We start from the raw sequence: 55,271 nt of genomic DNA, 5'->3' as shown, positions 1-55,271 counted from the left end.
CGAGGCGATCTGGAACCACATCACCCGCTACCGCGGCGGCAGCATCGAGCGCACCTTCAGCTCGGCCAACGTGAAGGAAAACGGCGTCTACAGCCTGGTGCGCTCGCAGACCGAAATGAACTACGCCCAGACGATTTCCGACCTGCCGACCGACGCCAACATCCTCTACCTGTTCAAGACCCGCGTGCTGGAACCGGCGCGGCTGTCCGGCGAAGCCGTGCTGTCCCACGAGCCGATGGACCAGGTCGCCGAACCGCGCGCCGCCTGGCAGTACATTCCCGGCCAGCGCCGCGTGCGTCGTGCCCCGCTGATCGCCTATGACAACAGCGCGCGCTACAGCGACGGCATGATCACCGCCGACAGCCTCGACGGCTTCAACGGCGCACCGGATCGCTACGACTGGAAGCTTACGGGCAAGCAGGAACTGTTCGTGCCCTACAACAGCTTCCGCCTCTACGACCGCTCGGTGAAGTACGCCGACATCCTCAAGACCAACCACCTCAACCCGGACCTGGCGCGCTTCGAGAAGCACCGCGTGTGGGTCGTCGAAGCCACCCTCAAGCCCGGCGCGCGGCACATCTACAGCAAGCGCCGCTATTACCTCGACGAGGACAGCTGGAACATCGTCCTCGGCGAGTTCTACGACAGCCGTGGCGAGCTGTGGCGCAACTACCAGTCCCATGCCATGCCGTATTACGACCAGCAGTTCACCTACGAGGCACTGGCGGGAGCCTTCGACCTGATCAGCGGGCGCTACTTCGTCAATGGCCTGATGAACGAGGAGAGCAGCGGGCTGAAGACCGGGCAGACGGCGAAGATGAGCGACTACACGCCTTCCGACCTGCGGCGCTGGGCGAAGTAAGACCTGCGCTCCCTTGTCCTGGCTGGGCGTAGCCGGGGCTGTTGCGCCCTCTTCGGCATTCGGAGAGGGCGTTTTTGTTTTTTTGGCGGGGTGCTGCTGGGCAGATCGGCGCGAGTGCGTTCCCTCACCCTAACCCTCTCCCAGAGGGAGAGGGGACTGTCCTGAGCGAGCTGCTCATTCGGCGTTAGCCGACTAACTCAGAAACATAGCCGCGCACCGAACGGCCCCCTCTCCCTCAGGAGCGGGGCGCGCAGCCAGGGCTGGGGTGAGGGCAAGCCCGAGCACAATTACCCCCTTGTAGGAGCGAGCTTGCTCGCGAATGGAGTTTCCGGCGACTCTGGTGCAAAGCGGTCCGCGAGCAAGCTCGCTCCTACGAAAAGCTTCCCTCGTCGTTCCTATCGACAAGAAAAAATCAGCATCGTATTCTGCACAGCGAAACATGATTCCGTAAAATAAAAGAAAGACGGAGCACAGCATGTCAGAAGCGGTACAGCTCGAACGCCGGGGTGACATCGCCCTGGTGACGGTCGACAACCCACCGGTAAACGCCCTCGGACACGCCGTCCGCGCCGGGCTGCTCGCCGCCTTCCAGCAGGCCGAGGCCGATCCGCAGGTGCGCGCGGTGGTACTGGTCTGTTCCGGGCGCACCTTCATGGCCGGCGCCGATATCCGCGAATTCGGCAAACCGCCGCAGGCGCCTTCGCTGCCGGAAGTGGTCGAGGTCATCGAAGGCTCGACCAAGCCGAGCGTCGCGGTGATCCACGGCACCGCCCTGGGCGGCGGCCTGGAAGTGGCGCTGTCCTGCCATTACCGCATCGCCCGCCGCGATGCCCAGGTCGGCCTGCCGGAAGTGAAGCTTGGCCTGCTCCCCGGTGCCGGCGGCACCCAACGTCTGCCGCGCCTGGCCGGTGTGGAAAAAGCCCTCGACATGATCGTCAGTGGCACACCGATCCGCGCGCCGGAAGCCCTCGAATTCAATGTCGTCGACGAACTGTTCGACGCTGACCTGAGCGAAGCCGGCCTCGCCTTCGCCCAGCGCCTGCTGGCGGACGGCAAGGGTCCGCGCCGCACCGGCGAGCACAACGAGCGCGTGCAGCAAACCGGCCTCGCTGAGGTGATCGCCCACAAGCGCGGCGAGGTGCAGAAGCGCCTGCCCGGCCAGTTTTCCCCGCAGCGCTGCATCGACGCCGTCGAAGCCGCCACCCAATTACCGCTGCGCGAAGGTCTCGCCCGCGAGCGCGCGTTGTTCCAGCAATGCATGGAGTCGCCACAGCGCGCCGCGCAGATCCACGCCTTCTTCGCCGAGCGCGAAGCGGCCAAGGTCGAAGGCCTCGCGCCCGAGACTCAACCGCGCGAGGTACGCAGCGCCGCGGTGATCGGCGGCGGCACCATGGGCGTGGGCATCGTCCTGTGCTTTGCCAACGCCGGCATCCCGGTGCAGCTGCTGGAGGTGAACGACGAAGCCCTGCAACGCGGCCTCGACCGCGCCCGCAGCCTGTACGCCGCCAGTGTGGCGCGCGGCAGCCTGGCTGCCGAGGAGATGGAGCGGCGCATGGGCCTGATCAGTGGCGTACTCGATTACGCCGCGCTGGGCGACGTGGACGTGGTGGTCGAAGCCGTGTTCGAAAGCCTGGACGTGAAGCGCCAGGTCTTCGAGCAACTGGACGCTGTATGCAAGCCCGGCGCGATCCTCGCCAGCAACACCTCCTCGCTGGACCTCGACGAAATCGCCGCCTTCACCAAGCGGCCGCAGGACGTCGTCGGCCTGCACTTCTTCAGCCCGGCCAACGTCATGCGCCTGCTCGAAGTGGTGCGCGGCAAGGCCACCTCGGACGCCGTGCTGGCCACCGCCATGCAGTTGGGCAAGCGCCTGAAGAAGATCGCGGTGGTGGTCGGCGTATGTGATGGCTTCGTCGGCAACCGCATGATCTTCCAGTACGGCCGCCAGGCCGAGTTCCTGCTGGAGGAGGGCGCCACACCCGCGCAGGTGGACCGTGCGCTGCGCACCTTCGGCATGGCCATGGGACCGCTGGCGGTGCGCGACCTGTCCGGCCTCGACATCAGCCACGCGATCCGTTCGCGCCAGCGGCCGAACCTGAAACCCGGCCAGACCCTGCCCACCGTGCTCGACCACCTGATCGCCGCCGGCATGCTCGGGCAGAAGACCGGCACCGGCTTCTACCAGTACGGCGAAGGTGGCCGCGCCCCGCAGGACAACCCGGCACTGCCGGCCATGCTGGAGCAGGCCGCGGCCGACCGTGGCATCACCCGTGGGCCGGTGAGCGACGAGGAAATCGTCGAGCGCTGCATTTACGCGCTGATCAACGAGGCGGCGAACATCCTCGACGAAGGCATCGCCCAGCGCGCCAGCGACGTCGACGTGATCTTCCTCAACGGCTACGGCTTCCCCGCCTGGCGTGGCGGCCCGCTGTTCCATGCCGACAGCGTCGGCCTTGCCCACGTGCTCGAACGAATCCGCGAGTTCCACCAGCGCCTTGGCGCCTGGTGGAAACCCGCGCCGCTACTCGAACGCCTGGTGGCCGAAGGCCGCCGCTTCGCCGATCTCTGAGGACCCGCCATGGACATCCATTTCACCCCCGACGAACTGGCCTTCCGCGATGAAGTCCGCGCCTTCCTCGAAACCAAATTGCCCCGGGACATCGCCACCAAGGTGCGCCTGGGCAAGCACCTGAACAAGGGCGACCACCAGCGCTGGCAGCGCGTGCTGACCGAGCAGGGCTGGTACGCCACGCACTGGCCCGAGGAGTACGGCGGCACCGGCTGGAACGCCGTGCAGAAGCACATCTTCGAAGAAGAATGCGCCGCCTTCGGCGCACCGCGCACCGTGCCGTTCGGCGTCAACATGGTCGCCCCGGTAATCATCAGGTTCGGCACGCCCGAGCAGCAGGCGCACTACCTGCCGCGCATCCTCGACGGCACCGACTGGTGGTGCCAGGGCTACTCCGAACCGGGCGCCGGCTCCGACCTCGCCTCGCTGAAAACCCGCGCGGTGCGCGACGGCGATCACTACGTGGTGAACGGCCAGAAGACCTGGACCACCCTCGGCCAGCACGCCGACTGGATCTTCTGCCTGGTGCGCACCGACCCGGAGGCGCAGCAGCAGCGCGGCATCAGCTTCCTGCTGATCGACATGCAGACACCGGGCATCACCGTGCGCCCGATCATCACCCTGGACGGCGAGCACGAGGTCAACGAGGTCTTCTTCGACAACGTGCGCGTGCCGGTGGAAAACCTCGTCGGCCGCGAGAACGAAGGCTGGACCTGCGCCAAGTACCTGCTCACCTATGAGCGCACCGGGCTCGCCGGCATCGGCGCATCCAAGGCGGTGCTCGCGCACCTCAAGCGCGTGGCCTGCCGCGAGCTGTGCGACGGCAAGCCGATGCTCGAAGACCCGCTGTTCCGCGCCCAGGTGGCGGAGGTGGAAATGCAGCTGATGGCCATCGAGATGAGCACCCTGCGCATCCTCGCCGCCGCCCGCGAAGGCGGCGTGCCGGGGGCGGAAAGCTCGATCCTGAAAGTGAAGGGCACCGAAATCCGCCAGGCGATCAGCCACCTGCTGCGCAAGGTGCTCGGCCCCTACGCGCTGCCCTTCGTCGAAGACGAATTCGAGCTGGGCGCCGAGCCGCTGCACGCGGACTATTCGGCGGCGCCCGCCAGCCAGTACTTCAACCTGCGCAAGCTGTCGATCTTCGGCGGCTCCAACGAAATCCAGAAGAACATCGTCTCCAAGATGATTCTCGAACTGTGAGGCACCGAGCATGGACTTCAAACTGAGCGAAGAGCAGCAGATGCTGCAGGACACCGCGGCGCGCCTGGTGCGCGACGCCTATCCGTTCGACAAGCGCGAGGGTTTCAGCCAGAGCGAGCGGGGCTACAGCGTCGACTTCTGGCGCCAGCTCGGCGAGCTGGGGCTGACCTCGGTGTCGCTGCCGGAAAGCCACGGCGGCTTCGGCGGCGGCGTGGAAAGCATGCTGGTGCTCACCGAACTGGGGCGCGGCCTGTGCCTGGAGCCGTACCTGCAATCGGTGGTGCACGCCGGCGGCCTGATCGCCCAACTGGGCAGCGAGGCGCAGAAGGAGCATTGGTTGCCGCGCATCGCCAGCGCAGAGGCGCAATTGGCCGTCGCGCTGGAAGAGCCGCAAAGCCATTACCAGCTGCACGACGTGCAGACGCGCGCGGAACAGGCCGGCGATAGCTGGAAACTGAGTGGCCGCAAGGCGGTTGTGATCGGCGGGCAGAGCGCCACGGCGATCCTCGTGTCGGCGCGGGTGTCCGGCAATGCGCGGGACGAGGCGGGCATCGGCCTGTTCCTGGTCGACCCGCAGCAGGCTGGTGTCACTCGTCGCGAGTACCCAACCGTGGACGGCCAGCGCGCCTGCGAGCTGTTCCTCGACGGCGCCCTCGGCGAAGCCCTCGGCACGCCGGGTGACGCGCTACCGGCGCTGCGTTACCAGCAGGGCCGCGCCATTGCCGCGCAATGCGCCGAAGCCCTCGGCAGCCTGCAGGAAGCCTGTGCGATGACCCTGGACTACCTGAAGACGCGCAAGCAGTTCGGCATCCCCATCGGCAAGTTCCAGGTGCTGCAGCACCGCATGGTGGACATGCGCAGCGAACTGGAACAGGCCACCAGCATGGCGATCCTCGCCGCCTGCGTGGCCGACCAGCCCGACAGCGCCGAGCGCAGCCGCACCCTGGCGGCAGCCAAGTTCATCGTCACCCGCGCCGCGCGCTACGTCGCCGAGCAGGCGATCCAACTGCACGGCGGCATCGGCATGACCTGGGAATATGTCCTCGCGCACCACGCCAAGCGGCTGGTGATGCTCAGCCATCAACTGGGCGATGACGACCATCACCTGAAGGTTTACGCAGGACTGATGGAAGTGGCGTAACGCACTTGTAGGAGCGAGCTTGCTCGCGAACGGATTCACCGGCGATACGGGCGCTGGGCGGTTCGCGAGCAAGCTCGCTCCTACAGGAAAAGCCTGTCCCGCGTCCCGGCTCCGGCTTCTGCCCTCGAAGACTTCCAGAGAAACATCCGCGCACTCCAGACAGCCCCTTTCAGGAGGCCTCGTTGAAGCGGAGTTTCAGGGGTTGAGCGACATGGATGTCGCGAGAGCCACGATGGGCCAGGGATGGCCCGTCGTGGCGTGCCCCTGAAACTTCGATTCAACGAGGGAATTTTTCGCCTAAGCGAAAAACCGGATGGAGGGGCAAGACTTTTTGGTTCCTTTTGTGGCGTTTGACAAAAGGAACTCGCCGGGAGGCGAAACCAAATCCATCAGCACACGCCGAAGCGGCGCAGAAACACCCAACGAAAAGCATCGCGGAAAAAATCAGGCCCCGAGGCTCTCGATATCCCGCGCCAGAATCTCCAGCTCATGGGCCAGCGACCCGCGCAGCGTCTCTTCGCTGAGCTGGAACGACGGCGCCCCGCAGGTCAACGCCATCAGCCCGCCGTCGGCCAGGCGCAGCGGTACTCCGGCAGCGCGCACGTTGCGGTCCCAGTCGCCCAGCGACAGGCAGAAGCCATGCTCGTAATACTCCTCGAAGGACGCATCGAGCGAAGCGCGCATCACCGACCAATCCCCTTCGTGACGCTCCTGCAGCGCCGACAGCAGATGCTCGCGCTCCTGCTGCGGCGTGGCGGCGAGGTAGGCGCGGCCGGCGGCGGTGGTGGCCAGCGGCAGGCGCACGCCGGCGTCCATGCGCAGGGACGTCGCTTCCGGCGGGCGGCAGTTTTCCACGTAGATCATCGACAGCCAGTCACGACAGGTCAGGCCCACCGTGGTGTTGGTGCGGCGGGCGAAGGCGTCCATGTACGGCTTGGCCAACTGGCGCACGCGCAGGTTGGAAACGTACGCGTAACCCAGCGCCAGCACACCTGAATCGAGCTGGTACTTCTCGTGCTGCTGCGAGTAGCAGAGGTAGCCCAGCTGGGTCAGGGTGTAGGTCATGCGCGACACCGTTGCCTTGGGCAGGCCGGTGATCCGCGAGATTTCCTGGTTGCCGAGCACCACCGAGCCGTGGGTGAAGGCGCGCAGCACGTCCAGTCCGCGGGCGAGCGCCTCGACGTACTTGCGGTCCTTGGGGTTGCTGCTGTCTTCGACGTCGTCGCTCATGGGGCCTCGGCGGGGTATTCGGGTGGACGAGCGCCGCGCGCGGCGCGGGCGAACGATAGCAGATCGACCCCATTCCCCGCAGCGGTCCGGGCCTGCTCGTTGCGCCAGGCAAGCCTATCGCATACCATCAATTTCGACACGCTGTTTCACTGTGCAGAACAACAATTCGAAGCTCAGAGAAAAAGTACGGAGAAGTCGATGCCTGCCATTGCGACCGGATACGTGGCCAGCGAGATCGCCCGCCACGCCTACCAGAACCTGTACGACCTGCTGCAACGTGCCTACCGCGAGTTCCCCGAACGCCACGCGTTCTCCTGCGGCGACAGCCATCTCACCTTCGCCGAACTGGACCGCCAGGCCGACGCCTTCGCCCGCTACCTGCGCCACCACGCCGGCCTGCAACCCGGCGACCGCCTGGCGCTGATGCTGCCCAACTCCCTGCAGTACCCCATCGCCACCTTCGGCGCGCTGAAGGCCGGCGTGGTGCTGGTGAACACCAACCCGCAATACACCGCCAGCGAGTTGCGCCACCAGTTGGCCGACTCCGGCGCCAGCGCCGTATTGCTGCTCGACCGCCTGCTGCCGCTGCTGCGCGGCGTGCAGACGCACAGCGAGGTGCGGCAGATCCTGCTGACCTCGATCGACGACATGGAGCGCCCCCAGTTCGACAGCGACGAAGCCGACTGCACGCGCTTCCAGCAGGCCCTGCGCCTGGGCGCCGAAGCGCCGCCGGTGCCCATCGAGCCGGGGCTGGATCGCCTCGCGCTGCTGCAATACACCGGCGGCACCACGGGCGTCTCCAAGGGCGCGATGCTCAGCCACCGCAGCCTGGTCGCCAACGTCGTGCAGACCCTGGAGCTGTTCCTGCGCCCCGGCCTGCTGGAGCCGGCCACCGACGTGCGCATCGCGCCGCTGCCGCTGTACCACATCATGGCGTTCTCGACGAACCTGCTGTCCTCGGTGGGCATGGGCCTGCACACGGTGTTCATCCGCGACGGTCGCAACCTCGACGAGATCATCGGCGCCATGCGCCGCTATCCCTTCACCCTGATGAGCGGGATCAACACCCTGTTCGTCGGCCTGATGAACCACCCGGATTTCCCCGCCGTCGACTTCAGCCACCTGAAGTGGGTGACCTCCGGCGGGGCACCGCTGAACCGCGAAGTGGGCCGCCGCTGGGAGGCCGCGACCGGCGCGCCGGTGCGCGAAGGCTTCGGGCTCACCGAGGCGTCGCCCGTGGTCTCCACCGGCACGCTGCACAGCCCGTATCGCGAGGGCTACGTCGGCCAGGCGCTGGTGGATACCGAGCTGCGCACCGTGGACGAGGAGGGCAACGACACCGGCCCCGACCAGCCCGGCGAGCTGTGGCTGCGTGGCCCGCAGGTGATGCAGGGCTACTGGCAGCGCCCGGAGGAAAGCGCCCAGGTGCTGACCGCGGACGGCTGGCTGAAGACCGGCGACATCGCCGAACTGGACGCCAACGGCATGCTGAAGATCGTCGACCGCAAGAAGGACATGATCCTGGTCTCCGGCTTCAACGTGTTCCCCAACGAGGTGGAAGACGCCGTGATGCGCCACCCCGGCGTGCGCGAGTGCGTGGCCATCGGCGTGCCGGACGAGCGCAAGGGCGAGTCGGTGAAGCTGTTCGTCAGCCTCAAGGATGAGTCGCTGGCGCCGGCGCAGATCATCGCCCACTGCCGCGAGCACCTCACCGGCTACAAGGTGCCGAGCTTCGTCGAGGTGCTCGACGAGCTGCCCAAGACCAGCGTCGGCAAGCTGCTGCGCCGTCAGCTGCGCGACCTGGAGCTGGCGAAAAGGACCACCGCGTGAGCGCAGCGTCTATGGTTGAAGCAGGTTCGCACGACGAGACCCGCCGCATGACCGAGTCCTTCCAGCGTATCGGCGTCATCGGCGCCGGCGCCATGGGCCGTGGCATCGCCCAGCTGTTCGCCAGCGCCGGCCTGCCGGTGCGCCTGTACGACAGCAACCCGCAGACCGTGGAGCAGGCGCTGGCCTTCAACCGCGAGCTGCTGGAACGCGCGGTGGCCAAGGGCAAGCTCAGCCCGGAAGCGCTGGCGGCGACGATGCAGCGCCTGTTGCCAACCCACAGCCTCGACGAACTGGCCGACTGCGACCTGTTGATCGAGGCGATCATCGAGGACCTCGGCGCCAAGCAGGCGTTGCTCGCCGAGCTGGAAAAACGCGTAGCGCCGGACGCCGTGCTCGCCAGCAACACCTCGTCGCTGTCGGTCACCCGCATCGCTGCGCGCTGCCGGCATCCGGAGCGGGTCGCGGGCTTCCATTTCTTCAACCCGGTGACGCTGATGCGCATCGTCGAAGTGGTGCGCGGCCAGCGCACCGACGAGTCGGTGGTGCGCCGCCTGAGTCGGCTGGCGGAGCAGGCCGGGCACTTCCCGGCGGTGTCGCCGGACAGCCCCGGCTTCATCGTCAATCACGCCGGCCGCGCCTTCAGCACCGAGGCACTGCGCATCCTCGGCGAAGGCATCGCCAGCCCGGCGCAGATCGACCGCATCCTGCGCGACGGCGTGGGCTTCCGCATGGGGCCCTTCGAACTGCTCGACCTGACTGGCCTGGACGTCTCCCACGCGGTCATGGAATCGCTCTACCAGCAGTTCTACCAGGACCCGCGCTACACCCCGTCGCCGCTGGCCGCGCAACGTGTTGCCGGCGGCCTGCTCGGGCGCAAGAGCGGCGAAGGCTTCTATCGCTACCGCGACGGCCAGCCCGTGCGCGAAGCCGAAGAACAGCACGACACCGTACTGCTCAATCGCCCGTACTGGCTCGACAGCCAGGACCCCGAACTGCGCCACCGCGTCGCCGCGATCCTGACCCTCGGCGGCGTGGTGCTGGAGACCGGCGAGGGGCCGTCGTCCCGCGCCATCTGCCTGGTAACGCCGCTGGGCGTGGATGCCAGCACCCGCATCGACGCCCTCGGCCTGCCGCCTGATCGCAGCCTGGCGCTGGAAACCTTCACCGAACTGGACCGCCGCCGCGTACTGATGCGCCAGCCGGCTCTCGACCCGGCGCTGGAGGCCCAGGCCCGCCAGGCTCTGGGCAGCGACGGGGTGCCGGTGGAGGTGATCAACGACTCGCCCGGCTTCATCTGCCAGCGGGTGATCGCCGGCATCGTCAACCTCGGCTGCGAGATCGCCCAGCGCGGCATCGCCACGCCGGTGACGCTGGACCGCGCGGTGCAATTGGCGCTGGGTTATCCGTTCGGCCCACTGGCCTTCGGCGAACACTATGGCGCGGCACGTATCCTCACCATCCTCCAGGGCCTGCAGGCCTGCTTCGGCGAGGCGCGCTACCGGCCCAGCCCCTGGCTGCGCCGCCGCGTGCAACTAGACTTGCCGCTGCACAGCCCGGATCGGGCGGAGTAGTTCCACCGGCAGCGATGATCGTTTTCTGTCCGCTGGCGCTTACGGCCGGCGGCTCGGCGTGGCGCACTCTGCGGCGATGCCTGGCGCCGGCGCGCGCGGCGGGGCCGGGCGAGAACAATAACAACGAGGAACATGTCATGCGCCAATGGCTGCCCGCACTCGCCCTTCTGCCCCTGCTCGCCGGCCACGCCTGGGCCGCCGGGCCAACGCCACAGGAGGCCCGCGAACTGGCCTCGCAGGCCTATCTGTTCGCCTTCGCCACCGCCGAGCACGGCAAGACCCTGCAGGCCATCGCCGCCAAGCTGCCGGTCAATTACCTGTACAACAAGACCGCGCTGCTCGGCCCGGAAGACCGCACCGTGGTCTCGCCGAACAACGACACGCTCTACTCCTACGCACTGCTCGACCTGCGCGAGCACCCGGTGGTCCTCGACGTGCCGGCCGTGCCGCAGCGCTACTACAGCTTCCAGCTGATCGACATGCGCACCAACAACCTCGACTACATCGGCACCCGCGCCACCGGGCGCGCGGCGGGCAGTTTCCTGATCGCCGGCCCCGACTGGGATGGCCAGACGCCCGAGGGCTTCAAGGGCCAGGTGATCCGTTCACCCAGCCGCATCGTCTTCCTGCTCGGCCGCACCGCGGTCGATGGCGAAGCCGACCTCGACGCCGCCAAGGCCGTGATGGACGGCTACAAGCTGCGCAGCACCAAGCCGACGCTGCTGCCGCACAAGATGGACGTGCCGGAGTACCTGCCGACCAAGGAAGGCCCGGCGGAAAACGCCTTCATCGACTTCAACGGACTGTCAGCCTGGCACGCCTGGACGCCGGAGGAACAGGCGCGGCTGAAGCAGTTCGCGCCGATCGGCGTGGGCACCGGCAAACCCTTCGACGCGAAGGAGCTGCCGGCGGACATCGCCCAGGCGGTGGAGCAGGGCGCCGAGGACGGTCGCGAGAAGATCCGTGCCGCCACCGAGCGCTTCGCCGCGCCGGTGAACGGCTGGCAGAATTCGCCGACCAATATCGGCCACTACGGCAACGACGACCTGACCCGCGCGGCGGTCGCCTGGAAGTACATCTACGCGAACGATCCGGCCGAGGCGATGTACCCGCTCACCCGCGTCGACGCTGCCGGGCAGGCCCTGGACGGCAACCGCGCCTACACCCTGCACTTCGCCCCCGGCCAGCTGCCGCCGGTGGATGCCTTCTGGTCCGTCACGCTCTACGACGGCAAGACCCAGATGCTCGCGGCGAACCCGCTCAACCGCTATGCGATCAACAGCGCCAGCGACCTGAAGAAGGACGCCGACGGCGGCCTGACCCTGACCATCCAGCATGCCCAGCCGGCCGGCACCGACAACTGGCTGCCGGCGCCGCCGGGGCCGTTCAACCTGATCCTGCGCATGTACCTGCCGCAGGCAACGGCGCTCAAGGGCGAATACCAGCCGCCGGCCGTCCAGCCCATCGCCACCAGCGCGATCACCAGCAAGGAGTAGCCATGAATCCGATCCTGACCCGCCGCCGTCTCATCGGCGCCAGCGGTGCGCTCGGCTTCGGCCTGGCGCTCCCCGACTGGCCGCTCGCAGCTTCTTCCCAGACGAGTGATCCGGTCATGCCCGAGGCATCAATCGACCAGGAAACCGTCCGCCAGGCGTGGCTCTATGCCTACCCGATGCTGATGCACTACCAGACGATGCAGAAACAGGCGCTCGATGCGAAATCGCCGGAGTACGTCGGCGGCTTCGGTGTGTTCCGCCACTACAGCGAACTGTTCACGCCGAACAACCGCGACATCGTCTCGCCGAACAACGACACGCCCTACTCCTGGGCCTGGCTCGACCTGCGCGCCGAGCCCTGGGTGCTGAGCGTGCCGGCGGTGGCCGAGGACCGCTACTACGTGCACCAACTGGTGGACCAGTACACCTTCAACTTCGGCTATGTGGGCGTGCTCAGCACCGGCCGCGAAGCCGGTGACTACCTGATCGCCGGGCCGGACTGGAAAGGCAAGACGCCGGCCGGCATCCGCCAGGTGCTGCGCAGCGAAACGCAGATCGCCATGGTCCTGGGCCGCACCGGCCTGCGCGATGCCAACGACTTGCCGGCCGTGCGCGCATTGCAGCAGCAGTACCGCCTGCGGCCGCTGCACGAGTTTGCCGGCAGCACAGCGCCGGCGGCCCCTCCGGCGGTGAACTGGCTGCCGTGGGAATTTCCCCGCGACCTGGGGCCGGGCTTCATCCCGCACCTGAACCAGATCCTCGCCTTCTGCCCGGTGGACCCGAGCGAAGTCGAGCTGCGCAAGCGCTTCGCCCAGGTCGGCATTGGCGCCGGGCTGGCCTTCGACCCTGCCGCCCTCTCGCCTGCGCAGCGCACGGCGCTGGGCGCTGGCATCCAGCAAGGCGTGGCGGAACTGAAGGCGAAGGTGGCGACGCTGCGTTCCTCCGCCGGCCTGTTCGGCACCCGCTCGGCGATGCACAACGATTACCTCAGCCGCGCCGCGGCGGCGGCCAGCGGCATCTACGGCAACAGCGTGGAAGAGGCGATCTACTTCGGCACGCGCAGCGACAGCAGCCAGCAACCGCTGGTGGGCGGCCAGCGCTACCGCCTGCACTTCCCGGCCGACGCGCTGCCGCCGGCGAAGGAGTTCTGGTCGATCACCCTCTACGACCTGCCGGACCGGCAACTGGTGGCCAACCCGATCCAGCGCTACTGCCTGAGCAGCCGCGATCACCTCGCGCGCGACGCGGACGGCGGAGTGACGCTGTATCTCCAGGCGGATTCGCCCGGCCAGGCGCTGCAGGCGAACTGGTTGCCGTCGACCCAGCAGGGTCCGTTCAACGTCATCCTGCGCATCTACGGGCCGGAGCCGGCCGTTGTGGGCGGGGAGTGGAAGATGCCGGGGGTGGAGCGGGTCTGACGCAAGCCGCCACCGTCATGCATTGGTTCGCGAGCAAGGACTGGGCGTCCCCCTCGCTCCTACAGGTTGAATCGATGCTCTGTTTAGGAGCGAGCTTGCTCGCGAACCCGCGCCACACCAGAGCTCAACGAAAGGTGACGCGCTCCCCGGCAGCGAGGCGTTCGAGCGCCGCCTTGCGTTGATCCGCCGGCAGCGCCCCGAGCTTCTCCACCCGCGCATAGAACGCCGGCCAGTTGCCGCCCACCTGCCTGAACAACGCGGCAAACGCCGGCACCCACTGGTCATACAGCCCAAAGGGCAGCAGCTTGGCATTGTTCATCGGGCCGTTGACCCAGGCATCGAACGGCGCCTTGCCGCCCCAGTCGCGATCGCGCATCTGTGCATAGTCGTGGCGCAGGCGCTCGAACTCGGCGGCCTTGCCGGCGCGCTTTTCCGCGTCGCTGCGCGGGCTGGCGTACAGCGCCTGCAAGCGCTCGCGGGTATCGAGCACCAGCTGCGTGAAGCGCTTGCGCTGCTCGTCCAGCAGGGGCGATTCATCCGGCAGGTTGCGCGCGGCGCGCCAGCGACGGCCGCCTTCTTCCTCGACGAAGGAGGCGTAGGACTCGTTGAAGGCGGTGTCACCGGGCAGATAGAACTTCTGGTGCGCCAACTCGTGGAAGATGGTTTCCGCCAAGCGCTGGTCGCCCCAGCGCATCATGCTGCTGAGGATCGGGTCGTTGAACCAGCCCAGGGTCGAATAGGCCTCGACGCCGCCGACATAGACGTCCAGCCCCTCGCCCTTCAGGCGCTTTGCCTCGGCCTGTGCGCCTTCGGCGCCGTAGTAGCCGCGATAGGCCACGCAACCGGCGATGGGGAAGCAGTGGGTCAGCGGCTGCAGCGACAGCTCGGGCGTGGCGAAGACGTTCCACACCACATTGGGCCGATGGATATCGGCGTAGAGGCGATAGCTCTGGTTGTCCGGCAAACCCAGCTCGGCGCTGGCGAAGGCGCGCGCCTCCTGGGACAGCTCCAGGCGCTGGCGCAGCGCGGGGTCACGGCTCGGGTCGGCGACCACCTCGGCCACCGGCTCACGGGCGGCGAGCAGGCGCAACTGGCCATCCGCCAACTGGCCGTAGTAGCTCACCGTGGAACAACCGCTCAGCGCCCAGATCGCCAGGCAGGGAACCCAGCGGCACAGCCGGCGGTCGAGTGTCGGGATAAGAAGGCGGAAGGGCATGCGCGGAACATAGCACAGCGCCTGGTCCGCTCGCTGCCGCCCCTTTCTGACCAGGAGCCACCCCGATGCGCACCCTCCTCATTCCTGCCGGACTGCTCGCCCTGAGCGGCTGTTCGATGCTGATGCCCCAGCCGGACCCGAACCGCGCCTGGGTCGACCTGGACACCAACAGCCAGAGCGACCTGGCCGCCATGGAGGTGGACAGCAAGGAGTGGTCCAGCACGCGTTACTTCGAGGTCGACCCCGGCTCCCACGAGTTGCGCGTGCGCTTCCAATTCCAGGTCGAACCGGTGGACATCGGCCCGGTCGCCGAATCGCTGTGGCGCGATTGCGAGATGACGGTGCAATACAAGGACTTCAGCGCCGGCCAGCGCTACCGCCTGGAGACCGGCAGCATCGGCTTCCGCCCCTGGGCCAAGCTCTACGACGCCCAGGGCGGCGAGATCGCCCGTGGTCGCGAACGGGGCTGCGCGAAAGCCTGAGCGGGGTATGCTGTGGACTGACTACAGTCCACGGTAACTCTTCATGCGCCCGCGCTTCCTGCCTGCCTTCGTCCCGCTGAGCCTCGCCCTGCTCGCCGGCTGCGCCAGCCCGCTGCCCGCCCACGACCCGCAGCTGGCCTGGATCGATCTCTACACCGCGGCCGGCAGGACCCTGATGGCCGAGCGCCTGGACGGCAAGTCGGTGAACGACGGGCGCTACTACCAGGTGACGCCGGGCCGCCACGAACTGCTGGTGCGCTTCCAGTACGAAATCCCCAGCGGTGGCGGCATGGGCGCGATGAGCGACCCTTCGGAGCTGACCTGCCGGGTCAAGGTGACCTACGACGATTTCGCCGCCGGCCAACGCTACCGGCTGGAGCTGCGCCCGCAATTGCGCAGCGCCCTGGCATTGCTGACCGATGCCAATGGGCAATTGGTGGCGAAGACGGATTTCCAGGGGCCGGTGAGTTGCGGGCCGTTCTAGCGGAACAGCAGGCTTCGTGGGCGCAACGGTCTTTTTCGGGAAGCCCGTAGCGATGCGTCCCCCTCACCCCTCACCCCGCACCCCGCACCTGAGAGAGCAGGGGCCGCCCCAAGCGCAGAGGCATCTCATGGCGGCGGACGTCGTCCCGGCGTGGAGGGGAAACTCAGCCGTCGTTCTTCTGATAGATGATCCGTCGTTTACCGTTGTCGCAGGTGCCAACCACCATGTTCGGGTCCTTCACCTCGGCCTTGTCCACGATCTCCAGGGTGTAGGACGTCACCCCGGCGGCCTGGATCTTGGTCTCGATCTCGGCCTTGAGTTCCTCGCAGGGCTTCACTGCCGCCCAACTCGTGCCGCTCGCCAGCAGCAGCGCCGCACCGGTCGCCACGGCCCACTTCATCGTCGTCATCACATTCCCTCGTCAAAGCCCCACGGCGGGGCACCCTATCCTAACGGTGGACCACCACCGCCGGACAGAGTGCCCGGCAGGCTCATTCGAGGCTGGCGTCGAGGGTGATGCGCGCGTTGAGCACCCGCGAGACCGGGCAACCGGCCTTGGCCTTGTCGGCGATGGCCTGGAAGGTCTGCGCATCGGTACCCGGCACTTTCGCCTTCAGGGTCAGGTGCACGGCGGTGATGGTGAAGCCATCGGTAAGTTTCTCCAGGCTGACTTCGGCCCGGGTGTCGATGCTTTCGGCGGTCAGGCCTTCCTCGCCCAGCATCATCGACAGCGCCATGGAGAAGCAGCCGGCGTGAGCCGCGCCGATCAGCTCCTCGGGGTTGGTGCCCGGCTTGTCCTCGAAGCGCGTGTTGAAGCCGTACGGCTGTTCCTTCAGCGCGCCGCTCTGCGTGGAAATCGTGCCCTTGCCGTCCTTCAGGCCGCCCTGCCAGTGAGCCGATGCCGATTTTTTCATGTCGCGTCCTCCGCTTGGGTTGCAGTCAGAACTTTCGAGGCTGAGCAGGTGGGAGGGTTCAGCTTTTCGCGCACAGCGCCATCGGTGTAGGAGCGAGCTTGCTCGCGAACGGCATTGCACCGTGCCATTCGGGTTCGCGAGCAAGCTCGCTCCTACAAGTCAGAGCCATTAAAAAGGCCGGGCCCCTCGCGGGTGCCCGGCCTTGCTCAGCGTCGAAGGGCCTGGAGGGCTCACTTCGAATAGACGATTTCCTTGGTGCCGCCTTCACAGGAGCCGACGACTTGCTTGCCGCCCGCGCTGCCCTTGTCGACGACCTCCAGGTTGAACGAGGCGACGCCTTTGGCCTTGATCTTCGCCTCGATCTCCGATTTCAGCTCTTCGCACGGCTTGCCGGCAGCCATCGCATGGCCCGCCAGGGCGAAGATCCCCACAGCCAACAGGAACTTCTTCATCGGTAACGCTCCCTCGTCGTTCACAGGAAAAGGCCCGAACGGGCCGGAAAACCGGGATACCCCGGTGCGCACATCCACGCGCCGCACCAGCATGGCCCAGGCGCGTGACAAAAAAGACCTAGCTGTTGGCAATCCTGAAACCGACCTTGATCGTCACCTGGTAGTGACCGACCGCGCCATTCTCGATATGCCCACGAGTATCCACCACCTCGAACCACTCCAGGAAGTCGATGCTCTTGGCCGCTTCTGCCAGGGCATTGTTGATCGCGTCCTCGATGCTGGTGCGCGAGGAGCCGACCAGCTCGATCTTCTTGTAGGTGTGGTGATTCGACATCGCGTGCTCCCTGGCGCGCTCCGCGGCGCGCGGTGAGTGAGTGTCCCTGTTGGACCCTAGTCGATGGCTACAAGTGCAGCAAATTGCCGGTAGCGGCGAATTGCCGTCTCTTTGTGGAAATGTATAATGCGAAGCATTCTTATTTAATTTTCCAGGGATGGTCCGCGTGGCCGGCTCACTCTCCAGCAAGCTGGGGTTCTTCTTCAGCGACCACCACCGCTGGCTGCTGCAGCACGTGCAGCGCTACCTGGATAACCGCGCCGACAGTGAAGACACGGCAGCCGAGACCTTCTGCCAGATCCTCAGCGCCAGGGTCGATCCGCAGACCATCGAGCAACCTCGGGCCTACCTCTCCACCATCGCCCGCCGGCTGATCTACGACCGCCACCGGCGCCGCCGGCTGGAGCGCGCCTACCTGGATTACCTCGCCCTGCAGCCCGAAGCGCTGGAGCCTTCGCCGGAAGACCGCGCGCTGCTGCTCGAAGCATTGCTGCTGGTGGACCGCACCCTGGACGGCCTGCCTCAGGTGGTCCGCCGCGCCTTCCTGATCAGCCAGCTCGACGGTCTGGGCTATGCCGAGATTGGCCGCCGCCTGGGCGTCAGCGAACGCACCGTGGGCCGTTACATGAAACAGGCGCTGCGGCAGATCTACCTCAACGAGCTGGTGCCATGAGCGAAGTACAGCTGGATACGGCCGGCGAGCAGGCCATCGACTGGATGGTGCGGCTGCGCTCAGGCCACGCCGATCTGCGGATGCAGCGCCAGCTGCAGGCCTGGCTGAACAGCGACCCGGCCCACGCCGACGCCTGGGCACGCCTGCAACGCGGCCTGGGTGCGCCCTATGACGATCTCCGACGCATGCCCGGCGCCGCCGACCTGCTGCTGCACCAGCACCGTTCGCGTCGCCAGTTGTTGCGCGGGCTGGCCGGGCTCGGCCTGCTCGGCGGCGGGCTCTGGCTGACCGCCAGCAGCACGCCGGTGCGCAGCCTGATCGCCGACCTGCGAACCGGCACCGGTGAACGGCGCAGCTTCACCCTCGAAGACGGCAGCCGCCTCAGCCTGAACGCCGGCAGTTCGGTTGACCTGGCCTTCGACTCGAACCAGCGCCTGATCCTGCTGCGCCACGGCGAACTGGTGATCCAGGTGGCACCCGACGGGCAGCGCCCGCTGATCGTCCGGACGGCCCAGGGCGAAGCCCGGGCGCTGGGCACGCGCTTCCTGGTCAGCCAGGAGGCTCACGCCACCCGTCTGGTGGTGCTGGAGCACCGCGTCCGCGCCAGCCTCGCCGGGCAGGCCCAGTGGCGTGAACTGGGCGAAGGCGAGGCGGCGCTGCTGGCCGCCGACGGCATCCATCCGCTCAGCCAGCAGGCCTACCGCGCGGACTGGCTGAACGGCCGGCTCAGCGTCAGCGACGAGCCGCTGGAAACCGTGATCGACTCCCTGCGGCCTTACCTGCCGGGGTTTGTCCGCGTCGACCCGCGCGCACGGCGATTGCGTGTACAGGGTGTATTCCCGCTGGACGAACCCACCCGCGCGCTCGCCGCACTGGGCGAAACCCTGCCGCTGGAAATCCGCCGCTTCGGCCCCTGGCTGACCCTGATCAGCCTGCGAGAGCCTTGATGGCGCTGCCCTGGAAAAATATTTCGGCAGCGCCTGTCCGGATTTTCCGTCTCGGCGCACCTAGCTCCTGAATACGAATAATTCTCAGGAGTTTGCTGTGTCCTCACCCTGGCCCCGCGCCCTTGCCACCGCCTTCGTGCTGGTGGCCAACGCTCCCTGCCTGCTCGCCGCCGAGCCCGCCCGGCTGCACTTCGAGCTGCCCGCCGCGAGTCTCGCCACCACGCTGAACGCCATCGCCCGGCAAAGCGGCGAGGTGATCTCGCTGGACCCTGCGCTCGTGCGCGACCAGCATGCACCCGCCGTCCAGGGCGAACTGAGCGTGGAACAGGCGCTGGAAAAGGCCCTGTCCGCTAGCAACCTGCGCCTGAAGGTCACCGCCAGCGGCGCTTTCAGCGTGGAAGCAGCCCCGACCGACGGCGCCCTGGAACTGGACAGCACCACGGTGACCGGCCAGGGCCTGGACGCCACTACCGAAGGCAGCGGCTCCTACGCCGCGCGTGCCACCACCATCGGCAAGGGTGAGCACAAGCTCAAGGACATTCCCCAGTCGGTCAGCGTGATCACCCGCAAGCAACTCGACGACCAGGACATCACCGACCTGCGCGACGCGGTCAACCACAGCACAGGGCTGGTCGGCGCCACCGGTATCGGCCCGGGCATGGTGATTTCCTCGCGCGGTTTCCAGATCGACGACTGGCAGTACGACGGCGTGCCGGTCCCGCGCAACACCTATGTGCTGGGCAACTGGGCGAACCAGGACCTGGTGTTCTTCGACCGCGTGGAAATCCTCCGCGGCGCCTCCGGCCTGCTGCAGGGTGCGGGCAGCCCCGGCGGCGCCATCAACCTGGTGCGCAAGCGCGGGCAGAACACGCCCACCGCCACCTTCACCGGCAAGGCCGGTTCGTGGGATCACTACGGCCTGCAGGCCGACGTCGGCGGCCCGTTGAACGACAGCGGCACGCTTCGCGGGCGCATGGTGGCCGACCAGGACGACACGCACTCCTTCACCGACTACGTGTGGAGCAAGACCACCTCGCTGTATGGCGCGCTGGACTTCGACCTGAGCCCGGACACCACGGTCGGCATCGGCTTCAGCGATTCCGACCTCGACTCGCGTCCAATGATGCGCGGCCTGCCGCGCTACCCGGACGGCAGCGACATAGGCTTTTCGCGCTCCACTTACAGCGGCGCGACCTGGAACAGCAACGACGTCGAGCAGACCACCGTCTACGCCGATCTGACCCACCGCTTCGATGACAATTGGAAATTCAAAGCCGCCGCCGTGCGCATGCGCGAGCACAACGACTCGATCCACCAGCGCATGCACGGAGATGTGCAGCCCGATGGCAGCGGCCTCGACTTCGCCGACTGGATCACCAACTTCGAGTCCACCAGGATCGGCCTGGACATGTACCTCGACGGCAAATTCGAGGCGTTCTCGCTGGAGCAGGAACTGATCGTGGGCGGCAACTACACCAAGTACACCACGGACGACTTCTACGCACGGCGCTTCGTCCCCGGCGGCAACATCTTCGATATCGATCACCACCGCCCCAAGCCGAGCCTGGACGACATCCTCTCCTCGCCGGGCGGACGCTCCACCAACGCCGACTACGACATCCGCCAGAAGGGCCTGTACAGCAGCTGGCGGGTGAAGCTCGCCGAACCGCTAACCGCCGTCGTCGGTGGCCGCGTGAGCTGGTACGACTACGCCTACAACCTGCCGGACGACGACTACACCGACAGCATGACCGAGACCGGCGAAGTCACGCCGTACTTCGGCCTGGTCTACGCGCTGACACCGGAGTGGTCGGCCTACGCCAGCTACACCGACGTGTTCGAACCGCAGAGCGCGCGCGACGCGCAGCAGAAGATGCTCGAGCCGGTGATCGGCAGCAACTACGAGGTAGGCCTGAAGGGCGAGCTGCTGGATAGCCGGGTGAACACCTCGCTGGCGCTGTTCCGCTACGACCAGAAGAACCGCGCCGTGCTCGACGAATCCTCCGGCTACGCCTGCGACGGCTGGTACTGCTCCACCGCCTCCGGCAAGGTGCGCAGCCAGGGCATCGAGGCCGAGGTGAGCGGCGAGGTGCTGCGCGACCTGCAACTCTTCGCCGGCTACACCTACAACACCACCAAGTTCCTCGACGACCCGGAGAACAAGGGCCGCGTATTCAGCCAGTGGACGCCCAAGCACATGCTGCGGATGTGGGCCGACTACCAGTTGCCGGGCGACTGGAACCGCGTGAGCACCGGCCTCGGTTTCGTCACCCAGAGCCACACCGTGAGCTTCGACCGTGAGTTCGACATCCCCGGTTTCACCGTCTGGAGCGCGCGCCTGGGCTACCGCCTGAGCCGCGAAATCGACCTCGCGGTGAACGCGAACAACCTGTTCGACAAGCGCTATTACCTGCCCGGCTACGCCGCGGCCGATGGCGCCAACAACTTCGGCGACCCGCGCAACCTGATGTTCAGCGTGAAGTACACGCCGGAGCTCTGAGGCGCGCTCAACCCAGTTCCTGGCGCAGCCAACGCGCCAGGCGCTCGGCACGCGGATCAGCGCGCCGCTCGGGCACCCACAGCGCCAGCCGCGCGGTGGTTTCGACGAAGCCCCAGGGCGCGGCAAGGCGGCCGGCGGCAAGATCGTCGGCCACCAGCTGCTGTGGCGCGATGGCCACGCCCAGCCCGGCCACCGCGGCTTCCAGCAGGTAGTAGAGGTGCTCGAAACCCTGCCCCAGCTTCAGCCGCGCTGGCTCCAGGCCGTGGCGCGCGGCCCACTCCGGCCAGGCCTGCGGGCGCGAGACGGTGTGCAGCAGAGACTCGCCCAGCAACGCCTCGGCAGGTGCCGCACGAAGCTGTTCGAAGCGAGCCGAACGCGGGCTGAGCACCGGGCCGATGCTTTCCACCGCCAGTTCCAGCACGCGCATGTCTGCCGGCCACGGCGGCGCGGCGAAGCACAGGGTGGCGTCGAGGCCGCCACGGCGCGGATCGAGGTCGCCATCGCTGGCCGAGAGCTGCAGGCGCAGGTCCGGCAGGTCACGGTTCAGGCGATCCAGGCGCGGGATGAACCAGCGGGCGAGCAAACTGCCGGGGCAGCCGAGAACGAACGGCGCGTCACCGCCAGCCCGCCTGCGTAGCTCGGCGCAAACGCTGCGCAGGCGCTCGAACGAATCGCTGGCCACTTCACTCAGGCGCACGCCGGCATCGGTGAGTTTTACGCCGCGCCCCTCCTTGACGAACAGCGCAACGCCCAGTTCTTCCTCCAGCAGGCGGATCTGCCGGCTGATCGCCCCATGGGTGACACTCAGCTCATCCGCCGCTGCGCTCACACCGCGCAGGCGGGCGGCGGCTTCGAAGGCGCGCAGCGCGTTGAGGGGCGGAAGGTCACGGCTCATGGCATTCAACCTGTGATTTTTTCTGACATGTCATGGCGATCTTATCGCTTTTCCCTGTCACCACACAGCCGTATCCTGAGCACCACTTGTAGAGGCAGCCCAGCCTGCCGCACGGATCGAACCGTAGGGCGCATAACCTGGAACAGGTTATCCGTCGGTCCCGTGTGGCGGATAACGCTGGCGCGTTATGCGCCCTACGTCATCCCCCGCGGCGGATGCCTCGGCGCCCGCAACGAATCCAAAGGAGCCTTCCCATGTCCACACTGCGCACCGGTCCAGACGCCAAGGGCCTGTTCGGCAGCTTCGGCGGCCAGTACGTCGCCGAGACCCTGATGCCGCTGATCCACGACCTGGCCCGCGAGTACGAGAAGGCCAAGGACGATCCGGAATTCCTCAAGGAACTGGCCTACTTCCAGCGCGACTACGTCGGCCGTCCGAGCCCGCTGTACTTCGCCGAGCGCCTGACCGAGCACTGTGGCGGCGCGAAGATCTACCTCAAGCGCGAAGAGCTGAACCACACCGGCGCGCACAAGATCAACAACTGCATCGGCCAGATCCTGCTGGCCAAGCGCATGGGCAAGCAGCGCATCATCGCCGAGACCGGCGCCGGCATGCACGGCGTGGCCACCGCCACCGTAGCCGCGCGCTTCGGCCTGCAATGCGTGATCTACATGGGCACCACCGACATCGATCGCCAGCAGGCCAACGTGTTCCGCATGAAGCTGCTGGGCGCCGAGGTGATCCCGGTCACCGCCGGCACCGGCACCCTGAAGGACGCGATGAACGAAGCGCTGCGCGACTGGGTGACCAACGTCGACAGCACCTTCTACCTGATCGGCACCGTAGCGGGCCCGCACCCGTACCCGGCGATGGTCCGCGACTTCCAGGCGGTAATCGGCAAGGAAACCCGCGAGCAACTGGCCGAGAAGGAAGGGCGCCTGCCCGATTCGCTGGTCGCCTGCATCGGCGGCGGCTCCAACGCCATGGGCCTGTTCCACCCGTTCCTCGATGACACCAGCGTCAAGATCATTGGCGTCGAAGCAGCCGGCCACGGCATCGAGACCGGCAAGCACGCGGCCAGCCTGAACGGCGGCGTACCGGGCGTGCTGCACGGCAACCGGACCTTCCTGCTGCAGGACGAGGACGGCCAGATCATCGACGCGCACTCCATTTCCGCCGGCCTGGACTACCCCGGCATCGGCCCGGAACACGCGTGGCTGCATGACATCGGCCGCGTCGAGTACACCTCAATCACCGATCACGAAGCCCTCGACGCGTTCCACCAGTGCTGCCGCCTGGAAGGCATCATCCCGGCGCTGGAGTCCTCCCACGCCCTGGCCGAAGTCTTCAAGCGCGCGCCGAACCTGCCCAAGGACCACATCATGGTGGTGAACCTGTCCGGTCGTGGCGACAAGGACATGCAGACCGTCATGCACCACATGCAACAGGAGCCGCAAGCATGAGCCGCCTGCAGACCCGCTTCGCCGAACTGAAACAGCAGAACCGCGCTGCCCTGGTGACCTTCATCACCGCCGGCGACCCGGGCTACTCGACCTCGCTGGACATCCTCAAGGGCCTGCCCGAAGCCGGTGCCGACGTGATCGAACTGGGCATGCCGTTCACCGATCCGATGGCCGACGGCCCGGCGATCCAGCTGGCGAACATCCGCGCCCTGGGCAACGGCCAGAATCTGGCCAAGACCCTGAAGATGGTCCGCGAATTCCGCGCCGGCAACGACACCACCCCGCTGGTGCTGATGGGTTACTTCAACCCGATCCACTACTACGGCGTGGACAAGTTCATCGCCGACGCGAAGGAAGCCGGCGTCGACGGCCTGATCGTCGTGGACCTGCCGCCGGAGCACAACGAAGACCTCTGCCACCCGGCCCAGGCCGCGGGCATCGACTTCATCCGCCTGACCACTCCGACCACCGACGACAAGCGCCTGCCCACCGTGCTCGAGGGCAGCTCCGGCTTCGTCTATTACGTCTCGGTGGCCGGCGTGACCGGCGCCGGCGCGGCGACCCTGGAACATGTCGAGGAAGCCGTGGCGCGCCTGCGCCGCCACACCGACCTGCCGGTATCGATCGGCTTCGGCATTCGCACCGCCGAACACGCGGCGAGCATCGCCCGCCTGGCCGATGGCGTGGTGGTGGGTTCGGCGCTGATCGACAAGATCGCCGAGGCCACCAGCTCCGCCGATGCGGTGCAGGGCGTACTCGGCCTGTGCCGTCAGCTGGCCGAAGGTGTGCGCAACGCTCGCTGAAGACTGCTCTTTTGTAGGAGTGAGCTTGCTCGCGAACAGTTATTGCCGGCAGCTCCGATGCTGGGAAGGTTCGCGAGCAAGCTCGCTCCTACAGGAAGCATGAAAAAGCCCGGCGAATGCCGGGCTTTTTTTGTTTCAGGCGCGGCTTACTCCACGCTTTCTTCCTGCGGCTCTTCCTCGGCACCGGCAGCAGCGCCACCGCCCAGGCCAAGACCCTGCGCGGAGCCCATGGCGAAGGCCATGAATTCCGGCACGCTCATGTCCTTGCCGTTGAACTTCACCTGGTCGTTGGCGTAGGCCAGCGAGCTGGACAGGGCGTTGCCATCGAGCACGGCCCACTGCGAGTTCAGGGCCATGCCGCTGAACAGGTCGGTCATGGCGTCGGATTGCTGCTTGAGCGCCACCGGGTCGACGCTGCCGGCAGCCTCGCCACCGAGCGAGCCCTGCAGCGCGACGATGTCGCCGATCACCGCCTTGTCCACCTTCAGGTCAGCCTTGAGCGCGGCGAGGATGCTGCGCGCCATCTCGTCCGGCGTAGCGGCCGCAGCGTTGGGCTTGCGCAGGTCGACCGACAGCGAAGCCTTGGCTACGCCGTGGCTGGTCTGCAGGGACAGCTCGTCCAGCGACAGCACCGGCGAGCCTTCCAGCAGGGCCAGGCCCAGACGCTTGAGTTCCTCTTCCTGCGCCGGGGTCAGCTCGGTGCTTTCCAGGCTGTCCAGGGCCATCTTGTTGTAGGACTCCTTGAAGGTCTTGAGCACGCCCTCGTCAAGGTTGCGCAGGCTCAGGTCCAGCTTCACGCCGCCGATTTCCTGGCCCTGCACCACAACCTTGCCGACGCGGTAGGAAACGCTCTGGTCGAGGCCCTTGCCGCCCTGCTTGAGGGTCTCTTCGACCACGGCGTCGCGCAACTCGACTTCCGGCGCGCCCGGCGACTTGATGTTCAGGCTCTTGATGGTGGCGGAGCTGGGGCCGAGGGCAAAGCCGTTGGCGTTTTCCTTCTTGTCACCCTGCATGCCCAGGTCGCGCAGCTGTACGCGCGCCGGCTGGCCGGTGTTCTCGTCGGTGAAGTCCAGGTCGACCTCGGCGAGGTTGCCCACGGCGCTGACGTCCTTCTTGTCGCCGGAGACGTTGAAGGTGATCTTGGCCGGGGACAGGCGCAGCTTGTCGCTGTCCTTGGCGAATTCCAGGGCCGCGGTCTCGACGGCGCCTTCCTGCTTCTGGTCGTAATGGATGGTCAGCTCGCCGAACAGCGGAGCCTTGCCGCCAGCGGCGGTGAACAGCGGAGCGGTGAGTTCGTTCTGCTCCAGGGCGAAATGGCTCTGCGCCATGACCGGCGCGAGCTTGCCTGCTGCCAGGCGCGAGGCCGGGAAGGGGCCGTGTTCGAGGCGATCGGTGAACACCAGGATCTGCGGCTCTTCGCCTTCCTTGCCGGTGAAGGAGAGGTTGTAGCGCGCGGTGCTGGAGAACAGCCCGCGCTGGATGTCCACCAGGGTCAGGTGTGCGCCCAGGCCGGGAGCTTCCTGCTGGAACAGTTCGTTGGCTTCGGTGATGCCGCGGTTCACTTCCTGCTCGACACGGCTGCCGGTGTACCAGGCGCCGGCAACGGCAGCGCCGACGATGGCAACGGGGATGGCGATGGCCAGGGCGGTCTTCTTCATGCTGATTCCTTTCAAGTGCGGCCGTACGGGGGACGTCCTGTCGACCGTGATTGTGGGGGTGGCGGCGGGATGCTAGCAGGCGCACTGCCATCACTCCAGCGCCGTTGGCGACCGACTTCACAGCGCCAGCATTGACCCGCAGGGGACGGCTGTCAGGATAGAACGCTCAGACCGTCCGGGAAGCCCACGCCATGACCCTGCTGCACAGCCTCCACCACGTCGCCCTGATCTGCTCGGACTACCCGCGCTCCAAGCACTTCTACACCCAGGTGCTGGGGCTGAAGGTGGCCGCCGAAACCTACCGCACGGCGCGTGACTCCTGGAAGCTCGACCTGGAGCTGGGCGATGCGCGGCTGGAGCTGTTCTCCTTCCCCGGGGCACCAGCGCGACCGTCCTACCCCGAGGCGCAGGGACTGCGCCACCTGGCGTTCGCCGTGGATGACCTGGAGAGCGCCGTGGCCCACCTGCAGAGCCACGGCGTGGCCTGCGAGCCGATCCGCGAGGACGAGCTGACCGGCAAGCGCTTCACCTTCTTCGCCGATCCGGATGACTTGCCGTTGGAGCTTTACGAGCGCTGATTGCCTGGCCCGGCGCCTTCCGGACAGCCAGCCCCTGTAGGAGCGAGCTTGCTCGCGAACCCGCCCAGCATCGGAGCTGCCGGCGAAATTGTTCGCGAGCCAGCTCGCTCCTACCAATTCAGGCCGGCACGGCCTCGCTGTCCAACGCCCCGCGCAGGCTCGCCAGGTCGCGCAGCGGCGGCGCGCCGAACAGGCGGCTGTATTCGCGGCTGAACTGCGACGGGCTCTCGTAGCCGACGCGATGCCCGGCCACTGCCACTTCCAGCCCTTCGGAGAGCAGCAGCCGCCGCGCTTCCTGCAGGCGCAGCTGCTTCTGGTACTGCAACGGGCTCAGCGCAGTCACTTCCTTGAAGCGGTGGTGCAAGGTGGACACGCTGAGGTTCACCTCGCGGGCCAGGTCCTCGATGCGCAGGGACTTGTCGTAGTTGCGGTTGAGCCACTCGATGGCGCGGGTGACGCGGTGGGTCTGGCTGTCGGTCATCGCCAGGTCGTGCAGCAGGTGGCCCTGCGGGCCGCGCAGCAGGCGGTAGAGGATTTCGCGGACGAACAGCGGCGCGAGCATCTCGATGTCGCGCGGGGTATCCAGCAGGCGCATCAGGCGCAGCAGCGCGTCGAGCACGGTGCAGTCCAGGCGTTGCAGGTAGATGCCCCGGCTGGCCGGGCGCGGCGCACTGCCGGCGAGGCCGGCCTCGGCGATCAACCGGGTCAGCTCGCCGGGGTCGATGTCCAGGCGGGTCGACAGGTAGGGCTTCTCCGGCGAGGCCTCGATCACCTGGCCGGAAACTGGCAGCGTCACCGACACCACCAGCAGGTTGAGTTCGTCGTAGCGATACACCTCGCTGCCCAGGCGCACTTCCTTGCAGCCCTGGGCAATCACGCACAGGGCGGGGCGATAGAGGGTCGGCATGCGGCCCTCGTGGGGGCAGTCGCTGCGACCGACCAGCAGGGAATCGATGGCGGTCTCGAAGACGCCTTCACCCTGGCAGTGGCGCTGGATGATGTCGGCCAGCTCCTGGCGGCCGGCGGCAATGGGATCGTAGGCGGGAACGGACTGGGACATGCACAGGACCTCCAGTGGCGGCGCTCGAAGCTTACGCCCGCGACGCGTGCGCGAGTGTGACAGTAAGGCAGCCGCTGGAGGATCAGGCAAGCAATCGGCAGGAATGGACAAGCCGCAGCGCCATTCACGCGCGCACCGCGGCGGTGCATGGCCTGGAAACGACCTGTTACACAGGTCGGCGAACCTGCCGCAGGATCAGGCAAGAAGCCGACAGCATCCGGATAACGCCCGGGGCTGGCGGGGCCGTACTCTTGCTGTCAGTCGTCCGAGGAGCCACCTCGGACTTCTTCCTGTAACGCGGAGGACAGGACATGCACTGGCAAACCCCCATCGAACACGAATTGCAGATCCACCCCCGGGCGGGGCACGAGGCGGAACTCGGCGCCCTGATCGACAACCTGGTCGACGGCGCCCGCCGCGCGCCGGGGTGCCTGCGCTGCCAGTTGGTCGCCCGTGAGAACGGCCAGCCGTGGCTGCTGCAAGGCAGCTGGAAAGACGAAGACGCCCTGCTGGACTACTTCGCCACGCCCTCATTGCAGCTGCTCGGCGAGGTGCTCTTGTGCCACTGCCGAAGTCTCAGCGGCGGCATAGTGGAAACACTCGATCAGGCCACCGGAAAGGTGGCCTGAGTCTTTTTAGGTAGAGAGCTTTCAGGCCCTTCAGTACTCCAGGCTCCACCCCAGGGTGAACGTGCGGCCACGGCCCTGGTAGTCATAGAGATAGGCCGGCCCGTAGGTCGGCGAATAGAACAGCGCGGCGCGCTGGCCCCAGACGGTGCTGTACTGCTTGTCCAGCAGGTTCTGGATACCGGCGCTGAAGGTGCCGAAGCCGGTCTTCTGCTCGCCCATCAGGTCGAAGGTGGTGTAGCCGTCGATCTCGTGGTCCGCATCGTCCTTCAGGTTGAACGCGTGCTGGGCCTGCAGGCGGGCACTGCGCTCACCATCGCCCCAGCCGACGAACGCGGTGGACTTGGACAGCGACGCGTAGCGCGCATCGCGCTTGATCCAGTCACCATCGGCATCCTCTTCTTCCGAACGCACCAGGTGCAGCGTGGTGCCGCCCTGCCAGCCGTTGTCGAAGTAACGGGTGACCGCGCCCTCGAAGCCGAAGTCGCGGCTCTTCTGGTCTTCCACGTCGATGGTCAGGGTCGCCGCGTCGGTGGTGATGATCTTGTCCGACCAGATGTAGTAGACCGCCGCCTGGGCCTGCCACTGCATGTCGCTGTAGCGCCAGCCGGTCTCGACCTGGCGGCTCTTGATGCCAGCCAGCGGGTTGTCGTCCACCGACAGGCCAGCCTTGCCGTAGTACTTGGCCGGGTCGGGCAGGTCGAAGCCTTCGCTGTAGTTGGTCCAGACCTGATGGCCGTTCTTGAAGTCGTAGATCGCGCCGAGGTTGAACAGGTTGACCTGATAGTCGTTGCTACCGCCGGGCACGCCTTTGAAGTCGTCCACCTCGACGTCCATCTTCTGGTGGCGCGCGCCGCCGGAGAGGGTCAGGTTGTCGGTGGCCTTCCAGTCCAGCTGGCCGTAGAAGGACAGGCCATCGACGATGTAGCTCGGGTAGCGCGGCGCGCTGCTGGCGGTTTCCAGGTCCAGGCCGCCGCTCTCGGAGGACAGTCGCTGGTCGAAGACCTTCTGCTCGGCGTTGAAGCGCTCGTGGTCGAGGTCCACGCCGTAGGTGAACTTCAACGCATCCCACTGCTTGCTGAACAGGCCCTTCAGGCCGCTGACCTCGAAGTTCTGCTGCGAGCCGGCGAAATACACACCCTTGGAGCCGGTCGGCTTGCCGGTGTTGTAGTAGGGGAACGGATAGAAGTTGTCGTCTTCCTTGCGGTAGTACGCCTGCAGGTAGAAGTCCTGCTCCAGCAGGTTGCTGTGGTGGTAGTTGGCGTTGAGCAGCACGCGGCGCGAGCGCGGCTCCAGGTCGGTGTCCAGGCCGCTGCGGATTTCCGCATCTTCCAGGTTCGACGGGCCCTGGTACTTCAGGTTGGGAAAGTAGATGCCGGTGCTGCCGTCGTTGCCCGAATCGTAGTACTGCGCCAGCAGGTCGAGGCTCTGCTCGTCGGTGAACTGCGTGGTCAGGTTGCCCATCACGTCGACGGTGCGGTTGTACTGCAGGTCGGTCTGGGTGTTGTCGATGAAGATCTGGTTGCCGCCGCCGTCGTAGAAGGCCTCGTTCTTCTCCGCTGAAATCCCCAGGCGGCCGGCCACGCGGTCATTGCCGCCGCTGACGGACTGCGCGGCGCGAGTGGACAGGTCATCGCTGTTGTTGAAGCCGCTGGTGGCGCCCAGCTGGGTTTCGAAGCGCGCATCACCGGCCGCGCCCTTCTTGGTGATGATGTTGATGATGCCACCGGTGGCGCCGCCGCCGTAGATCGCGCTGGCGCCGGAGAGCACCTCGATGCGCTCGACGTTGAACGGCGAGATGCTGTCGAACTGGCGCGACAGGCCGCGCGAGCTGTTCTGGCTGACGCCGTCGATCATCACCAGCACGTTGCGCCCGCGCATGTTCTGGCCGTAGTTGGTGCGGCCCTCGGGCGCCAGGTCAAGACCGGGAACCAGCTTTCCCACGGCCTCCTTCAGGCTGACGCCGGTATCGAGCTGTTCACGCAGCTGGGTCTGGTCGACCACCCAGACGGTGCCGGGGATCGAGCTGATATCGGTGGGCGTGCGCGCCGCCACGCTGATCTGCATCGGCGCCAGGCTCAGGGCGGCGGAATCGTCCTTCTCGCGCTTGAGCAGCACAGTGCGCTCGTCGGTGAAGCGCCAGCTCACGCCGCTGCCGGAAAGCAGTTGGTTGAGCGCTTCCTCGGTGGTGTAGGTACCGTCCAGCCCTTCGCTCTGCAGGCCCTGGATGTCCTCGGAGTTGAACAGCAGGTGCAGCCCGGCCTGGTCGGCGAACTGGGTCAGCGCGCTGTCCAGGCTGCGCGGGGCGATATGCAGCTCGACGGCGGCAGCGTTCGCGGCATGGACGACGGGCGCGGCGGCGCCGAGCAGGGAAGCGAGCAGGATCGCGCGGTGCAGCGGAGAAGGACGGTAATGCATGCGGGTGAAATCCGTTCTTGTGTGGGCAGGGTCGCGTATTGAGAATTTTTCGCGTTCCTGCCTACGACGAAACGGTCATGCAAACCTTGCAGTGCTGAATGAAAAATATTTTCATTTTCTTGCGCAAAGCATCGAAACCCACGTGGACTCTCGTAGGGCGGATGAAGCGGAACGATTCATCCGCCGGTACGGTGAGGACGGCGGATAACGCCTGGGCGTTATTCGCCCTACGGCTCTGCCCGGCATAGGGCAAGGCGTCCTTTGCAGGAGCGAGCTTGCTCGCGAACGAATTTCCCGGCAGCTCCGAGATTGGGCGGTTCGCGAGCAAGCTCGCTCCTACAAAAAACGGTCAGGCGTTCGGGGCGGGGCGAATCAGTACCAGCCACGGCAGATGGGTGACCTTCACCGGCTGCAAGCGCTCCAGGGTCTTGAGCAGCGCATCCGGGTCCTTGAGATCGAACACACCGCTGACCTTGTGCTGGCGCAGCGCGCTGTCGGTCAGCACGATGCGGCCGGGCACGTAGCGCTCCAGCTCGTCGAGCACCTCGCCCAGCGGGCGCTGGTTGAAGATCAGCTTGCCGCGCTGCCAGGCACTGGCGCTGGACAGGTCCAGCGGCTGCGCCGGCTCGGGCGCGGTGCGCTCGCGGTAGCTCAGGCGCTCGCCGGCGGACAGCCGCACCGGCGCGCTGCCGGCGCTGTTCACCTGCACCACGCCTTCGGTCACGTCGACGCGCACCTGCGGCCCGCGGCTGTCCACGTCGAAGCGCGTACCCACGGCGCGCACCTCGCCGCCCCTGGCCTCGACGATGAAGGGCCGCGCGGCATCCTTCGCCACCTCGAACAAGGCTTCGCCGGTGTGCAGGCGCAGGCGCCGCTGCTGCGGGCTGAAGTCGACGGACAAGGCGCTGTCGCTGTTCAGCCACACGCGGCTGCCATCAGCCAGCTGCAGCATCCGCCGCTCACCCGTGCGGGTCGCGTAGTCGGAATACAGCCCGGCCAGCGGCTCGGGCAGTGCGATGGTGACGGCGACTGCCGCGACACAGGCGGCAGCGGCCAGCGCCAGCCAGCGACGCGGGCGCCGGGCGCGGCGGCGGTAATCCTCGGCGTGGCGGGTTTCCGGCAAGGCCCCCCACAGCGCCTCGGCCTCGCGGGCGGCACGCTCGTGTTCCGGGCTCTGCCCGCGCCAGCGCAGGAACTCCATGCGTTCTCCAGCACCGGCACTGCCCGAATGCAGCTGCACCAGGCGCTCGATGGCTTCATCGCCCAGCAGGTTCTGTTCGACGCGGCTCATGGCGCGTCTCCCTGGCGCTGCGCCCAGTCGCGGCAATGGCGCATGGCCTGGACGATGTACTTGCCCACCATGCTCTCGGAAACGCCCAGGCGCTGGGCGATCTGCGTGTGGGTGAGGCCGTCGAGGCGGTTCATCAGCAACGCCTGGCGGGCATTGGCGGGCAATTGGTCGAGGGCGGCGTCTAGGTGCTCCAGCGCCTCATGGGCGAGCAGGCGGTGCTCCAGCCCGGACGCGGGATCGCTGAGGTCATCCGCGGCGGCTTCATCGACATGCAACTCGGCCAGCCGGCCCTCGCGGCGCAGGTTGTCGATGGCGATGTTGCCGGCGACGCGGAACAGGTAGGCGCGCGGGTCCTGGACTTCGGCTTCGGCAGGGTGGTCGGCCAGGCGCAACCAGGTGTCCTGGGCCACGTCTGCCGCGCGCTGGTTATCGCCCAACCGCCGCGCAAGGAAGCGCATCAGGTCCGCGTAATGCGCCTGGAAGCTCTGCAGCAGGGAGGAGGAGGCGAAGCGCCGCATGATGGCCGAAATACCCCGAAAAACCGGCCAACGTCTGTCAGACCGATGCGAAGGGACGGCAGCATACACCGAATCGAGAATTATTATCGAATGCAAAAACGTGTCAGCTCGTGAACTGCGAGAGGTCCAGCGGGCGCACTTCGCCCATCCACAGGCCGTGGTCGCGGTGGTCGCGCAGGTCATCGCCGGTGTTGGGATGGATGAAGATCACCAGTCCATCGCGATTCAGCGCCAGCCACGGCACCAGGGTGGCGAAGGTGGCGTTGTCGAAGGCCAGCTGGCAGCTCCAGTCCGGATGCGGCCCCACCGGGCGCTCGTGCACCCGGCCCATCTTCGCGCCGAAGCGCCGCGCCGCCTCTTCGCACAGGGCGCGGGCGCGCGCGAGGCTGCTCGCGTCGAAATAGACGTGGGCGTGGAAATCCTTGATCGGGGTGTCGTTCATCGGTCCTGCTCCAGTTCCGCCTGCAGCCAGTCGACGAAGCGCTGCACCAGGCGCATGCGCCGTTTGCGTTCGGGCAGCACGGCGTAATAGCCGAATCGCGATTGCAGCGACCCGGCGATGGGCCGGCACAGTAACCCCTGTTCCAGCAGTTCGTCGACCAGGTGCCGCCAGCCGATGGCCACGCCCTGCCCGGCGATGGCCGCCTGGATCAGCAGGGTGTAGTTGTCGAAGCGCAACCCGGCCGGGCCCGGCGCCGAGTCGATGGCCAGTTCGCGATAGACACCGGTCCAGTCGAACCACCGACTGGAGGCTTCGGGTTTCAGGTGCAGCGTCGGCAAGGCCGTGAGCGCCTGGGGCGACAGCGGCAGTTCGCGGCCTGCCACCAGGCGCGGGCTGCACACCGGGAACACTTCCTCGCTGAACAGCCGCAGCGCTTCGCCATGCTTGAAGCGCCCGTCACCGAAGGCAATGGCGACATCGATATCGCTGCGCAGGGAAATCGGGCTGCGATCACTGCTGATCAGGCCGACATCCAGCTCCGGGTGTGCCTGGCGGAAGCGCGGCAGGCGCGGCATCAGCCAGTAGGCGGCGAAGGCGAAGTCCGTGGCGACCTGCAGCACTTCGTGGGGATGCTTCGCAGTGACCGCCGCAACACCGGCGTCGATGCTTTCCAGGCCGGCCTGAACATGCTGTTGCAGGACCTGCCCGCTTTCGGTGAGCGCGATGCCGCGGTGGATGCGGTCGAACAGGCGCACTGCCAGCAGCTTCTCCAGGCGCTTGATCTGCTGGCTGACCGCCGGCTGGGTGGTGCCCAGCTCGCCGGCGGCGGCGGTGAAGCTCAGCAGACGGGCCGCGGACTCGAACACACGCAGCAGCTCAAGGGGCACGCTCATGCCCGGCTCTCACATAAGCACGTGTTATCCGAAGCATGTCGCACCATGCGGTTTACCCCCGGTTCAGCTGGAAACAGACTCGATGCAGCTCTGCAAAAGCACAGCATCCCATAACAGCGCCAACAGGATAAGCCCACCGCCATGAAGCGCCAGCGCCCGAACATCCTCTTCATCATGGCCGACCAGATGGCCGCGCCGCTCCTGCCCTTCTACGACGCCCAGTCGCCGATCAAGCTACCCAACCTCTCGCGCCTCGCCGGCGAAGGCGTGGTGTTCGACTCGGCCTACTGCAACAGCCCGCTCTGCGCGCCGTCGCGCTTCACCCTGGTCAGCGGCCAGCTGCCGACGAAGATCGGTGCCTGGGACAACGCCGCCGACTTCGCTGCCGACATCCCCACCTACGCGCACTACCTGCGCCGCCTGGGCTACCGCACCGCGCTGTCGGGCAAGATGCACTTCTGCGGCCCGGATCAGCTGCACGGCTACGAGGAACGCCTGACCAGCGACATCTACCCGGCCGACTACGGCTGGGCGGTGAACTGGGACGAGCCGGACGTGCGCCCAAGCTGGTACCACAACATGTCCTCGGTGCTGCAGGCCGGCCCGTGCGTGCGCACCAACCAGCTCGACTTCGACGAAGAGGTGGTGTTCAAGGCGCGCCAGTACCTCTACGACCACGTGCGCGAACACTCCGAGCAGCCGTTCTGCCTGACCGTGTCCATGACCCATCCGCACGACCCCTACACCATCCCGCACGAGTATTGGGACCTGTACCGCGACGAGGACATCCCGCTGCCTGCCGTGCAGATCGCCCAGGGCGAGCAGGACCCGCACTCCCAGCGGCTGCTGAAGGTGATCGACCTGTGGGGCCAGGAAATGCCCGAAGAGAAAGTCCGCGCCGCGCGACGTGCCTACTTCGGCGCGTGCAGCTATGTCGACGCTCAGATCGGCGCGCTGTTGCGCACCCTGGAGGATTGCGGCCTGGGCGATGACACCCTGATCGTCTTCTCCGGCGACCACGGCGACATGCTTGGCGAGCGCGGCCTCTGGTACAAGATGCACTGGTTCGAGATGGCCGCCCGCGTGCCGCTGCTGGTGCACGCGCCCAGGCGCTTCGCCCCGCGCCGGGTCAGCCAGTCGGTGTCCACCGTCGACCTGCTGCCAACCCTCGTCGAACTGGCCGGCGGACAGGTCGAACCCGGCATCAACCTCGATGGCCGCTCGCTGCTGCCGCACTTGCAGGGCACCGGCGGCCACGACGAAGTGATCGGCGAATACACCGCCGAAGGCACCGTCAGCCCGCTGATGATGATCCGCCGCGGCGACTTCAAGTTCGTCTATTCCGAGCAGGACCCGTGCCTGCTGTTCGACCTGAAGAACGACCCGCGCGAGCTGGAAAACCTCGTCGATTCGCCCGCCCACGTCAACCTGGTGCGTGACCTGCTGGGTGAAGCCCGCGCGCGCTGGGATGTCCCGGCCATCACCCGGCAAGTGCTGGCCAGCCAGCGTCGTCGTCGCCTGGTGGCCGATGCGCTGACCCACGGCTCGCTCAAGAGCTGGGACCACCAGCCCATGGTCGACGCCAGCCAGCAGTACATGCGCAACCACATCGACCTTGACGATCTGGAGCGCCGCGCCCGCTATCCGCAACCGTGACAACAAGCACAACAAGCCGAAGGGGAAGGGAGCATGAAGAACACCGTACGAAGAGCATCGACGCTGTTGCTGGCTGGCGCACTCGCGCTGGGCGGCCCGCTGGCCCGGGCCGAAGATGAAGCCTGCAGTACGGTGAAGCTGGCCGATCCTGGCTGGACCGACATCGCCGTCACCAACGGCATCGCCGCTTTCCTGCTCGAAGGCCTGGGCTACAAGGTGAAGATCGACACCCTCTCGGTGCCCATCACCTACGGCGGCCTGCGCGACGGCCAGGTGGACGCCTTCCTCGGCAACTGGATGCCGGCGCAGCAGGGCTTCTACGACCAGTTCATCGCCAGCAAACAGGTCACCCAGCTGGCGAAAAACCTGCAGGGCACCGAGTTCACGCTCGCCGTGCCGACCTATGTGTGGGACGCCGGGGTGAAGACCTTCGCCGATCTCGACAAGTACGCCGACCAGTTCAACAGGAAGGTCTACGGCATCGGCTCCGGCGCGCCGGCCAACCAGTCGATCCGGAAGATGATCAGCGGCGACGAATTCGGCCTGGGCGACTGGAAGCTGGTCGAGTCCAGCGAGCAGGCGATGCTCGCCGAGGTGGGCCGCGCGGTGAAGCGCGAGCGCTGGATCGTCTTCCTCGGTTGGACGCCGCACCCGATGAACGTGAAGGTCGACATGAAGTACCTTAGCGGCGGCGAGAAGTACTTCGGCAGCACCGGCAGCGTGTTCACCGTGACGCGCAACGGCTACGCCGAGCAGTGCCCGAACAGCGGCAAGCTGCTGGCGAACCTGTCCTTCGACCTGAAGATGGAGAACGCCATCATGGCCCAGGTGCTGGAGAAGAATATGAAGAACCCCGACGCGGTGAAGGCCTGGATCAAGGCCAATCCGCAGAGCCTCGACACCTGGCTTGAAGGCGTGAAGACCCGCGACGGCGGTGACGCGCTGGCCGCCGTGAAGGCCAAGCTGTAGGCCTTCGATGGAACGTCTGATCCGCCTGTTGCCCTTCATTGCCTGGCTGCCGCAGGTCACGGGGCGCGATGTGCGCCGTGACCTGGGCGTCGGCCTTTCCGGTGCAGTGCTCGCCCTGCCGCAATCCATGGCCTATGCATTGATCGCCGGGCTGCCGGCGGAGTACGGCTTGTACGCAGCGATGCTGCCGGTGCTGATCGCCTGCCTGTGGGGCTCGTCGAAGCACATGGTCGGCGGGCCGACGGCGGCGATTTCGGTGGTGCTGTTCACCGCCATCGCCCCGCTGGCGCCGACGGGCAGCGCGCAGTTCATCCAGTACGCGCTACTGCTGACCTTCCTCGCCGGTCTGTTCCAATGGCTGCTGGGCATGCTGCGATTCGGCGTGCTGGTGAACTTCGTTTCGCACTCGGTGCTGCTGGGCTTTACCTGCGGCGCCGCGCTGGTGATCGTCATTGGCCAGTTGCCCTATCTGCTCGGGATCACCACGAGCGGGCAGGGCACGGCGCTGACCAGTGCTGCCGCGCTGTGGTGGAAGCTGCCGCAGTTCCATGGGCCTTCGTTGCTGGTCGGCCTGATCAGCCTCGCACTGAGCCTGCTGATGAAACGCCTGTGGCGGCGCGGACCGGCGCTGCTGGTCGGCCTGATCGGCGCCAGCACGCTGGTCTGGGCGATGCCGGCGACCTTTGCCGGCGTCGCCAGGGTGGCCGCCTTCCGCAGCGCACTGCCGCCACTCAGCCCGTTGCCGTTCGATCTGTCGGCGATCGCCCAGTTGCTCCCCGCCGCCGTGGCCTGCGGCATGCTCGGGCTGGTCACCAGCCTGTCCATAGCCCGCGCGCTGGCCGCGCGCTCGCACCAGGCGCTGGATGCCAACCAGGAAGTGCGCGCCCAGGGGCTCTCCAACCTGATCGGCCCTTGGCTGTCGGGCACGCTGTCCGCCGGTTCCTTCACCCGCTCCGGGCTGAACCAGGATGCCGGCGCACGCACGCCACTGGCCGGGGTCTTCTCGGCCCTGTGGGTAGCGCTGCTGGCCGTGGCAGGTGCCGGATTGATCACCCATATCCCGCTGCCGGCGATGGCGGCCGGCATCCTGCTGATCTGCTGGAACCTGGTTGATCGCCCGGCGCTGCGCGCCCTGTGGAAAGGCAGCCGCGCCGAATCCCTGGTGATGCTGCTGACCCTCGCCGCGACCCTGCTGCTGCCGCTGCAGAACGCCATCTACGCCGGCGTGCTCGCCTCGCTGTTCTTCTACCTCAAGCGCACCTCGCAGCCACGTGTACAGCAGTGGGAGGGCGAGAATGAAGAGGTGCTGCGCATCGAGGGTTCGATCTTCTTCGGCGCCTGCGACTATCTGCAGAAACTGATGCAACACAGCCGCGGCGAACGCCTGGTGCTGGACGCCCACCACGTCAACTTCATCGATTTCGCCGGTGCGCAGATGCTCCAGCAGGAAGCCCGCCGACTGGCCAGCGAGGGCCGCAGCCTGGTGCTGCGCAATGCGCGGCCGCGGGTGCGCGCGGAGTTGGAGAAGCAGATGGGGAAGGGCGGGGTGTTGCTGGTCGAGGAATAGCGCCGGGCTTCATCTGTAGGAGCGAGCTTGCTCGCGAACAGATTCTCCAGGCGACTTCGCTGCTGGGCGTGGTTCGCGAGCAAGCTCGCTCCTACAAGTGGTCGCACGCCCTGCCGAGCACTCAGCCCTTGAGCTGCCGGCGCAATTCTTCCAGCACCGGCGCCGAGTCCGGCCGCACGCCACGCCACAGCAGGAAGGCCTCCGCCGCCTGCTCCACCAGCATGCCCAACCCGTCGATGCAGCGCGCCGCGCCATGCACGGCAGCCCAGCGGTTGAACGCGGTAACGTCCTTGCCGTACATCATGTCGTAGCAGACGGTATGCCCCGGCTTGAGCAGCGCCGGGTCGATGGGCGGCAGCTCGCCGGCCAGGGACGCCGAGGTGCCATTGACGATCAGGTCGAAGGGCTCGTCGCGTAGCTCGAATCCGCCGCCGCGCACATTACCCAGGTCCTTGAACTCCTCGGCCAGTTGCTCAGCCTTGGACTCGGTGCGGTTGGCGATGACGATGCAAGCCGGCTGCTCAGCAAGGAAGGGTTCGAGAATGCCGCGTACCGCGCCACCGGCGCCCAGCACCAGGATGCGCGCGCCGCGCAGTACGACGCCGTGATTCACCGTCAGGTCGCGGGTCAGCCCGGCGCCGTCGGTGTTGTCGCCCAGCAGTCCGCCGCCTTCCAGCTTCTTCAGGGTATTCACCGCACCGGCCCGGCGCGCGCGCTCGCTCAGCTCGGTGGCCAGGCGGTAGGCGTCTTCCTTGAACGGCACGGTAACATTGCCGCCCAGGCCCTCAACGAAGAACTCGCGGGCGTTCCCGGCGAAGTCATTCAGCGGCGCCAAGCGCGCGTCATAGCTCAGCACCTGGCCGGTCTGCTCGGCGAACAGACGGTGAATCTGCGGCGACTTGCTGTGGCCGATGGGGTTGCCGAAGACGCAGTAGCGGTCCATTCAGAATCCTGAAGCGTGAAGTACAAGAAGGCGCAGAGATTGCGACTTTTCGGTTTGGGTGCCAAGCCATGTTCGCGAGCAAGCTCGCTCCTACGAAGAGCGGTCCGGCTCGCGGGCTTTTCGTAGGAGCGAGCTTGCTCGCGAACCGCCCGAAAGATGACGGTCAGGCCTGCGCCAACCAGTCCCGATCCGTGAGGAAGTACTCGGTCAGGCGCGCTTCCTCGCTGCCCGGCTCCGGCTTCCAGTCATAGCCCCAACGCACCTGCGGCGGCAGGGACATGAGGATCGACTCGGTGCGCCCGCCCGACTGCAGGCCGAACAGGGTGCCGCGGTCGTAGACCAGGTTGAATTCGACGTAGCGGCCGCGACGGAAGGCCTGGAACTCGCGCTGCTGCTCGGTGTACGGGGTGTTCTTGCGCTTGCGCACGATGGGCAGGTAGGCGGAGAGGTAGGCATCGCCGATGGCCCGCAGGAAGGCGAAGCTGGTGTCGAAGTCCCACTGGTTCAAGTCGTCGAAGAACAGGCCGCCCACACCGCGCGGCTCGTTGCGGTGCTTGATGTGGAAGTAGCGGTCGCACCATTCCTTGTAGCGCGGGTAGACATCCTCGCCGAAGGGCGCGCAGGCGTCGCGGGCGACCTGGTGCCAGAGCACGCAGTCTTCTTCGTGGGCGTAGTAGGGCGTCAGGTCGAAACCGCCACCGAACCACCACACGGCCTCTTCCCCTTCCTTCTCGGCGATGAAGAAGCGCACGTTGGCGTGGGAGGTTGGCACGTGCGGGTTGGTCGGGTGGATCACCAGCGACACGCCCAGCGCCTGGAAGCCGCGGCCGGCCAGTTCAGGCCGGTGTGCGCTGGCGGACGGCGGCAAACCGCTGCCGAATACATGGGAGAAATTCACTCCGCCTTTCTCGATCAGGGCACCGTCGCCGATCACCCGCGTACGACCGCCACCGCCAGCCGGACGCTGCCAGGCGTCTTCGACGAAACGTGCGCTGCCGTCCTCGGCTTCGAGTGCGGCGCAGATGCGGTCTTGCAGGTCGAGCAGGTAGGCCTTCACGGCCTCGATGCGGTCGGTCACGAGAATCACCTTGGAGCGGGAAAGCCACGCGTGGCGCGGGCCGGAGCGGGATTTAAGAGCGAAAACGGGCGCAAGCATACCATCGCCGCCGGCAAAGCTGGTCTTGACGGCCGTCAAGCTGGCGGCTTGGATGAAAGTCTTTTCCCCGGCGAGGCAGAGCCTCGCGCCATCAGGAGAGCGACATGGCCAAGCGTGTTCAATTCGCCAAGACCGGCGGCCCGGAAGTCCTCGAAATCGTCGACTACACCCCCGCTGAGCCCGGTCCCAACGAGGTGCGGGTGCGCAACCGCGCCATCGGCCTGAATTTCATCGACACCTACTACCGTAGCGGTCTGTATCCCGCGCCAGCGATGCCGTCCGGGGTTGGCACTGAAGGCGCCGGCGAGGTGGAAGCGGTGGGCAGCGCAGTGACCAACGTGGAGGTCGGCGACCGCGTCGGCTACGCCACCGGCCCGCTGGGCGCCTACAGCGAGCAGCACACGCTGCCGGCCGCCAGCGTGGTGAAGCTGCCCGATGCGATCACCTTCGAGCAGGCCGCCGCCGTCATGCTCAAGGGCCTGACCGTGCAGTACCTGCTGCGCCAGACCTACAACGTGCAGCCGGGCCAGACCATCCTCTGGCACGCGGCCGCCGGCGGCGTCGGGCTGATCGCCTGCCAGTGGGCCAAGGCCATCGGCGCACACCTGATCGGCACCGTCAGCTCGGCGGCCAAGGCGGACCTGGCGAAATCCCACGGCGCCTGGGAAACCATCGACTACAGCCACGAGAACGTGGTTGAGCGCGTGCTGGCGCTGACCGACGGGAAGAAATGCCCGGTGGTCTATGACTCGGTGGGCAAGGACACCTGGCTGAACTCGCTGGACTGCACCGCGCCGCGCGGCCTGGTGGTGAGCTTCGGCAACGCCTCCGGCCCGGTGGACGGGGTGAACCTGGGCATCCTCTCGCAGAAGGGCTCGCTCTACGTCACCCGCCCGACGCTGTTCGGCTACGCCAGCACGCCGGAACGCCTGCAAGCCATGGCGGACGACCTGTTCGGCATGATCACCAGCGGCAAGGTGAAGGTGGAGATCAACCAGCGCTTCAGTCTGGCCGAGGCGGCCAAGGCGCAGACGGAACTGGCGGCGCGGCGTACCACCGGGTCGACCATTCTGCTGCCCTGACCTGAACAGCGTTCGCGAGCAAGGACTAGGCGCCTCCTCGGTCCTACAGGGTGCGGCGGTATCGCTTTTTGTAGGAGCGAGCTTGCTCGCGAACCGGGTCGCGTCGTGGTGACCGGCTTACGACGGGCGAACGGTCTCGCCGGTACGCAAGTCGCGGATCAGGCTGGGATTGCGGCGCCCGCCCAGGGCGCCGCCGAGCACGCCGTCCAATTCGCCGCGGAAGTACTGCTCGACGCGCAAGCGGCTGCGCGCGGCGGGGCGGCCGGCGGGGTTGGCCGACGTGGAGATCAGCGGGCCGGTGTAGCGGCACAGTTCGCGCACCAGCGGATGATCGGTGACGCGCAGGGCAACGGTATCGTGCTCGCCGGTCACCCACTCGGGCAGGCGCCCCTGGTGCGGCACCAGCCAGGTGTTGGGGCCGGGCCAACTGGCGGCGAGCTTGTCCTGCCAGGCTTCGGGCAGGTCTTCGAGGAGGAAGTCGAACTGGCGGATGTCGCCGGCCACCACGATCATGCCTTTTTCCACCGGCCGCGCCTTGATCGCCAGCAGGCGGTACACGGCGTCGGCGCTCCACGGGTCGCAGCCCAGGCCCCAGACGGCTTCGGTCGGATAGGCGATCACACCGCCATCGCGCACGACCTGGGCCATGCGCTGGGTACGCCAGTTGCTGTACATCGGGAGTTCCTCGGATCTGCGATGCGCGGCAGTTTACGTGCTCATGGGGCGCGATGCACCCAGACGCCGGCCTCGCAGGCCACCCGCCCGTCCAGCTCCAGCTCGGTGAGCTCAACCAGCACCTGCGGTAGCTCCAGGCCACTGCGCAGCGCCAGTTGTTCGCTGCTCTGCGGGGCGGCACGCAGCAGATCGACCAGCGGATGGGACGGCCACGAAGGCGCGGCTTCCACACTCGGCGCGCTGCGCGTCCAGCCCTGCAAGCCCTCGAGAATGTGCTCGACCGTCTCCACCAGCGTCGCGCCCTGGCGGATCAGCTCATGGCAGCCGCGCGCCCCGGGATGATGGATCGAGCCGGGGATCGCATAGACCTCGCGGCCCTGTTCGGCGGCCAGCCGCGCCGTGATCAGCGAACCGCTGGACGGGCTGGCCTCCACCACCAGGGTGCCCAGGGACAGGCCACTGATGATCCGGTTGCGCCGGGGGAAGTTCGAAGCCTGGGGTGGGGTGTACAGCGGAAACTCGGAAACCAGCGCGCTGCCCTGCTCGACGATACGCCTCGCCAGACCCAGATGACGGCGCGGATAGAGGTGCTCCAGGCCTGTCCCCAGCACGGCGACGGTCTTGCCGCCGTCCAGCGCGCCCTCATGGGCAGCCCCGTCGATCCCCAAAGCCAGCCCGCTGGTGATCACGAAACCACCGCCGGCCAGGCTGCGGGCGAAGGCCCGCGCGGTATCCAACCCCGGCTTACTGGCCCGGCGGCTACCGACCATCGCGAGCTGCGGCCGCTCCAGCACGGTCGGCTCGCCAGCCAGGAACAGCAGAGGCGGTGCATCCTCCAATTCTGCGAGCAGTGCCGGATAGCCCGGTGAATCCCACATGAGCAGGTGCTGCGCCGGCGCCTCCAGCCAGCGCATGGCCTGCGCCGCCTGCTCGCGAATGCGCGCGTCGCGGCGTGGCTCTGCACAACTGGCGGGCAGCCCCAGGGAGCGCCACGCCGCCGCTGGCGCGCTCAAGGCAGCAGACGCCGAGCCGAAGGCGTCCAGCAGCCGACGAAAACGTCGTGGCCCCAGTTCCGGCAAGGCATGCAGGCGCAGCCGCGCTTCGAGTTCGGCCGGGGAGAGAGTTGGGTCAACGGGCATGGCGAAATCCTCGGTGCAAGGAGATCGCCGGACTATGTCGCGCCTGCTGGTTCCGCCGCTGTCGGACCCTTCCGGATCACGCCCACAAAAAACCCCGCCGAAGCGGGGTTTCTTCAAGTCACGCGCGTATCACGGGTTCTGGACGCGGTCGTTGACTTCCAGCGAGCGGGTAGCGGTCAGCACCAGCCCGTAGCTCAGGCGGTTGTAGGTACGGAAGACCATCACCAGGCCCGAGCGCTCGTCCGGGATCTTCACCATGTCTTCGGTGACGCGATCGCGCACGGTCTCGCCCAGCTTGTAGATCGCCAGTACGTTGCCTTCGGCCAGGCCGTCGCGGGTGCCCTTGTCGATGGTCACCACGTCGTACTTGCCGATCTGCGTCACGCCGCGCGGCACGTCGATGATGGTGCCCTTGATCGGGGTGCTCGGCTCGCTGGGCATGAAGGTCGAGGTGATCGCGCGTTCCTCGGTGGGGAACAGGCGGTCGCCCGAGCGGACTTCCTGGGTGGTGCGGGTCAGCATCAGGGTGGCGATATCGCCTTCCTTCGCGGTGACGTTGGCGCCACCGACGTCCATGGCGTCAATGCCCAGGACTTCGTTGGTCTCCTGGTCGTGGTAGACCTTGGCCTGGCGGAAGATGCCATAGCTGCCCTCTTCCGACAGCGAATTGCCGCGGGCGTAGGCACGGTCACCGGCACCGCTGATCACGCTCTCCTGGTCGCCAGCGACCACGTAGGGAGCGTTGGAGAAGTCGGTGTCGCTGTCGACGATGCGGTTGGACAGCAGGAAGGCGTTGATCTTGTCCAGCGGAATGGTCGGGATCGCCTCGGCGATCGGGGTGCTGCGCACCCGCGGCGACAGCTTGATGGTCCCGCGGGACTCGCCGCGGTTGAGCATCAGGCGCGGCTGGCCGTCAATGTACGTGAGGCTCAGCACGTCACCCGGGTAGATCAGGTGCGGGTTCTGAATCTGCGGATTCACCTGCCAGATTTCCGGCCACTTCCACGGCTTGCTGAGGAACTTGCCGGAGATGTCCCAGAGGGTGTCGCCCTTCACTACGGTATAGCGATCCGGATGGCCTTCCTTGAGCTGCACGGCAGCCTGCGCCATCCCGCCTGCAGCGAGCAGCAGCAGGGCGAGTAGTGTTTTCCTCATGCGGTGAATCCCTTTATTATGTGTACACATGAAACGCCTGGAAGCCGCCCCTACCGCGCTTTCCAGCCGTTTTTCGATGCTGCTCAGCATATTAGCAGCCGATTTTGACTTTATTCCACAAGTGCATCACAAACGTATATGGCCATTCTGAACATTCTCGAATTCCCCGATCCGCGCCTGCGGACCATCGCCAAGCCGGTCACGGTCTTCGATGACGCCCTGCGTACGCTGATCGACGACATGTTCGAGACCATGTACGAGGCGCCGGGCATTGGTCTTGCGGCAACGCAGGTCAACGTACACAAGCGCGTCGTGGTGATGGACCTCTCCGAGGACAAGTCCGAACCCCGGGTCTACATCAACCCCGAGTTCGACTACCTCACCGAGGAAATGGACCAGTACCAGGAAGGCTGCCTGTCGGTGCCCGGCTTCTACGAAAATGTAGACCGCCCGCAGAAAGTGCGGATCAAGGCCCAGGACCGCGATGGCAATCCCTTCGAGGAGGAAGCCGAGGGCCTGCTCGCCGTGTGCATCCAGCACGAGTGCGACCACCTCAACGGCAAGCTGTTCGTCGACTACCTGTCCAACCTCAAGCGCGACCGCATCCGCAAGAAGCTGGAAAAGCAGCACCGGCAACAGGCGTGACCCCATCTCCCAAAGGCTTGCCCCGGCAAGCCTTTTCTTTTTGAAGAGCCCGATATGAGCCAAGCACTGCGCATCGTCTTCGCCGGCACCCCGGAATTCGCCGCCGAGCACCTCAAGGCCCTGCTGGGCGGCCCCCACGAGCTGGTGGCCGTCTACACCCAGCCGGACCGCCCGGCCGGCCGTGGCCAGAAGCTGATGCCCAGCCCGGTCAAGCAACTCGCCGTGGCGAATAGCCTGCCGGTGCTGCAGCCGCCGACCCTGCGCGATCCCGCCGCCCAGGCCGAGTTGGCCGCGCTCAAGCCGGACCTGATGGTGGTGGTGGCCTACGGCCTGATCCTGCCGCAGGCGGTGCTGGATATCCCGCGCCTGGGCTGCATCAACAGCCACGCCTCGCTGCTGCCGCGCTGGCGCGGTGCGGCGCCGATCCAGCGCGCAGTGGAAGCCGGCGACGCTGAGAGCGGTGTAACCGTGATGCAGATGGAAGCCGGCCTGGACACCGGGCCGATGCTGCTCAAGGTCAGCACGCCGATTTCCGCCGAGGACACTGGCGGCAGCCTGCACAACCGCCTCGCCGAGCTGGGCCCGAAGGCGGTGATCGAGGCCATTGCCGGCCTCGCCGCCGGCACGCTCAAAGGCGAGGTGCAGGACGACGCCCTGGCCACCTACGCGCACAAGTTGAACAAGGAAGAGGCACGCATCGACTGGTCGCGCCCGGCCGACGAGCTGGAGCGCCGCATCCGCGCCTTCACGCCGTGGCCGGTTTGCCACACCACGCTCGGTGACGCCGCGCTGAAAGTACTCGGCGCCCAGCCCGCGCAAGGCAAGGGCGAACCGGGCAAGATCCTCGACGCCAGCCGCGACGGCCTGCTGGTCGCCTGCGGTGAAGGCGCACTGCTGCTGACCCGCCTGCAACTGCCTGGCGGCAAGCCGCTGGCCTTCGCCGACCTGTTCAACAGCCGCCGCGAACAGTTTGCCGCTGGCCAGACCCTTGGCCAGCAAGGGCCGGACGCATGAGTACCAATCCTCGCCTGGCGGCCGCCCGCGCGCTGGCCGCCGTACTGGCCGGCCGCGCCTCGCTGGGCAGCTCGCTGCCGACCCAGTTGGAGAACGTCGAGCCGCGCGACCGTGGCCTGGTGCAGGAGCTGGCCTTCGGCAGCGCTCGCTGGCAGCCGCGCCTGTCCACCCTCGCCGCGCGCCTGCTGCAGAAGCCGTTCAAGGCCGGCGACCGTGACGTCGAGGCACTGCTGCTGGTCGGCCTGTACCAGTTGCTCTACACCCGCATTCCACCGCACGCGGCCATTGGCGAGACCGTCGGCTGCGCGGACAAGCTGAAGAAGCCCTGGGCCAAGGGCCTGCTCAACGCCGTGCTGCGCCGCGCCCAGCGCGAGAGCGAAGCCCTGCTGGCCGAAGTCGACAAGGACCCGGCTGCACGCCTGGCGCATCCACGCTGGCTGCAGAAAGCGCTGAAGAAATCCTGGCCGGAGCAGTACGAGGCCATCTGCGCCGCGAACAATGCTCACCCGCCGATGACCCTGCGGGTGAACCGCCGCCATGGCAGCCGCGATGCCTACCTGGAAGAGTTGAACCGCGTTGGCTTCGAAGCGACCGCCTGCGAGTTCAGTCGTGACGGCATCAACCTCGTGCAGCCCTGTGACGTCCGCGAACTGCCAGGCTTTGCCGAAGGCCGGGTCAGCGTGCAGGATGAGGCCGCGCAACTGGCCGCCGACCTGCTCGAGCTGGCGCCGAACCAGCGCGTGCTGGACGCCTGCTGCGCTCCCGGCGGCAAGACCTGCCACCTGATGGAGGCCGAGCCCGCACTGGCTGGCGTGGTCGCCGTGGACCTGGAAGAAAGCCGCCTGGTGCGCGTCCGCGAGAACCTTGCACGCCTGCAACTCGATGCCCAGCTGTTCGCCGCTGACGCCCGCGACACGGCCAAATGGTGGGACGGCAAACCCTTCCAGCGCATCCTGCTGGACGCCCCCTGTTCCGCCACCGGCGTGATCCGCCGCCACCCGGACATCAAGCTGACCCGCACCGCCGAGGACATCGAGGCGCTGGCGCAACTGCAGGCTGAGCTGCTCGATGCCCTGTGGGCCACGCTCGAAGTCGGTGGCGTAATGGTCTACGCGACCTGCTCGGTGATGCCGCAGGAGAACAGCGAACAGATCGCCGCGTTCCTCGGTCGCACCCCCGGCGCCCGCGAGCTGGACCTGCCCGGCCCCTGGGGCATCAAGCAGCCCCACGGCCGCCAGCTGCTTGCGCAGCAGGGCGGGCATGACGGCTTCTACTATGCCAAGCTGATCAAGATTTCCGCCCGCTAACAGCGGGCGCAACGCAGTCCGATACGGAAAGCACGCCGCTCCCATGAAGATCATCATCCTCGGTGCCGGCCAGGTCGGCGGCACTCTGGCCGAGCACCTCGCCAGCGAAGCCAACGACATCACCGTGGTCGACACCGACGGCGAACGCCTGCGCGACCTCAACGACCGCCTGGACATCCGCACCGTCCACGGCAAGGCCTCGTTCCCCACCGTGCTGCGCCAGGCTGGCGCCGACGACGCCGACATGCTGGTGGCCGTGACCAACAGCGACGAGGTGAACATGGTGGCCTGCCAGGTCGCCTACACCCTGTTCAACACCCCGACGCGCATCGCCCGCGTGCGCGAGGCGGCATACCTGACCCGCGCCGGGCTGTTCGACAACGAGGCGATCCCGGTCGACGTGCTGATCAGCCCCGAGCAGGTGGTGACCAACTACATCAAGCGCCTGGTGGAATATCCCGGCGCCCTGCAGGTGATCGACTTCGCCGAAGGCAAGGCACAGCTGGTGGGCATCCGTGCCTACTATGGCGGCCCGCTGGTGGGCCAGGAGCTGCGCCAGCTGCGCGAGCACATGCCCAATGCGGATACCCGCGTGGCAGCGATCTACCGGCGCAACCGGCCGATCATTCCCCAGGGCGACACGGTGATCGAGGCCGACGACGAAGTATTCTTCATTGCCGCCAAGGCCCATATCCGCGCGGTGATGGGCGAGATGCGCCGCCTGGAGGACAGCTACAAGCGGATCATCATCGCCGGCGGCGGCAACATCGGCGAGCGTCTGGCCGAAGCCATCGAAAGCCGTTACCAGGTGAAGATCATCGAGATGAATCCGGCGCGCTGCCGGCACCTCTCGGACAACCTCGACAGCTCCATCGTGCTCCAGGGCAGCGCCTCCGACCGCGACCTGCTGCTGGAAGAGAACATCGGCGACACCGACCTGTTCCTTGCCCTGACCAACGACGACGAGGCCAACATCATGTCCTCGCTGCTGGCCAAGCGCCTGGGCGCGCGCAAGGTGATGACGCTGATCAACAACCCCGCCTACGTGGACCTGGTGCAGGGCGGCGAGATCGACATCGCCATCAGCCCGCAACTGGCCACCATCGGGACCCTGCTGACCCACGTGCGCCGCGGCGACATCGAGAGCGTGCACTCCCTGCGCCGTGGCGCCGCCGAGGCCATCGAGGTGGTCGCCCATGGCGACGCCAAGTCGAGCAAGGTCATCGGCCGCAGGATCAACGAAGTGCAGTTGCCGCCGGGCACCACCATCGGCGCGGTGATCCGCGACGACGACGTGCTGATCGCCCACGGCGAGACGAAGATCGAGTCCGGCGACCACGTGATTCTCTTCGTGGTGGACAAGAAGCGCATCCGCGACGTCGAGCGGCTGTTCCAGGCCGGCCTGACCTTCTTCTGATCGACCCCGGGCCGCCGCAAGGCGGCCCTGCCAGTTAATTCCGAGGCTCTTTCAGACAGGTCCTACTGCGCCATCCAGCCTCCCTTGTCACCCTGCGCGGCCTGTTCCTGCTTGTCTGCCTCAGGTCATGCGCTACTCCTCCATCGGTCGAATCCTCGGCGTACTGCTGATGCTGTTCAGCGTTACGCACCTGCCGCCACTGCTCGTGGACCTGCACTACGCCGAGCACTCCTGGCAGCCTTTCGCGCTGTCCTTCCTGGTCACCTTGCTGACCGGCTTCGCCCTCTGGTGGCCGTGCCGCCAGCACAAGCAGGACCTGCGCATCCGCGATGGCTACCTGGTCACGGCGCTGTTCTGGATCGTCCTGGGGTCGTTCGGCGCCTTGCCGTTCGCGTTGTCCGACGCACCGCACATGGGCCTGGTCGACTCGCTGTTCGAGTCCTTCTCGGGTCTCTCCACCACCGGCGCGACCGTGCTCACCGGCCTCGATGCGTTGCCCCACGCCATCCTCTACTACCGCCAGCAGCTGCAGTGGCTGGGCGGCATGGGCATCGTGGTGCTGGCGGTGGCGGTGATGCCGATGCTCGGCATCGGCGGCATGCAGTTGTACCGCGCGGAGATGCCCGGCCCGCTCAAGGACCACAAGCTCTCGCCGCGTATCGCCGATACTGCCAAGACCCTCTGGCTGATCTACTGCAGCCTGACCCTGGCCTGCGCTCTGGCCTACTGGGCCGCGGGAATGAGCCTGTTCGACGCGGTCGGCCACAGCTTCTCCACCATCGCCATTGGCGGCTTCTCCACCCACGATGCAAGCATCGGCTACTTCGACAGTCCGCTGATCGAGCTGATCTGCATGACCTTCCTGGTGATTTCCGGGATCAACTTCAGCCTGCACTTCCTCGCCTGGCGCCAGCGCAAGGTCAGCCACTACCTGAAGGACCCGGAATGCCGAGCGTACCTGGGCATCCTGCTGGTGCTGTTCCTGATCACCGCGGCAACGCTGATCCTCAAGCACCACTACGACTCGCCGTTGCAGGCGATCCGCTATGCGGCGTTCATGGTGATTTCGGTGGCGACCACCACCGGCTTCGGTCTTGCCGACTTCAGCACCTGGCCGACCCTGCTGCCGTATCTGCTGATCTACAGCACCTTCATCGGCGCTTGCGCCGGCTCCACCGGCGGCGGCATGAAAGTGATGCGCATGCTGCTGGTGTACCGCCAGGGCATGCGCGAATTCCTCCGCCTGCTGCATCCCAACGGGGTGTTCCTGGTCAAGCTCGGGCGGCGCACGGTGTCCGACCGGGTGGTGGAGTCGGTGTGGGCGTTCTTCTCCATCTACCTGCTGACCTTCGTGACCCTGATGCTGGTGCTGCTGGCCCTGGGCGTGGACCAGCTCACGGCGTTCTCCACGCTCGCCTCCTGCCTGAACAACCTGGGCCCGGCGCTGGGCGAAGCGGCCGTGCATTACGGCCATCTGCCGGGCAGTGCCAAGCTGGTGCTGAGCCTGGCGATGGTGCTGGGACGGCTGGAGGTGTTCTCGCTGCTGATCCTGCTCACGCCCGCCTTCTGGCGCACATGAGGCACGGATCTTGGGGCAGAATGGCGGCCTGCTGACGGAGACCCGCCATGATCGATTCACTGGAAAAGATGCTCGCCAAGGGCGTGGACAACTCACTGCTGCGCTTCGGCCTGGGCAAGGGCTACCTGGATGCCGGCGACGCGGTGAAGGCCGCCGAACACCTGCGCCGCTGCGTGGAGCAGGACCCCAAGTACTCCGCCGCCTGGAAGCTGTTGGGCAAGGCGCTGCAGGCCGAGGGTGACCTGGACGGCGCCCGCACCGCCTGGACCGACGGGCTGGCCGCCGCTCAGGCCCATGGCGATAAGCAGGCGGAGAAGGAAATGACGGTGTTCCTGCGCAAGCTGGACAAGGCAAAGGGCGCCTAAGCGCCCTTTTCGGTGCCGCCACGCAATCCGGTGGGGATACCTGTAGGACCGAGGGGGCGCCTAGCCCCTGCTCGCGAACGGACCTCCCGGCGGCTAAGGTGCCAAGCTCGCACCTACAAAGAGCAATGCTCCTACGCAAAGCCTCTACAGCACCTCGGCAGCCACCGCATCCACTGCCGACTTGGCGATGCCGACGATCTCGTCCGCCTCGGCGCGAGTGAGCACCAGCGGCGGGGCGAAACCGAGGATATCGCCATGGGGCATAGCGCGGGCGATCATGCCGCGCTCAAGGCACGCAGCCGATACCTTCGGGCCGACCTTCAGCGCCGGGTCGAAGGGCGTGCGCGCCTCGCGGTCGGCCATGAACTCCAGCGCGGCCAGCATGCCGTCGCCGCGCACTTCACCCACCAGCGGGTGGCCCTCGAAAGTCTGGCGCAGTTGCTGGTTCAGGTAGCCGCCAACCTCCGCGGCGTTGGCGGTGATGTTCTCCCGCTCAAGGATGTTCAGGTTGGCCAGTGCCGCCGCGGCGCAGATCGGGTGGCCGGAGTAGGTCCAGCCGTGGCCCATGGCGCCTTCGCGGCTGGACGCGCTATCGATCACGTCCCATACCTTCTCGCCAACGATCACCGCCGACAGTGGCGCATAGGCGCTGGTCAGGCCCTTGGCCGTGGTGATCAGGTCCGGGCGCATGCCGTAGCGCTGGCTGCCCATCTTGTCGCCGACGCGACCGAACGCACAGACCACTTCGTCGGCAATCAGCAGCACGTCGTACTTCGCCAGCACCGCCTGGATCGCCTCCCAGTAGCCCTTGGGCGGGACGATGATGCCGCCGGTGCCCATCACCGGCTCGCCGATGAAGGCGGCCACCGTATCCGGGCCTTCGGCGAGGATCAGGTTTTCCAGCTCCTGCGCGCAGTGGCGAACGAAACTCACCTCGTCCATGCCCGCCGGCGCCTTGTAGAAGTGCGGGCACAGGGTGTGCCTGACGCCTTCCACCGGCAGGTCGAAGTGCTGGTGGAAGCTCGCCAGCCCCGTGAGGCTGCCGGTGACGATGCCCGAGCCATGGTAGCCGCGCTGGCGCGAGATGATCTTTTTCTTCTGCGGCCCGCCCAGCACGTTGTTGTAGTAGCGCACCAGCTTGACCTGGGTTTCGTTGGCGTCGGAGCCGGAGAGGCCGTAGTAGACCTTCTTCATGCCGGACGGCGCCCAGTCGCGGATGATCCGCGCGGACAGCTCGATGATCGCCTCGGAAGAATGCCCCACGTAGGTGTGGTAGTAGGCCAGCTGCGTGGCCTGTGCATGGATGGCGTCGGCGACTTCGGTGCGGCCGTAGCCGATATTCACGCAGTACAGGCCGGCAAAGGCATCGAGCAGCTCGCGCCCCTGGTGATCGCGGATGCGCACACCGGAGGCGCCTGTGATGATCCGCCCCGGCAGCGAGCCGCTGGCGTGATCGTGGGCGTGGGTCGAGGGGTGCATGAAGTGCGCGCGGTCCTCGATGAACAGCTTGGCGTAGTCGGTCATGGCGGTGTTCTCCCGGTCAGATGGCGCCGTGGTGCAAGGCGAAGTACTTGGTTTCGACGAAGGGCTCGAAGCCCTCGCTGCCGCCTTCGCGGCCCAGGCCAGAGGCCTTCATGCCGCCGAAGGGAATGGGGTGGCCGGTGAACTTGGCGCCGTTGACCGCCACCATGGCGAACTCCAGGCGCCGCATCAGCGGCCAGATGTGATCCAGGCGTTGCCCACAAAGGTAGGCAGCCAGGCCGTACTCGGTGTCGTTGGCCTGCCGGACGGCTTCGTCCAGGTCGTCGTACGCGCTCACACCGGCAATCGGCGCGAAGTTTTCCTCACGCCAGATACGCATCTGCGGGGTGACGTCGGCCAGCACGGTTGGCTGGTGGAACCAGCCGCCGAGTGCATGGGGTTCGCCGCCGGCGAGCAGGCGCGCGCCCTGGTCGACGGCGTCCCGCACACGCTCGCAGGTCACGTCGAAGGCGCCCTGGTGCATCAGCGGGCCGATCTGGCTGCGCGCATCACTGGCCGGGCCGACGCGCAGCTCACGCACGGCGCGGGCGAAACGCTGCAGGAAGGGCTCATAGAGTTCGCGGGCGACCAGGATGCGGTTGGCCGCGCAGCAGTCCTGCCCGGAGGTCTGGAATTTGGCGTCGATGGCGAACTTCACCGCCTGCTCCAGATCGGCGTCCGGCAGGACGATGAAGGGCGCGTTGCCGCCCAGCTCCAGGGCGACTTTCTTCACGTCGCGGGCGGCGGCTTGCAGCACCAGCTTCCCCACGCGGGTCGAGCCGGTGAAGCTCACGGCGCGCACGCGGCTGTCGCCGACCAGGGTTTCCATAGCCATCTGCGGCTCACCCAGCACCACGTTGAACACGCCGGCGGGGAAGCCGGCTTCTTCGGCCAGCTGTGCCAGGGCGAACGCGGAATAAGGCGTTTCGTGTGCCGGTTTGACCACCACGCTGCAACCGGCGGCGAGGGCGGCGGCGGCCTTGCGGGTGATCATCGCCGAGGGGAAGTTCCACGGCGTCAGCAACGCGGCGACGCCCACCGGCTCGACCACCGTGCCCAGGTGCGCATTGGGGATGTGGCTGGGGATGTTGCGGCCGTTCAGCCGGCGAGCCTCTTCGGCGAACCAGGGGATGAAGCTGGCGGCGTAGTCGATCTCGCCGAGGGCCTCGGCCAGCGGCTTGCCCTGTTCCAGGCTGAGGATCTGCGCCAGGTCGTCGCGGTGCAGGAGGATCAGTTCGGCCCAGCGGCGCAGCAGGGCGCTACGCTCATCCAGGCTGCGCGCTCGCCAGGCCGGGAAGGCCGCGGCGGCGGCGTCAATGGCACCGACGATCTGTTCGCGGTCGAGCAGCGGCACGTGGCCGATGGCTTCGCGGGTAGCGGGGTTGTCGACGGCGATGCTGGCGCCGCTGGCGCTGTGCAGCCAATGGCCGTTCACGTAGCAGAGCGACTTGAACAGCAGGGGATGGGCGTAGGACATGGCGGCGGCTCCTTGGCGGATGGCATGGGAACCATCCTAGGGGCCGCGGGCGCGCGGTTTTTTCCTAAGCGGGGGACGGCGGCGGCAAATCTTTTTGCAGTTCTGCCGCCGCTGTTGGGCTTTTTCGGGTGGCGTCAGGCCGTTGCGGCGCGACGCAGGTTGCGGGTGATGGCGCTGAGCAGCATGCCGTAGAGCGGCACGAAGAGCATCAGCATGACCGCGAGCTTCACGCCGTAGTCGACCCAGGCGATCTCCACCCAGTGCTCGGCCATGAAGGCGTTGTCGCTGTGCCAGAAGGCGATGGAGAAGAAGGTGAAGGTGTCCAGCAGGTTGCCGAACAGCGTCGAGACCACCGGGGCGATCCACCACTGGCGCATGCGGCGCAGGCGATCGAATACCTGGATGTCGAGGATCTGCCCGAACACGTAGGCCAGGAAGCTGGCCAGGGAAATCCGCGCCACGAAGGTGTTGAATTCGCCCAGCGAGGCGAAGCCTCTGAAGGCGCCTTCCTGGAAGATCACCGAAATGACGTAGGAAGCCAGCAGCGCCGGGATCATCACCCGCGCGATGACCAACCGTGCCGGGCGCTTGCCGAGCAGGCGGACGGTGAGGTCGGTGGCCAGGAAGATGAACGGGAAGCTGAACGCACCCCAGGTGGTGTGCCAGCCAAAGAGGGTCATTGGCAGCTGCACCAGGTAGTTGCTGGCGATGATGATCAGAATGTGGAACGCGACCAGGCCGGCGAGTGCGCCGCGCCGTGCCGCCGGAAGGGATGCCGACATGCTTGGGCCTTTTTCGTCGATGGGGTGAGGGAACCCATGCCCGGCACCATGCCGAGCGGCGCGCATTGTATACGATCCGGACCTCAAAGTCAGGTTTTGTCGTGCAATTTTTGCTCAGCTGAATTTGGGTGCACGGGGCTTTCTTCGCCCCAGCCCTCTCCCGCGGGTCAGCGGTCTTGGGTTTTGTAGGAGCGAGCTTGCTCGCGAACGGATTCACCGGCCGCGCTGGAGCTGGGCGGGTTCGCGAGCAAGCTCGCTCCTACAGGGAACCTGCCTCCAGCGCCTCGGCGGGAATCGCCGCCTCCTGGGTCTTGATTACCTTGGTGACGATATAGGTGAAGTAGCGCTCGATCCCCACGTCCTCCAGCAACAGCTGGTCGATGAAGCGCTGGTAGTGGTCGATGTCGCGCGCCTGGATCATCGCGATGTAATCCACCCCGCCGCCGGTGGCGTAGCAGAAACCGACCTCCGGCGACTGTTGCAGGCGTTGTTCGAAGCGCTTCATGTCCTGAGCTGTGTGGCGCGCCAGGGTGATTTCCACCAGCACCTGCTGCTGCTTGAACAGCGCCGGCCAGTCGATCTGCGCGCGGTAGCCCTTGATCAACCCGGCCTCCTCCAGCTTGCGCACACGCTCCCAGGCCGGGCTGACCGAGAGGTTGATCGCCTCGGCCAGGCTCGACTTGGTGATGCGCCCGTCGCCAGCGAGGATGCGCAGGATCTTCAGGTCGTAGCGGTCGAGCTTGATCATGACGGGCTCCCGTTCAGTCCAGTACCTCGGCGACCACCGCCAGGGTGTCGCCACTCTGCACCAGGCCGGGGAAATGCCGCGCGGCGAGGATGCCGCTGCGCTTGGCGCGG

General features: G+C 66.9%; 52 protein-coding genes (2 of these 52 cut by a window edge). 27 read left to right on the top strand and 25 right to left on the bottom strand.

The annotated features are described in order from the left end of the window. The 4 genes from RS899_RS27380 to RS899_RS27365 all read left to right on the top strand — a co-directional run. Positions 1-862 carry the 3' portion of a DUF1329 domain-containing protein gene (locus RS899_RS27380; RefSeq protein WP_315808521.1) on the top strand. It extends 476 nt beyond the left edge of the window, so 862 of the gene's 1,338 nt are visible here — the last part of the coding sequence; the start codon falls outside the window, past its left edge; it ends in the stop codon at positions 860-862. Positions 863-1,337: 475 nt separating this feature from the next. Next, positions 1,338-3,431 (top strand): 3-hydroxyacyl-CoA dehydrogenase NAD-binding domain-containing protein, encoded by a 2,094-nt coding sequence (locus RS899_RS27375; protein WP_315808520.1) that lies wholly within the window; start codon positions 1,338-1,340, stop codon positions 3,429-3,431. A gap of 9 nt (positions 3,432-3,440) precedes the next feature. After that, positions 3,441-4,631, top strand: coding sequence for an acyl-CoA dehydrogenase family protein (locus RS899_RS27370; RefSeq protein ID WP_315808519.1), 1,191 nt, complete (start codon positions 3,441-3,443; stop codon positions 4,629-4,631). Between the two features lie 10 nt (positions 4,632-4,641). Next, positions 4,642-5,772 (top strand): acyl-CoA dehydrogenase, encoded by a 1,131-nt coding sequence (locus RS899_RS27365; RefSeq protein WP_315808518.1) that lies wholly within the window; start codon positions 4,642-4,644, stop codon positions 5,770-5,772. A gap of 444 nt (positions 5,773-6,216) precedes the next feature. Here the strand turns inward: RS899_RS27365 and RS899_RS27360 are convergent, their stop codons facing one another. Next, complete coding sequence (locus RS899_RS27360; RefSeq protein WP_024763684.1) at positions 6,217-7,002, bottom strand: IclR family transcriptional regulator; 786 nt, start codon at positions 7,000-7,002, stop codon at positions 6,217-6,219. Positions 7,003-7,200: 198 nt separating this feature from the next. Here RS899_RS27360 and RS899_RS27355 point away from each other — a divergent pair, with 198 nt between their 5' ends. The 4 genes from RS899_RS27355 to RS899_RS27340 all read left to right on the top strand — a co-directional run bounded on the left by RS899_RS27355 (position 7,201) and on the right by RS899_RS27340 (position 13,317). Beyond that, positions 7,201-8,832 (top strand): long-chain fatty acid--CoA ligase, encoded by a 1,632-nt coding sequence (locus RS899_RS27355; RefSeq protein WP_315808517.1) that lies wholly within the window; start codon positions 7,201-7,203, stop codon positions 8,830-8,832. Between the two features lie 47 nt (positions 8,833-8,879). Then, a complete protein-coding gene (locus RS899_RS27350) occupies positions 8,880-10,403 on the top strand; it encodes a 3-hydroxyacyl-CoA dehydrogenase (RefSeq protein ID WP_315808516.1) in 1,524 nt (507 codons plus the stop codon). A gap of 137 nt (positions 10,404-10,540) precedes the next feature. After that, on the top strand, positions 10,541-11,899 hold the full coding sequence (locus RS899_RS27345) for a DUF1254 domain-containing protein (RefSeq protein ID WP_315808515.1): 1,359 nt from the start codon (positions 10,541-10,543) through the stop codon (positions 11,897-11,899). A 2-nt stretch (positions 11,900-11,901) separates the two neighbouring features. Next, complete coding sequence (locus tag RS899_RS27340) at positions 11,902-13,317, top strand: DUF1254 domain-containing protein (protein ID WP_315808514.1); 1,416 nt, start codon at positions 11,902-11,904, stop codon at positions 13,315-13,317. A gap of 124 nt (positions 13,318-13,441) precedes the next feature. On the opposite strand, the gene RS899_RS27335 is transcribed toward RS899_RS27340, so the two are convergent. Beyond that, a complete protein-coding gene (locus RS899_RS27335; RefSeq protein WP_233296889.1) occupies positions 13,442-14,533 on the bottom strand; it encodes an aminopeptidase in 1,092 nt (363 codons plus the stop codon). 65 nt (positions 14,534-14,598) lie between these two features. Here RS899_RS27335 and RS899_RS27330 point away from each other — a divergent pair, with 65 nt between their 5' ends. Beyond that, positions 14,599-15,015 (top strand): hypothetical protein, encoded by a 417-nt coding sequence (locus tag RS899_RS27330; protein WP_024763679.1) that lies wholly within the window; start codon positions 14,599-14,601, stop codon positions 15,013-15,015. A 43-nt stretch (positions 15,016-15,058) separates the two neighbouring features. After that, on the top strand, positions 15,059-15,499 hold the full coding sequence (locus RS899_RS27325; RefSeq protein WP_054907538.1) for a hypothetical protein: 441 nt from the start codon (positions 15,059-15,061) through the stop codon (positions 15,497-15,499). 163 nt (positions 15,500-15,662) lie between these two features. Here the strand turns inward: RS899_RS27325 and RS899_RS27320 are convergent, their stop codons facing one another. The 4 genes from RS899_RS27320 to RS899_RS27305 all read right to left on the bottom strand — a co-directional run bounded on the left by RS899_RS27320 (position 15,663) and on the right by RS899_RS27305 (position 17,199). Continuing rightward, on the bottom strand, positions 15,663-15,899 hold the full coding sequence (locus tag RS899_RS27320; RefSeq protein WP_054907539.1) for a DUF1161 domain-containing protein: 237 nt from the start codon (positions 15,897-15,899) through the stop codon (positions 15,663-15,665). Between the two features lie 91 nt (positions 15,900-15,990). Next, complete coding sequence (locus RS899_RS27315) at positions 15,991-16,413, bottom strand: OsmC family protein (protein ID WP_054907540.1); 423 nt, start codon at positions 16,411-16,413, stop codon at positions 15,991-15,993. 230 nt (positions 16,414-16,643) lie between these two features. Then, positions 16,644-16,865 (bottom strand): DUF1161 domain-containing protein, encoded by a 222-nt coding sequence (locus RS899_RS27310; RefSeq protein WP_024763675.1) that lies wholly within the window; start codon positions 16,863-16,865, stop codon positions 16,644-16,646. A 118-nt stretch (positions 16,866-16,983) separates the two neighbouring features. Beyond that, positions 16,984-17,199, bottom strand: coding sequence for a dodecin (locus RS899_RS27305; RefSeq protein ID WP_017518905.1), 216 nt, complete (start codon positions 17,197-17,199; stop codon positions 16,984-16,986). Between the two features lie 166 nt (positions 17,200-17,365). Here RS899_RS27305 and RS899_RS27300 point away from each other — a divergent pair, with 166 nt between their 5' ends. From RS899_RS27300 to RS899_RS27290, 3 genes are all read left to right on the top strand, one after another. Further along, entirely contained in the window at positions 17,366-17,872 is a 507-nt protein-coding gene (locus tag RS899_RS27300; RefSeq protein ID WP_315808513.1) for a sigma-70 family RNA polymerase sigma factor, read from the top strand. Next, positions 17,869-18,819, top strand: a complete 951-nt coding sequence (locus RS899_RS27295; RefSeq protein ID WP_315808512.1) for a FecR family protein — start codon at positions 17,869-17,871, stop codon at positions 18,817-18,819. The genes RS899_RS27300 and RS899_RS27295 overlap by 4 nt, the downstream gene beginning before the upstream one ends. Positions 18,820-18,916: 97 nt before the next feature. Continuing rightward, complete coding sequence (locus tag RS899_RS27290; RefSeq protein ID WP_315808511.1) at positions 18,917-21,319, top strand: TonB-dependent siderophore receptor; 2,403 nt, start codon at positions 18,917-18,919, stop codon at positions 21,317-21,319. A 7-nt stretch (positions 21,320-21,326) separates the two neighbouring features. Here RS899_RS27290 and RS899_RS27285 read toward each other — a convergent pair whose 3' ends face one another. Next, entirely contained in the window at positions 21,327-22,214 is an 888-nt protein-coding gene (locus tag RS899_RS27285) for a LysR family transcriptional regulator (RefSeq protein WP_315808510.1), read from the bottom strand. A 254-nt stretch (positions 22,215-22,468) separates the two neighbouring features. Here RS899_RS27285 and trpB point away from each other — a divergent pair, with 254 nt between their 5' ends. Continuing rightward, complete coding sequence (gene trpB, locus RS899_RS27280; RefSeq protein WP_054907542.1) at positions 22,469-23,677, top strand: tryptophan synthase subunit beta; 1,209 nt, start codon at positions 22,469-22,471, stop codon at positions 23,675-23,677. Further along, complete coding sequence (gene trpA / locus RS899_RS27275) at positions 23,674-24,480, top strand: tryptophan synthase subunit alpha (protein WP_054907543.1); 807 nt, start codon at positions 23,674-23,676, stop codon at positions 24,478-24,480. The genes trpB and trpA overlap by 4 nt, the downstream gene beginning before the upstream one ends. A 146-nt stretch (positions 24,481-24,626) precedes the next feature. Here the strand turns inward: trpA and RS899_RS27270 are convergent, their stop codons facing one another. Beyond that, positions 24,627-26,138 (bottom strand): YdgA family protein, encoded by a 1,512-nt coding sequence (locus RS899_RS27270; protein ID WP_054907544.1) that lies wholly within the window; start codon positions 26,136-26,138, stop codon positions 24,627-24,629. Between the two features lie 191 nt (positions 26,139-26,329). On the opposite strand from RS899_RS27270, the gene gloA2 reads away from it, so the two are divergent. Beyond that, positions 26,330-26,716 (top strand): SMU1112c/YaeR family gloxylase I-like metalloprotein, encoded by a 387-nt coding sequence (gene gloA2 / locus RS899_RS27265; RefSeq protein ID WP_054907545.1) that lies wholly within the window; start codon positions 26,330-26,332, stop codon positions 26,714-26,716. Between the two features lie 118 nt (positions 26,717-26,834). Here the strand turns inward: gloA2 and RS899_RS27260 are convergent, their stop codons facing one another. After that, positions 26,835-27,776, bottom strand: a complete 942-nt coding sequence (locus RS899_RS27260) for an AraC family transcriptional regulator (RefSeq protein ID WP_315808509.1) — start codon at positions 27,774-27,776, stop codon at positions 26,835-26,837. Between the two features lie 311 nt (positions 27,777-28,087). On the opposite strand from RS899_RS27260, the gene RS899_RS27255 reads away from it, so the two are divergent. Next, positions 28,088-28,405 carry a putative quinol monooxygenase gene (locus tag RS899_RS27255; RefSeq protein WP_169935286.1) on the top strand — a complete coding sequence of 106 codons (318 nt, stop codon included), beginning with the start codon at positions 28,088-28,090 and terminating at the stop codon, positions 28,403-28,405. Between the two features lie 30 nt (positions 28,406-28,435). On the opposite strand, the gene RS899_RS27250 is transcribed toward RS899_RS27255, so the two are convergent. The 6 genes from RS899_RS27250 to RS899_RS27225 all read right to left on the bottom strand — a co-directional run bounded on the left by RS899_RS27250 (position 28,436) and on the right by RS899_RS27225 (position 33,964). After that, positions 28,436-30,820, bottom strand: coding sequence for a TonB-dependent receptor (locus RS899_RS27250; protein WP_315808508.1), 2,385 nt, complete (start codon positions 30,818-30,820; stop codon positions 28,436-28,438). A 61-nt stretch (positions 30,821-30,881) separates the two neighbouring features. Next, complete coding sequence (locus RS899_RS27245) at positions 30,882-31,148, bottom strand: hypothetical protein (protein WP_315808507.1); 267 nt, start codon at positions 31,146-31,148, stop codon at positions 30,882-30,884. 21 nt (positions 31,149-31,169) lie between these two features. Next, entirely contained in the window at positions 31,170-32,111 is a 942-nt protein-coding gene (locus tag RS899_RS27240; protein ID WP_315808506.1) for a FecR family protein, read from the bottom strand. Then, positions 32,108-32,629: a sigma-70 family RNA polymerase sigma factor gene (locus RS899_RS27235; protein ID WP_315808505.1), complete on the bottom strand. Its 522-nt coding sequence runs from the start codon at positions 32,627-32,629 to the stop codon at positions 32,108-32,110. The genes RS899_RS27240 and RS899_RS27235 overlap by 4 nt, the downstream gene beginning before the upstream one ends. 103 nt (positions 32,630-32,732) lie before the next feature. Then, positions 32,733-33,071, bottom strand: coding sequence for a DOPA 4,5-dioxygenase family protein (locus RS899_RS27230; protein WP_054907550.1), 339 nt, complete (start codon positions 33,069-33,071; stop codon positions 32,733-32,735). Next, positions 33,068-33,964, bottom strand: coding sequence for a choline sulfate utilization transcriptional regulator (locus tag RS899_RS27225; RefSeq protein WP_315808504.1), 897 nt, complete (start codon positions 33,962-33,964; stop codon positions 33,068-33,070). The genes RS899_RS27230 and RS899_RS27225 overlap by 4 nt, the downstream gene beginning before the upstream one ends. 141 nt (positions 33,965-34,105) lie before the next feature. Between RS899_RS27225 and betC the strand changes: the two genes are divergently transcribed. From betC to RS899_RS27210, 3 genes are read left to right on the top strand one after another with little or no spacing between them, the layout of a single operon-like run. Then, entirely contained in the window at positions 34,106-35,620 is a 1,515-nt protein-coding gene (gene betC / locus RS899_RS27220) for a choline-sulfatase (protein WP_315808503.1), read from the top strand. A 33-nt stretch (positions 35,621-35,653) separates the two neighbouring features. After that, positions 35,654-36,589 carry a choline ABC transporter substrate-binding protein gene (locus tag RS899_RS27215; protein ID WP_315808502.1) on the top strand — a complete coding sequence of 312 codons (936 nt, stop codon included), beginning with the start codon at positions 35,654-35,656 and terminating at the stop codon, positions 36,587-36,589. Positions 36,590-36,596: 7 nt separating this feature from the next. Then, positions 36,597-38,156, top strand: coding sequence for a SulP family inorganic anion transporter (locus tag RS899_RS27210; RefSeq protein WP_315808501.1), 1,560 nt, complete (start codon positions 36,597-36,599; stop codon positions 38,154-38,156). A 121-nt stretch (positions 38,157-38,277) separates the two neighbouring features. Here the strand turns inward: RS899_RS27210 and aroE are convergent, their stop codons facing one another. Together aroE and hemF are read right to left on the bottom strand one after the other, a co-directional pair. Continuing rightward, a complete protein-coding gene (aroE, locus tag RS899_RS27205; RefSeq protein WP_315808500.1) occupies positions 38,278-39,099 on the bottom strand; it encodes a shikimate dehydrogenase in 822 nt (273 codons plus the stop codon). Between the two features lie 163 nt (positions 39,100-39,262). Continuing rightward, a complete protein-coding gene (hemF, locus tag RS899_RS27200; RefSeq protein ID WP_024763659.1) occupies positions 39,263-40,177 on the bottom strand; it encodes an oxygen-dependent coproporphyrinogen oxidase in 915 nt (304 codons plus the stop codon). Positions 40,178-40,359: 182 nt separating this feature from the next. Between hemF and RS899_RS27195 the strand changes: the two genes are divergently transcribed. Next, positions 40,360-41,337, top strand: coding sequence for an NADPH:quinone reductase (locus RS899_RS27195; RefSeq protein ID WP_315808499.1), 978 nt, complete (start codon positions 40,360-40,362; stop codon positions 41,335-41,337). A 117-nt stretch (positions 41,338-41,454) separates the two neighbouring features. Here RS899_RS27195 and RS899_RS27190 read toward each other — a convergent pair whose 3' ends face one another. From RS899_RS27190 to RS899_RS27180, 3 genes are all read right to left on the bottom strand, one after another. Beyond that, positions 41,455-42,012 (bottom strand): L-threonylcarbamoyladenylate synthase, encoded by a 558-nt coding sequence (locus tag RS899_RS27190; protein ID WP_315808498.1) that lies wholly within the window; start codon positions 42,010-42,012, stop codon positions 41,455-41,457. Positions 42,013-42,053: 41 nt separating this feature from the next. Continuing rightward, positions 42,054-43,151, bottom strand: a complete 1,098-nt coding sequence (gene dprA / locus RS899_RS27185) for a DNA-processing protein DprA (RefSeq protein WP_315808497.1) — start codon at positions 43,149-43,151, stop codon at positions 42,054-42,056. Positions 43,152-43,280: 129 nt separating this feature from the next. Continuing rightward, complete coding sequence (locus tag RS899_RS27180; RefSeq protein ID WP_233296874.1) at positions 43,281-44,306, bottom strand: LysM peptidoglycan-binding domain-containing protein; 1,026 nt, start codon at positions 44,304-44,306, stop codon at positions 43,281-43,283. A 138-nt stretch (positions 44,307-44,444) separates the two neighbouring features. Here RS899_RS27180 and def point away from each other — a divergent pair, with 138 nt between their 5' ends. The 6 genes from def (at position 44,445) to RS899_RS27150 (ending at position 50,633) form a co-directional block, all read left to right on the top strand. Next, the gene (gene def / locus RS899_RS27175) at positions 44,445-44,951 is read left to right on the top strand and encodes a peptide deformylase (protein ID WP_054907560.1); all 507 of its coding nucleotides are present in this window, start codon (positions 44,445-44,447) and stop codon (positions 44,949-44,951) included. A 54-nt stretch (positions 44,952-45,005) separates the two neighbouring features. Next, on the top strand, positions 45,006-45,965 hold the full coding sequence (gene fmt, locus RS899_RS27170; protein WP_315808496.1) for a methionyl-tRNA formyltransferase: 960 nt from the start codon (positions 45,006-45,008) through the stop codon (positions 45,963-45,965). Further along, positions 45,962-47,272 (top strand): 16S rRNA (cytosine(967)-C(5))-methyltransferase RsmB, encoded by a 1,311-nt coding sequence (gene rsmB / locus RS899_RS27165; protein ID WP_054907562.1) that lies wholly within the window; start codon positions 45,962-45,964, stop codon positions 47,270-47,272. The genes fmt and rsmB overlap by 4 nt, the downstream gene beginning before the upstream one ends. Positions 47,273-47,315: 43 nt before the next feature. After that, on the top strand, positions 47,316-48,689 hold the full coding sequence (gene trkA, locus RS899_RS27160) for a Trk system potassium transporter TrkA (RefSeq protein ID WP_054907563.1): 1,374 nt from the start codon (positions 47,316-47,318) through the stop codon (positions 48,687-48,689). Positions 48,690-48,816: 127 nt separating this feature from the next. Beyond that, positions 48,817-50,268: a TrkH family potassium uptake protein gene (locus RS899_RS27155; protein WP_054907564.1), complete on the top strand. Its 1,452-nt coding sequence runs from the start codon at positions 48,817-48,819 to the stop codon at positions 50,266-50,268. A gap of 47 nt (positions 50,269-50,315) precedes the next feature. Further along, entirely contained in the window at positions 50,316-50,633 is a 318-nt protein-coding gene (locus tag RS899_RS27150; protein WP_054907565.1) for a tetratricopeptide repeat protein, read from the top strand. Between the two features lie 144 nt (positions 50,634-50,777). Here RS899_RS27150 and RS899_RS27145 read toward each other — a convergent pair whose 3' ends face one another. The 5 genes from RS899_RS27145 to doeB form a co-directional block, all read right to left on the bottom strand. Next, entirely contained in the window at positions 50,778-52,157 is a 1,380-nt protein-coding gene (locus RS899_RS27145) for an aspartate aminotransferase family protein (RefSeq protein WP_315808495.1), read from the bottom strand. Positions 52,158-52,173: 16 nt separating this feature from the next. Next, on the bottom strand, positions 52,174-53,631 hold the full coding sequence (locus tag RS899_RS27140; protein ID WP_315808494.1) for an NAD-dependent succinate-semialdehyde dehydrogenase: 1,458 nt from the start codon (positions 53,629-53,631) through the stop codon (positions 52,174-52,176). Positions 53,632-53,765: 134 nt separating this feature from the next. Then, positions 53,766-54,413, bottom strand: a complete 648-nt coding sequence (locus tag RS899_RS27135) for a 7-cyano-7-deazaguanine/7-aminomethyl-7-deazaguanine transporter (RefSeq protein WP_054907568.1) — start codon at positions 54,411-54,413, stop codon at positions 53,766-53,768. A gap of 259 nt (positions 54,414-54,672) precedes the next feature. Then, a complete protein-coding gene (locus RS899_RS27130) occupies positions 54,673-55,161 on the bottom strand; it encodes an Lrp/AsnC family transcriptional regulator (RefSeq protein WP_315808493.1) in 489 nt (162 codons plus the stop codon). 13 nt (positions 55,162-55,174) lie between these two features. Continuing rightward, on the bottom strand, positions 55,175-55,271 hold the end of the coding sequence (doeB, locus tag RS899_RS27125) for a N(2)-acetyl-L-2,4-diaminobutanoate deacetylase DoeB (protein ID WP_315808492.1). 920 nt of this gene lie beyond the right edge of the window; only the last 97 of its 1,017 coding nucleotides appear in the window; its start codon lies off the right edge, out of view; the stop codon is at positions 55,175-55,177.

The sequence above is a fragment of the Pseudomonas sp. C9-3 genome, from assembly GCF_032392015.1.
Lineage (GTDB): Bacteria > Pseudomonadota > Gammaproteobacteria > Pseudomonadales > Pseudomonadaceae > Pseudomonas > Pseudomonas nitroreducens.
The sequence above is the reverse complement of the archived record's forward strand: the minus strand, read 5'-3'. Positions and strand labels throughout refer to the sequence as shown.

Excerpts from the sequence above, each read along its gene's own strand:
- RS899_RS27375 (WP_315808520.1), top strand. The coding sequence starts at position 1,338 with ATGTCAGAAGCGGTACAGCTCGAACGCCGGGGTGACATCGCCCTGGTG.
- RS899_RS27370 (WP_315808519.1), top strand. The coding sequence starts at position 3,441 with ATGGACATCCATTTCACCCCCGACGAACTGGCCTTCCGCGATGAAGTC.
- RS899_RS27365 (WP_315808518.1), top strand. The coding sequence starts at position 4,642 with ATGGACTTCAAACTGAGCGAAGAGCAGCAGATGCTGCAGGACACCGCG.
- RS899_RS27360 (WP_024763684.1), bottom strand. The coding sequence starts at position 7,002 with ATGAGCGACGACGTCGAAGACAGCAGCAACCCCAAGGACCGCAAGTAC.
- RS899_RS27355 (WP_315808517.1), top strand. The coding sequence starts at position 7,201 with ATGCCTGCCATTGCGACCGGATACGTGGCCAGCGAGATCGCCCGCCAC.
- RS899_RS27350 (WP_315808516.1), top strand. The coding sequence starts at position 8,880 with ATGACCGAGTCCTTCCAGCGTATCGGCGTCATCGGCGCCGGCGCCATG.
- RS899_RS27345 (WP_315808515.1), top strand. The coding sequence starts at position 10,541 with ATGCGCCAATGGCTGCCCGCACTCGCCCTTCTGCCCCTGCTCGCCGGC.
- RS899_RS27340 (WP_315808514.1), top strand. The coding sequence starts at position 11,902 with ATGAATCCGATCCTGACCCGCCGCCGTCTCATCGGCGCCAGCGGTGCG.
- RS899_RS27335 (WP_233296889.1), bottom strand. The coding sequence starts at position 14,533 with ATGCCCTTCCGCCTTCTTATCCCGACACTCGACCGCCGGCTGTGCCGC.
- RS899_RS27330 (WP_024763679.1), top strand. The coding sequence starts at position 14,599 with ATGCGCACCCTCCTCATTCCTGCCGGACTGCTCGCCCTGAGCGGCTGT.
- RS899_RS27325 (WP_054907538.1), top strand. The coding sequence starts at position 15,059 with ATGCGCCCGCGCTTCCTGCCTGCCTTCGTCCCGCTGAGCCTCGCCCTG.
- RS899_RS27320 (WP_054907539.1), bottom strand. The coding sequence starts at position 15,899 with ATGAAGTGGGCCGTGGCGACCGGTGCGGCGCTGCTGCTGGCGAGCGGC.
- RS899_RS27315 (WP_054907540.1), bottom strand. The coding sequence starts at position 16,413 with ATGAAAAAATCGGCATCGGCTCACTGGCAGGGCGGCCTGAAGGACGGC.
- RS899_RS27310 (WP_024763675.1), bottom strand. The coding sequence starts at position 16,865 with ATGAAGAAGTTCCTGTTGGCTGTGGGGATCTTCGCCCTGGCGGGCCAT.
- RS899_RS27305 (WP_017518905.1), bottom strand. The coding sequence starts at position 17,199 with ATGTCGAATCACCACACCTACAAGAAGATCGAGCTGGTCGGCTCCTCG.
- RS899_RS27295 (WP_315808512.1), top strand. The coding sequence starts at position 17,869 with ATGAGCGAAGTACAGCTGGATACGGCCGGCGAGCAGGCCATCGACTGG.
- RS899_RS27285 (WP_315808510.1), bottom strand. The coding sequence starts at position 22,214 with ATGAGCCGTGACCTTCCGCCCCTCAACGCGCTGCGCGCCTTCGAAGCC.
- trpB (WP_054907542.1), top strand. The coding sequence starts at position 22,469 with ATGTCCACACTGCGCACCGGTCCAGACGCCAAGGGCCTGTTCGGCAGC.
- trpA (WP_054907543.1), top strand. The coding sequence starts at position 23,674 with ATGAGCCGCCTGCAGACCCGCTTCGCCGAACTGAAACAGCAGAACCGC.
- RS899_RS27270 (WP_054907544.1), bottom strand. The coding sequence starts at position 26,138 with ATGAAGAAGACCGCCCTGGCCATCGCCATCCCCGTTGCCATCGTCGGC.
- gloA2 (WP_054907545.1), top strand. The coding sequence starts at position 26,330 with ATGACCCTGCTGCACAGCCTCCACCACGTCGCCCTGATCTGCTCGGAC.
- RS899_RS27260 (WP_315808509.1), bottom strand. The coding sequence starts at position 27,776 with ATGTCCCAGTCCGTTCCCGCCTACGATCCCATTGCCGCCGGCCGCCAG.
- RS899_RS27255 (WP_169935286.1), top strand. The coding sequence starts at position 28,088 with ATGCACTGGCAAACCCCCATCGAACACGAATTGCAGATCCACCCCCGG.
- RS899_RS27250 (WP_315808508.1), bottom strand. The coding sequence starts at position 30,820 with ATGCATTACCGTCCTTCTCCGCTGCACCGCGCGATCCTGCTCGCTTCC.
- RS899_RS27240 (WP_315808506.1), bottom strand. The coding sequence starts at position 32,111 with ATGAGCCGCGTCGAACAGAACCTGCTGGGCGATGAAGCCATCGAGCGC.
- RS899_RS27235 (WP_315808505.1), bottom strand. The coding sequence starts at position 32,629 with ATGCGGCGCTTCGCCTCCTCCTCCCTGCTGCAGAGCTTCCAGGCGCAT.
- RS899_RS27230 (WP_054907550.1), bottom strand. The coding sequence starts at position 33,071 with ATGAACGACACCCCGATCAAGGATTTCCACGCCCACGTCTATTTCGAC.
- RS899_RS27225 (WP_315808504.1), bottom strand. The coding sequence starts at position 33,964 with ATGAGCGTGCCCCTTGAGCTGCTGCGTGTGTTCGAGTCCGCGGCCCGT.
- betC (WP_315808503.1), top strand. The coding sequence starts at position 34,106 with ATGAAGCGCCAGCGCCCGAACATCCTCTTCATCATGGCCGACCAGATG.
- RS899_RS27215 (WP_315808502.1), top strand. The coding sequence starts at position 35,654 with ATGAAGAACACCGTACGAAGAGCATCGACGCTGTTGCTGGCTGGCGCA.
- RS899_RS27210 (WP_315808501.1), top strand. The coding sequence starts at position 36,597 with ATGGAACGTCTGATCCGCCTGTTGCCCTTCATTGCCTGGCTGCCGCAG.
- aroE (WP_315808500.1), bottom strand. The coding sequence starts at position 39,099 with ATGGACCGCTACTGCGTCTTCGGCAACCCCATCGGCCACAGCAAGTCG.
- RS899_RS27195 (WP_315808499.1), top strand. The coding sequence starts at position 40,360 with ATGGCCAAGCGTGTTCAATTCGCCAAGACCGGCGGCCCGGAAGTCCTC.
- RS899_RS27190 (WP_315808498.1), bottom strand. The coding sequence starts at position 42,012 with ATGTACAGCAACTGGCGTACCCAGCGCATGGCCCAGGTCGTGCGCGAT.
- dprA (WP_315808497.1), bottom strand. The coding sequence starts at position 43,151 with ATGCCCGTTGACCCAACTCTCTCCCCGGCCGAACTCGAAGCGCGGCTG.
- RS899_RS27180 (WP_233296874.1), bottom strand. The coding sequence starts at position 44,306 with ATGAGGAAAACACTACTCGCCCTGCTGCTGCTCGCTGCAGGCGGGATG.
- def (WP_054907560.1), top strand. The coding sequence starts at position 44,445 with ATGGCCATTCTGAACATTCTCGAATTCCCCGATCCGCGCCTGCGGACC.
- fmt (WP_315808496.1), top strand. The coding sequence starts at position 45,006 with ATGAGCCAAGCACTGCGCATCGTCTTCGCCGGCACCCCGGAATTCGCC.
- rsmB (WP_054907562.1), top strand. The coding sequence starts at position 45,962 with ATGAGTACCAATCCTCGCCTGGCGGCCGCCCGCGCGCTGGCCGCCGTA.
- trkA (WP_054907563.1), top strand. The coding sequence starts at position 47,316 with ATGAAGATCATCATCCTCGGTGCCGGCCAGGTCGGCGGCACTCTGGCC.
- RS899_RS27155 (WP_054907564.1), top strand. The coding sequence starts at position 48,817 with ATGCGCTACTCCTCCATCGGTCGAATCCTCGGCGTACTGCTGATGCTG.
- RS899_RS27150 (WP_054907565.1), top strand. The coding sequence starts at position 50,316 with ATGATCGATTCACTGGAAAAGATGCTCGCCAAGGGCGTGGACAACTCA.
- RS899_RS27145 (WP_315808495.1), bottom strand. The coding sequence starts at position 52,157 with ATGACCGACTACGCCAAGCTGTTCATCGAGGACCGCGCGCACTTCATG.
- RS899_RS27140 (WP_315808494.1), bottom strand. The coding sequence starts at position 53,631 with ATGTCCTACGCCCATCCCCTGCTGTTCAAGTCGCTCTGCTACGTGAAC.
- RS899_RS27135 (WP_054907568.1), bottom strand. The coding sequence starts at position 54,413 with ATGTCGGCATCCCTTCCGGCGGCACGGCGCGGCGCACTCGCCGGCCTG.
- RS899_RS27130 (WP_315808493.1), bottom strand. The coding sequence starts at position 55,161 with ATGATCAAGCTCGACCGCTACGACCTGAAGATCCTGCGCATCCTCGCT.